We start from the raw sequence: 57,098 nt of genomic DNA on the forward strand, positions 1-57,098 counted from the left end.
GGCGATGGTGATCCAGATGTTACGGATCCAGATGATGATAATGATGGAAATCCAGATGGAACCGATCCAAACTCATTAGTGCCAACAGGAGCAGATGATGTTTTAGTTGTAGGAGAGGGACAAACAGCTTCAGTTAACGTTCTAGCGAATGATGATTTTGAGCCAGGAGCAAATACAAGTATCACTCAAACAGGAGGAACTGCCGCTGGAACCGTAAGTATTGACCCATTAACAGGGGAGTTAAGTTATACTCCAGCTCCGGGAGAGCAAGGAGGTACAGTTACAATTGAGTTACAAGTATGTAATACAGGAGTAACACCTCAGGTTTGTGTTAGTGAAAGAGTTACAGTAACTGTACAAACAGATACAGATGGTGATGGTGATCCGGATGTAACAGATCCAGACGATGATAATGATGGAAATCCAGATGGAACCGATCCAAACTCATTAGTGCCAACAGGAGCAGATGATGTATTAACAGTTGTAGAAGGTCAAAGTGCTATGGTTAATGTTTTAGCTAATGATGACTTTGAACCAGGAGCAAATACAAGTATCACTCAAACAGGAGGAACTGCTGCAGGAACCGTAAGTATTGACCCATTAACAGGAGAAGTTACTTATACACCAGCCGCAGGCGAAGAAGGAGGAATAGTTACTATAGAATTACAAGTATGCAATACAGCAGTAACACCACAAGTTTGTATAACGGAAACTGTTACTGTAACTGTTCAAGTAGATACAGATGGCGATGGTGATCCAGACGTTACAGATCCAGATGATGATGGTGATGGTATTTCTGATGCTACAGAGGGTAATGGTGATAGTGATGGTGATGGTACGCCAGATAGCTTAGATACTGATAGTGATAATGATGGTATTCCTGACGGAACTGAGGGAGCTGGAGATACTGATGGAGATGGTACACCTGATTATTTAGATTTGGATTCAGACGGCGATGGTATTTCAGATAGCACCGAAGGTTTAGGAGATAGTGATGGTGATGGAATATCAGACTATCAAGATCCAGACGATGATGGAGATGGAGTATTAACTGGTGATGAAGACATAAATAATGATGGAGATCCAACAAATGATGATACTGATGGTGATGGTACACCAGATTATTTAGATACAGATGATGACAACGATGGAATATTAACTATCGATGAATTTATGAATGATTGTGATAATGATAAAGTGCCAGATCATATTGATTTAACTGACTGTACAATTATACCAGAAGGTTTTTCACCAAATGGAGATGGAGTAAATGATCTTTTTGTAATTCCATTCTTATCAAACCACAGAAACTTTAGTATGGGAGTTTATAATAGGTATGGTAGAAAAGTTTACAGATATGATAATAATGGAAGTAGTAATCCTCAATGGTGGGATGGTTATTCAAATGTTAGTTTAACATTTGATAATAGTAAACCAGTTCCGGTAGGTACTTACTATTATGTTATTGAGTTGAACGATGGAAGTGGTAAACAATTTACAGGTTGGGTTTATATTAATAGATAATAGAAAAGAAATGAAGAAAGTTATATTAATAATAATAGTAATATTTAGTACCTTTTCTGTTAAAGGTCAACAGGATCCACATTATACACAATATATGTATAATATGAATATTGTAAACCCAGCTTATGCGGGATCTAAAGATGGTTTGGTTTTAAGTGTTTTAGGTAGATCTCAATGGGTAGGTATCAAAGATGCTCCAAGAACATTTACGTTTAATGCACAAGCACCTTTAGGTAAAAATGTAGGAATGGGACTTTCTGTAATTGCAGATAAAATAGGGCCTTTGTCTGAGCAGAATGTATACGCAGATTTTTCTTATACAATAAAAGTAAATGAAGCAGCAAAACTAGCTTTTGGTTTAAAAGCAGGAGTTACGTTTTTATCAGCACCATTATCATTTTTAAATACTGTTAATTCAGGAGATATTGCCTTTCAGAATAATTTAAATGAAACAAATCCTAATTTTGGAGTAGGGCTTTATTATTATACAGATAGATATTATCTAGGATTGTCGGCTCCTAATTTGTTAAAAACAATTCACTTTGAAAGAGGAAACGGTATTGTTTCTAAAGCATTAGAAGAAACTCATTATTTTTTTACGGGAGGATATGTTTTTCAGATGAGTGATGATATAAAGTTTAAACCATCATTTTTAGCAAAAGCTGCAACAGGAGCTCCGATTTCGGTGGAATATTCAGCAAATGTATTATTTTACGATAATATTGAGTTTGGGCTGTCTTATAGGTATGACGATTCGTTTTCAGCTATTTTTAGTTTAAATGTTACTGAGAAATTGAGAATGGGATATGCATACGATCATACTTTTACTAATTTAGGAGATTTTAATTCTGGAAGTCATGAGGTGTTAATGACCTTTAGCTTCGGAAAAGAAAAATCTAAATTTTTAAGATTCTTTTAAAAGTATTTCAGAAAATAGATTGATTTATAAAAGAGCAGGTAATTTTAAATTACTTGCTCTTTTTTGTTGAAAGAAAAACTTGAAGCTATGTATTTATTCTTATGGGAGAAAATAATAGTTAACCTTAATTAACATTAGTTAACTTAATAAGCTTTAAACTAACTATAAACTTGCATCGAAATTATAATATAACATTATGAAAAAAATAATAAAAATTAACCTACTACTTATTGTGGTATTCTTATGTGCATGTAAACCTAGTTCTAAAAAAGAAAAATCAGTAGTGAGTCAGAAGTTTAATTTAGAATCTTATTTGATTAAAGATGAATATGTAAAATTAGAATTAAAAAAAATGTCTTCAGGACATTTACATATTTATGGGAAATTAAATGGAATTAAAGGAAATTTTATTTTAGATACTGGAGCTGGTGCTACAGTAATAGATAAAAAGAATCAAGAGAAATTTCATATGCAGGCAATTGAATCTGATGATGAAGGTACAGGTGCTGGAGGAACTGGACTGCAAATGCTAGCTTCTGAAAAAAATAATTTAAAAATAGGGGAATTGGAGTTGAAAGAACTAGGTTTAACGTTAATGAGTTTAGATCATGTAAATAACGCGTTTGTAAGTATGGGGTTAGAAGAAATTGATGGGGTTATTGGTGCAGATATTTTGACAAATAAAAAGGCAATAATAGATTATTCTAATCTTATTCTGTATTTAAAAAAATAAAAAGAGAGGTTAAAAACCTCTCTTTATAAAATGGTCAACCCATATTTAATATTATTTTTTAATTATTTCCTAAGTTAGCGTATTCTTTTTCAGAGATTTTCCCTGTGTGAATGTCAACTAATTCTTCTATTTTAGTTAACATAAACTTGTGTAACTCTTCATCAATTTTTTCTGGTTTTTTAAGATCACTAGATTTTAATTTACCAGGAATAACATAAGTGTTATAATAGTAAAAAAAGTTATAATCTAGGTTTGCATTAGATAAATTACCATTATTTCCTAATAACCATCCTAATCTTACAGCCGAACGTCTTTGTGAAGCAGAACCATGAGAAGACCCACTAGCTCCAGCAATAGATTGAGAAAAGTTGTATGCAGGAATAACATCAGACCAAGTAGAAGTATAACTTCTTCTTAAGAAATATCCAGCAAAACCATCAGCTTCTAATTCAGTATTAGAAGGTCCAGTTACTGAAGGGTATCCTTGTCTAAATTGTATTTGATGAGCTACTTCATGTGCTGCAATATAAGCTACTGCTGATCTACCGTAGTTTAAAGCTCCTCTTAACATTTCTTCACCCCAAATAATATAATTTGCAGGAGGCCCATAAGATAGAGCATTGAAAGTACCGCTACCAGCTGCAAAATAAAGAGGTACATTAGCTATACCAAAAAGACTTGAAGCGTTGTTGTTTTGTTGTTTTAAAAAATTTGTTTCACTTGTATTGATAAGTGTGTTTGACCAGTAAGAGTTTGGTCCAAATTGAGAAACAGTGGCACAGTTATGTGCTGTATTATGAACATGCAATTCACTTGGTAAAACACCTGTTTCTGGAGAATTAGCACTTAATGCTATGTCTTTAGCTATTTCTTGATTGTCACAACTTTGCAACGAAACTAAAATAGCCAACGTTGTTAATTTAATAAATTTTTTCATTTATTTTGAAGGGTTTGGGGGTTGACCAAGTTGAAAACGAATGTAATTGTGTATTATTGTATGTTTAAAAAAAATATTTAAACAATATGTTTAATTTATTGAATTAGTTAAATATTTGAATTTTATACAATTTAAAACCACTTTGTTGCAGTAAGATGTAAAGCTCAGTATTTGTACATAGTTGAGTGTGGATTATAATATGAAGAGTGCATTTATTTATAAATAATTTGTTGAGTATGGTTTAAAAAAGAATTAAAAAAAATAATAAAAAAAGTGTAATAAAATTTAAGTTAGCTAATCTAAAGAGTAAATTATAAAAATATTTACAATGAAAAAATTAGCAACTCTACTCTTAGTTGTACTTATTCAGAAAAGTGTACTATCACAAACTACTGAAAAGATATACCCTTTTAGTGTAGACATTACAGGAAAAGGAAAACCAATTATTCTTATACCTGGAATTTCTTGTTCAGGTAAAATTTGGAGACAAACAACAGAATTTCTTCAGAAAAAATATGAATGCCACGTTATAACATTGGCGGGTTTTGATAATCAAAAAAGTATAGATTTAAAAAATGGCTTCATACCAGCTGTTAAAAAAGGGGTTATAGCATATATTAATAATGAGCTATCTGAAAAACCAATTATTATTGGGCATAGTTTAGGAGGATTTATAACATTGTCAATAGCTTCTTCACAACCAAAATTACTTTCACAAGTTATAATAGTTGATTCCTATCCTTTTACACCTTCAATATTTAATCCTAGTGTTACAAAAGAAACTATTTTATCGCAAGCAAAACAAATGAAAGAAACGATTCTAAATGTTTCAGATAGTTTGTTTTATCAGCAAGAAGTAATGAAGTTAAAGACAATGATTACTGATGATAAAAATATAAAACGAGTATCAGAATGGATAATGAAATCTGATAGGGAAACTGTTTCGCAATCAATATTTGAATTAATGACAACAGATTTAAGAAATGAACTTGAAAAAATCGAAATACCAATGTTGGTTCTTGGAAGTTGGTATGGGTTAAAAAATTATGGAGTAACAAAAGATTTTGTTAAACAAAGTTTCATAAAACAATATTCTGGAGCAATGAAATGTGAAATTATGCTAGCAAATAAAGCGAAACATTTTATTATGTTAGATGACCCCAAGTGGTTTCATGATAAAATTAAATCTTTCATTTCTTATGAATAAAAAAGATGATGAATTCAAACAGATATATAAAGAATCAAAAGATAAAATTTATCGATTATGTTTAAGTTTTGTTGGAAATAAAGCAGATGCAGATGATTTGTTTCAAGATATTTATATTAAAGTTTGGTATAACTTAAAGAATTTTAGAAAAGAGAGTAATATAAATACTTGGATATATAGAATAGCAATGAACACAGCACTTCTTCAATTGAATAAGAAGAATAAGTCAAATAAAAGATATAGCACTGTAGAATCTGAACATCTAAAGAAAGAGGTAGAGGAAAATGAAACTAACCATTATAGTGAAGAAGAGTTAAATGAATTACATCAAGCAATTTCTTCATTAAAAAAAGTTGATAGAATAATTACTCACCTTTTATTAGAAGACAATAGTTATAATGAGATAGCAGAAATTACAGGTCTAAGTGTTTCTAATGTTGGAGTAAGAATAAATAGAATAAAAACAGCATTAGCTAAAAAAATGAAATAATTATGGAAGAATTAAATAAGTGGAAGGATATGTATCAAAAGTCGGAATCAGATACTTTGAGTATAGATCAGTTAATAGAACGTTTAAATGTTATAGAAAAGGGTGTAAGAAAAAAAAGAATCTTGTTAATAATGTGTTTTTTAGTTTTAATAGTTACTTCACTTTTAAGATTACCAGAATTTGAAAACATTTATTATGTCTTATCTTATGTTCTTATTACAATAGGAATATCAATGAAGTTGTTTGTTCTTTATAGAGGGAAATATAGTTTAATTAGCGATAAAACAAAATTCAATAATCAAAATTTCATCAAAAATCATGTCGGTAAATTAAAAGAAAAGATAAATTTTGAAAAGAGATACCTTATGGTTTTTCTAATTTTAATGATTGGTGGGGTAAATTTTGCATTGATAGGTATGTATGATAAAGGAACTATTTTTAATTTTGAATTTAATCAAAGCAATAGGCTTTTCATTCATTTATCTACAATACTATTATTTTTTGTAGGGTTTTATTTAAATTCAAAGAAAATCAATCGTTATAAAAAGGATGTTTTAGAATTGATAACCGAATTGGAAGATGCTACTAAAAAATAGAGCTTATGTTTATATTGTTCTAATCATAACACATTGAAGTCGGGATGAAAGGATTCGAACCTTCGATCTCACGGCCCCCAGCCGTGCACTTTAACCGGACTAAGCTACATCCCGAGTTGAAAGCAAATATATTATTAAAAATAAAAAGTTCTAGGGCAGACCTAGAACTTTTATCAAGAATAAATATTATAAAGAATAATAGTTGATTAAAAAGTATTATTCTATCTATTTTTATAAACGATGTAAATTGTCGTTTATTGTTTCTATTCAATATTACGCAGTTAAGGGTTTACCTTTTAAACGCTTTTCAATTCGCTGTTTTACAACAGTTAATCTTTTCATTGCGTCCATTAAGGCAGTGTCCTTAGTTTGTTTATATACCTCGTTTATTTCTAATATCAAAGCTTTAGCTTCTCTTGAAGCTAATATTCGATCACTAGTAGTGATAAATTTGAACTTTCTGTTTTCAAATTCATCTGCTTTACTTATTAATTCTGAGTTCATAAAATATCTACTAATTTTAATTAAATTATCTTTTTTTAGAATAAGTCTGGTAATTGATTCCGAATAAAAAAGATTTATTTTCTCTATAAATAAATTGGGCGACAAATATATACTAATCTTTCATTTAACCTATAATAAATTCATCAAATTATTTTATTTTTTTATAAATTTTCTTTATAACGTAATTTAGACCAAAATTTCCTAGTTTTTGTTAATCATAGATGTAATCTATTGAGTTAAATATAATAATTTTTATTTGTTATGTCAAGTCTATTTACAGAAAATTAACATAAATACTGGGCTTTTTTGATGATTATTCATTTGTTTATGGTAGATTATTGAGAATAAAGTATTTTTGAAGTTTTAAGATTTTATGCTAAAAATCTTTAATATTTAAACATAACAGGTTCAATGAAAAAAGTAATATTAATAATTTTAGTGGTTGTATTTCAGTCATGTAGTAGTCAGAAAAAGAGAAAAATTACTGGAAAATCTCCTTTTCAGATAGAAATGAATACTGAATTTAAGGATGCTTCTAAATCACCATTAACTAAAAAAGGATTGAGAAACTTTAAGGGATTGGATTTTTTTCCAATTTCAGAAGCGTATATCGTAAGAGCTAAATTAACTAAGACACCTGATGCTCCAACATTTAATTTTCCTACAACTACTGATAGAGTTGCGGTGTATAAAAAGTATGGTATTGTCTCTTTTAAAATTAATGGAAAAGATTTTAAATTGGCTATATACAGAGATGAACACCCAGAACCAAAATATAAGGATAACTTGTTTTTACCATTTTTAGATAATACCAATGGAAAAACTTCTTACGAAGGTGGGCGTTTTATTGATGTTTTAGTCACGGACGAAAATGAGGATGGTACAATAACTATTGATTTTAATAAGGCATATAATCCTTATTGTGCGTATAGTGATCGATATTCTTGTCCAATTACACCTAGAGATAATTATTTAGATACTGAGATAAAGGCTGGAGTAATGGCCTATAAAAAACCATAAAAAAAAGCCTGCTTAGCAGGCTTTTTTATTTAATAGGAGGATTTAATCCTTCTATACTATCTTGTTCTATTGCTTGTTGTAATGAATTTAAATAGTTTTTTCTAACCTTTAATTTTGTTTCAGCATGTGCTTTTTTGTTTAAGTTGGAAAACATTTCAGCAATCTTTATAGCTGTCGGCATCAAATGATCTTCAGGTACAATTCTATCCAGGAAACCAGCTGTAACAGCATTTGCAGGAGTGTATATTTCAGAATTACTAATACTTCTTTCAAAATAGATAGGAGCTAAGCGCGCTTTGGCTATTTCAATACCTGCATGGTGCATTGTCATTCCAATCATAACTTCGTTTAATCCAATTTTAAAATCACCTTCGGTACCTATTCTATAATCAGCAGAAAGAAGTAAAAAAGCTCCTTTTGCAATTGCGTGTCCACTACAAGCGATGATAACTGGAAAAGGGAAGGATAACATTCTAAGTGATAACTTAGAGCCTTTAGTTACTAATTCTAAAGCAGCTTCTGGAGAAGCTGTCATGCTTTTTAAGTCATATCCAGCAGAAAAAATACCAGGTTGTCCCGTTAAAATAACAACTTTCTTTTCTTGTTCTGCTTGATTGAATGCAATGTTTAAAGCATCTATAACTTCGTGTGAAATAGCATTCGCTTTTCCGTTTGTAATAGTAATAATTACATAAGCATCTTTCGATGTATACTGAACAGGGGTACTCATATGTTTATATAAATTTAATTAAATAGATTCCAGCAAAAACAGCTGAAAAACCAAGGATGAAACTTGCAATTGTATAAAAAGCAAAAGAGGTAAAATCTCCCGATTTTAAGAAAACATGATTTTCATAAGCAAAGGTTGAAAAAGTGGTAAAACCACCACAAAAACCAGTAGCTAATAATAAGGTGTGATTTTGAGTTAAAGTTTCATTTTTTGCAGCCAAACCAAGGATGATACCTATAAATAAGCTTCCTAAAACATTTGCTGCAAATGTGCCATAAGGAATACCTGTTGTGGAATTGTTTAACAGCTTACCAATAAGGTATCTCAAAACACTCCCAGTTCCGCCACCAATAAAAACTAATAATAGTTGTTTCATATATGTGCGAAAATAATAAAACCTCACAAATTTTGTGAGGTTTTATGAAGATATAGTTTTTGTATTATTCAATCGGATAATAAATATCAGTTTGAATTTCTGTAGGTTTTACAGTACTTGGGTCGTTAACGTATAGTTCCCAAATTGGCCATTTTTGAGTAAGGTTATTCTCTTTTAAATAATTGCCTATTTTGGTATGCGCATCATAATCACCTTCTCCATAATTACCAAATTTAGATATTACTAGGCTATTACCTGCAGGTAATTTAACAACTTCCATTCCTGTAGCTGGTGCTAAGTCTTTGTTTAAAAGTAATCCAATATAAAATTCAGTTTCTCCAGATTTTTCATCGTATTTACTAAATACAGCCCCAGGAGTGTAATCACCTAATTTTAATCCGCTTTTAGCGGCATGCATTCCTGCTTTAGGTAAATCTTGCATGAATAAACGAGTCATTTCTTCATGGTTAATTTTAATCTTATGAGGATATCCGATAAAGATTTTTTCAGGCACCACTTTTGTAGAAATTTCACCAATGGTAAACTTAGGAGTTACTGGAATTGTTTCTAAAAGAACCTTTTCTAGATTATCTAATCCTTTTTCTTCCATAGGTCCTAGCATGTTGTCCCAACCTCCTGTTAATGCAGCAAACATTTTGAAAACAAAAGGAGATTTTTCAGCTTTCATACCCCATGTTACTTTTGTGCCCTCTGCTACTTCTTCAAAATTCCAATAAATATCTCCAGGCTCATTATCCATAAAAGATATTTTTTGATCAATAGATTTATTTTCAACTAAAGCAACAGTTTCCATTTTTCCTGGTCCGTCTTTACTTGTCCAACTATCAGAAGCACCAACACCTACTGTTTTATCACCATAAGTTACTACAATAGTACTGTCTTCATCATGCCAAGGTCCCCATTTTTCCCATGTTTTTAAATCGTTTACGGTATTAAATGCATGCGCAATCGGAGCTTTTATTATTTTGCTTCTACTTACGTCATAACTTCCAGAATAAGTGCTAACGTAAATTAAACCAATAGCAATTACTGCCACTATAAGTAGCAGTATGTATTTTAAGATTTTCATAATTATTATAGTTTGATTTATTATAAAGTTACTGATTTTTAAATTGTTATTTTAAAACAATGTCATCAGCATCAGTCCAATTCCACTTTCCTACAATAACTCCATTTTCTACAGTAATAACTCCTGGATTGGCTCTAATTGCAGTTTTTAAAGCAGTTTCATCGCAAAAACCAAAAGTATATGGTAAACCAAATTCTTTTTGTGTAGCTGCTAAGTCTTCAATATAAGAAGCTGTTAAAACATAAATTTCATATCCTTTAGCTTTTGCATCAGCTGCTACTTTTGAAATAGCTGGTAATCCTTCTTTTTCAGTTTTCTCGAAGTTGTAAAGCATAATTAACATTGCCTTATCTTTACCAAGCATTTCTTCTAATTTATCACCTTCATCAGTTTCAATCATAAAATCATGAATAGGAGGAACTTCATCACTTCCATCTTTATATGCCATCCCTTCTGCAATATTAGTTCCTATTGAGTAAGCTCTAAAATCTATAATTGGTAAGTGTTGTAAAACGTGATATACAATTACTAGTGAAAAGAAAACTGAAGCGTATGTAGCTAAAGCACCTACTTTTTTAGAAATTAAAGGTGTAATGTATTTTAATCCTACAATTAAAATCACGATAAAAATCATGAATACGACATTTTTATAAAATGTTTCTTTAGGTGTAAGTTTTAAAGCATCTCCAAAACAACCACAGTCAGTTACTTTGTTATAAGTATATGAATACCAGGTTAAGAATAAGAATACTAAGTTAAGGCTAAACAAACTCCAAACCGTAAATTTAGGTTTAAAACCTACTAAAAGCATTATTCCTAAAACTAATTCAGTTACAATTAAAAGAATTGAAAAAGGTAAAGTATAAGGAATTAAAAATTCCATGTTTAATACTCCTTCACTAAAATATTCTTGAAATTTATATTGAGAACCTATAGGGTCTACTAGTTTTACAAATCCTGAATAAATAAATAAAAGTCCTACAAGTACTCTTGAAATATGTGTTGAAATCTTTAAAATCATTTTTTAAGGGGTTTAGGTTAACTGTCTAATTCTGAATGGTGAATCAAAGCAAAAATAGCATAATTAATCATATCTTGATAATTTGCGTCTATTCCCTCTGAAACTATAGTCTTTCCTTGGTTATCTTCAATTTGTTTTACACGAAGAAGTTTTTGAAGAATTAAATCTGTTAAGGAAGAAATTCTCATATCTCTCCATGCTTCACCATAGTCATGGTTTTTATTTTCCATTAACTCTTTGGTAATTTTTACATGTTTGTCGTACAAATCAGTAGCTTCTTCAGTATTCATATCAGGTTGTTCAACAACTCCTTTTTCTAGCTGAATTAAAGCCATTATTGAATAATTAATGATTCCAATAAATTCTGATTTTTCACCTTCATCTACTTTACGTTCAGTGTTTTCTTGTAGTTGTCGGATACGTTGAGCTTTGATAAAAATTTGATCGGTTAATGATGGCAGTCTTAATATTCTCCATGCACTACCGTAGTCACTCATTTTTTTAATAAACAAACTTCTACATTCTTCAACTACTGAATCGTATTGTTGGGATGTGTTTTGCATCTTTTTTATTTAAAAGTAATCGACCAAAAATAGTAAATATTACAAGCTTTTCGTTTATTTTTACTTGGAAATTTATTATGATGACAATTAATTGTAAAGGAAGTTTAATAGACCTTTCTTCTCCTAAAGTAATGGGGATTTTAAATATTACCCCCGATTCTTTTTTTGATGGTGGTAAATATAAAAATGAGAAAGAGATACTTGTACAGACAGAAAAAATGTTAAATGATGGCGCTACATTTATTGATGTGGGAGCTTATTCGTCAAGGCCAGGAGCTAAACATATTTCTGAAGAAGAAGAGTTACAGAGAATTGTGCCAGTTATTGAACTATTAGTAAAAAAGTTTCCAGAAATTATAATTTCTGTAGATTCATTTAGGAGTAGGGTAGTAGAGGAAACTATTAATACTGGAGCAGCAATTATTAATGATATCTCTGGAGGAGTAATGGATGTTAAAATGTTTGAAATGGTAGCAAAATTGCAAGTCCCTTATATTATGATGCATATGCAAGGAACTCCTAAAAATATGCAGCAAAACCCTACTTATACTGATATAGTTAAAGAAATAACTTCATTTTTTGCAGCTCAAATTTTTAAGCTTCGCGAACTAAAAGTAAATGATGTTATAATTGATGTTGGTTTTGGTTTTGGAAAAACACTAGGACATAACTACGAATTGTTACAAAAATTAAGCTTGTTTAAACATTTGAATGTTCCTGTTCTAACAGGAGTTTCTAGAAAATCGATGTTGTATAAATTATTAGATATAACTCCACAAGAAGCTTTGAATGCGACAACAGTAGCTAATACGATTGCTTTGCTAAATGGCACTAATATTTTAAGGGTTCATGATGTAAAAGAAGCGATAGAAGCTGTTAAAATAGTGGAGCAATTATCATAAAATGATTACATTTACTAAAACTTCTATAAAATAAATGAGTTTAGATTTTATTGATTTTTCGTTTCTGGATGTGCTTGATATTATTTTAGTCGCTATACTTTTATATTATATATACAAGTTATTAAAAGGAACGGTAGCCATTAATATAGTTATTGGAATCGCTTTAATTTTTTTGATTTGGAAAATAACCCAAGCACTTCATATGGAAATGCTTAGTGGAATATTAGGCTATTTACTTTCTGGAGGAGTTATTGCGCTGATTATAGTATTTCAACAAGAAATTAGAAAGTTCTTATTAATGATAGGTACCACTAATTTTTCTACGAAACGTGGGTTTTTAAATCAATTAAAATTTTTACAATCGGAAATCAATTCAGAAATTGATATTGAAACAATTTTAAAAGCGTGTTTTAATTTATCGAAAACTAAAACTGGAGCTTTAATAGTAATTGAAAAAACGAATAATTTAGATTTTCTAATTAATACTGGGGATAAAATGAATGCTCTGGTAAATGAGGCAATACTAGAAAGTATTTTTTATAAAAATAGCCCTTTACATGATGGTGCTACAGTTATTAGAGATAACTACATTATTGCTACTCGTGTTATTTTACCGGTTTCAGATAGCACCAAAATTCCTTCTAGGTTTGGATTAAGGCATAGAGCAGCGATAGGTGTTACTGAAAAAACTGATGCAATTTGTTTATTAGTATCAGAAGAAACAGGTGAAATATCGTATATAAATAATGGAGAGTTTGTATTGTATAAAACTCCAGAAGAATTATTTAAGAAATTACAAAAAGATTTAACTGCATAAAAAAAGCTCGCTTTAGCGAGCTTTTTAGTTTTTATAAAAATCTAAAATTATTTAGCAGGTGCCATTTTAGATTGGATAGCTGTCATTACGCTATTAAATTTCTTAACTGTTTCAGCGTCTAAAGAACTTGCAATTTCTTTTCCTTTAGTTGCTAATTCTACACCTTTTTTAGCTAATTCAGTGTTTTTAAGTACATCACCTTTTGCAGCAATATAATCTTTAGCGTAAGCAGCATAGTCTTTTAAATATGCGTCTACTTTTTCGTTGTCAAAACTAGGGATAGTTACTCCTTCTAAAGCAGACTCAACAGCTTCGGTAGCTTTTTCTACAGCAGCTTCTGCTTCTTCAACAACTTTAGTTGCTGCCTCTGTAGTAGCTTCAGCAGCTTTTTCAGTTGCTTCAACAGCAGCATCTGTAGCAGCTTTAGTTTCTTCTTTTGCGTTTTTACATGAAGTTGCTAATAAAGCTCCAACAACAAATACAGATAAAATTACTTTTTTCATGATTAATTGATTTTTAGTTTAAATTGATTGAGTAACAAATTTATTGTTTTGAGTCTCTTAAACAAATTATTTATGAAATAATTTCTGTGCTAAATTGTTTGTCGTAAAGATTTTTATAGTAACCATTATCTTTTTTTAGCAGTTCTGTATGGCTTCCTTGCTCTACAATTTCACCTTTATCCATTACAATAATTGTATCCGATTTTTTAATCGTTGCAAGTCTGTGAGCAATTACAATAGATGTTCTATTTTTAGTTATTTTATCTGTAGCATATTGAATCATTTGTTCAGAATGAGTATCTACAGAAGAAGTTGCTTCATCTAAAATTAAAATACTAGGTTTACTAACATAAGCACGTAAAAAAGCAATTAATTGTCGCTGACCAGAAGAAAGCATTGCACCTCTTTCTTTAACATTGTATTGATAATTGTTAGGTAAGCTCATGATAAATTCATGAATACCTATTTGTTTGGCTGCTTCTTTAACTTCTTCAAGAGAAATATGTTCATTTTTTAAAGTAATGTTATTGTAGATGGTATCTGAAAACAGAAAAACATCTTGTAAAACCACTGCTACTTTTTTACGTAAAGAATTAATCTCGTAATCTTCAACAGGAATGGTATCAATACAAATAGTACCGCTATCAATTTCGTAAAAACGGTTGATAAGATTTATAATTGTTGATTTTCCTGCTCCGGTAGCTCCAACAATGGCAACAGTATCTCCTTTTTTAACATTAAAGCTAATACCTTTTAATATTTCTTCTCCTTTAATGTAGCTAAAACGAACATCTTTAAAATTAATATTTCCTTCTAAAGATTCTGCTGTAATATTTCCATCTTTATTAATCGAGCTTTCAGTGTCAATTACTTTAAAAACACGTTCACCTGCTACAATTCCCATTTGTAGTTGGTTAAATTTATCGGCGATTTGACGAAGTGGTCTAAATAACATCTGAGCCATTTTGATAAAACCAATAATAGCTCCCACTGATATGGCACTATTGTCTATTACTTGCAACCCTCCATACCATACAATTAATCCAATAGCAATTGACGATAAAATTTCAGCAATAGGGAAGAAGATAGAGTAGTACCAAACTGTTTTTATATGTGCTTTTTTGTGTTTGTTGTTAATCTCTACGAAGTTTTGGTATTCAATTTTCTCACGATTAAAAAGCTGAACAATTTTCATTCCTGTAACTCTTTCCTGTACAAATCCATTTAGGTTTGCTACTTGATTTCTTACATCTTGAAATGTTGATTTTATAGCTATTTGGAAAAGTTTGGTAGCGTAAATTAAAACAGGTAATGTTACCAATGCTATTATAGTTAGTTTCCAGTTGGTAAATGCCATAACGATAATTACCACTATCATTTTAAGAATATCACTAACAATCATAAAAACTCCTTGAGTAAAGAAGTTTGCAATGGTTTCAATATCAGAAACTACTCTTGTAACTAGTTTACCCACAGATGAATTATCAAAATACCCCATTTTAAAATCGAGTATTTTTCTAAATGTTTTTGTTCTAATATCTTTTATAATATGCTGTCCTACCCAATTTGCATAATAAATAAAACTAAATTGAAATAATACTTGAATAAGCAATACTGCAAACATTGCTATTGTGTAATATAGTAGGGTTGTTTGATTTTTGTTTGCAACAAAATCATCAATAGCAGTCATTAATATAACTGGACTTAATACAGCAAAACCAGCAAGTAATATTGTAGAAGTTGCTGCTATAATAAATCGGGTGCGATATTTTTTTGCAAAACTCATTAGTCTTACAAAAATTTTAATGTCAAATGCTTTTCCTGTTGATGTACTCACTATATATAATCGTATGCTACTTTTGTTAAAAATAATCCTTTTGCTGGAACAGATGTTCCTGCATTGCTTCTATTTTTACTTTCTATGATTTTTCTAAAATCGTCAATTGTAATTTTTCCTTGCCCTACATCCATTAAAGTTCCAACAATTGCTCTTACCATATTACGTAAAAACCTGTTAGCACTAATATGAAATGTTAATTCATTTCCATTTAAAACCCATTCAGCATTGGTTACATTGCAATTAAAAGTGTAAACTTCTGTTTTTACTTTTGAAAAACACTCAAAATCTTCATACTCATATAAAATAGCAGCTGCTTGATTCATTAAATCAAGATTCAATTTTTGATTGTATAATTGCCATGAACTATCTAATAAAAAAGGATTTCTACCAAGCCAAATTTTATATTCATAACTTCTACTACTAGCATCAAAACGTGCATGAGCTTCATTGTGAACTAATTTAGTATTAAATATAACAATATCATCTGGTAAAATAGAATTTAACCTAAAGGCAAAATTGTCGTCTAGTTTTTTATCAGTGTCAAAATGTGCATACATTTGAGAAGCATGTACACCAGCATCTGTTCTACCAGCACCAACAATACTTATTTCTTCTCTAAGTACTGTGCTAATAGCTTTGTTTATTTTTTCTTGAACTGTAATTGCGTCTGGTTGTACCTGCCAACCATGATAGCTTTTTCCGTTGTAAGCTAACTCGATAAAATACCTCAAATAAAATGAAATTTTAAAAAGCTAAATTATGAAATTATAAACTTAGTTTTATGGCTTAAAAAAATAAAATGCTCTGATGTTATTTTATATAGTAATCAAGTGTTTTTTTTAAGTTTGTATGTGCTAATATTAGAGATTTGTTAGTTTTGTTGTAATGAAAAAAATCTTATTACTTTCCGATACCCACAGTTTTATTGATGATCAAATTTTAAAGTTTGTAAAACAAGCAGATGAAATTTGGCATGCTGGTGATATTGGTGATTTAAAAGTTACTGATACTCTAAAAAAACACAAACCTTTAAGAGCGGTATATGGTAATATTGATGATAAAGATGCAAGAGCTGAGTTTCCTTTGGATAATAAGTTTGTTATTGAAGGTGTTTCTGTGTGGATTACTCATATTGGTGGATATCCTAATAAGTATAACTTAAGAGTTAGAGAAGAGTTAAAAAGAGAACGCCCAAAGCTTTTTATTTGTGGGCATTCTCATATTTTAAAAGTTCAATTTGATGAAAAACTTAAGTTATTACATTTAAACCCAGGAGCTGCTGGGAATCATGGTTTTCATAAAGTAAGAACTATGTTGCGTTTTGAAATAGATAAAGGAGCTATTACGAATATGGAAGTAATTGAATTAGCTCACAGAGGATAAACTACCATATTCTTTTTGTTGTTGTATTGGAACTAGTATAAAAACTTCTGTTCCTTTATCAGGTTCTGAATCAATGGCAAGTTTACCGTTCATCATTTTAATACGAGCTTCTATTTGATTTAGTCCAATACCATCATTAATAGAAGAAGATGAGGTAGTAAAACCTACCCCATCATCTTTGACAAGAATAGTTAGTTGATTATTCTCTGCTTTTAATATGATTTCTGCGTTATTTGCATTACTATGTTTAATAATGTTATTTATTAATTCTTGAATAACATTAAATATTTTGATTTCAAATTCCTGATTATATCTGCTAATGTTATTTGCTTTAACTTCAAATTTTAATTCACTATTTGAATATTTTTTGACAACATCTTTTAAAGCGTACTCTAAACCAAATTTTAATAGAATGGAAGAGATTAAGTTATGAGATAAATCTCTTACCTTTTGAGAGGCTTCTAAAATAATTTCTCGAGTTTTTTCAATTTCTTGAGGAGCATCTCCATTAAATTGTTTTTTAGTAGCGCTTAAATGCATGTTAGCAGACGATAGTAATGCACTTACGTTATCGTGTAAGGTTTCTGCTATTTGTTTTCGTTCAGTTTCTTTACCATCTATGGTAGCATTTAATATTTTTATTTGTGCGTCTGACTTTAACTTTTCTATACTTTGCTGTTGTAATAGATCTGATTCTGAAAGTTTTAATTGTAAGTTTCTTTGTCTTAGTTTGTAATTGTATACAACAACACCAGAAATTACTATAATGAGTAAACTTAAAGCTCCGAATAACAAAGTAGTTTTGCTGTCTTTTGCTTCAATCAATTTTCTTTGTTCTTCAGCTAAAGCAGTTTTTTCTTTTTCTAAGTCTACTTTTTGATGAGCATAAATTTCTTCAACAACTCGTCTGATTTCTACGTCTCTTAAACTATCTTTTATATCATATGATTTTTCTTGGTAATCATAAGCGGTGTAATCTTTTAGCATATATAAAGCATATGCTAAATTGAAATATAAATCTTCTTTAAATTTATAAGCTTTAGTACTGTTGTTGTTTCTTATTAAATTTAACCCTTTTAAGTATGTTTTTTTGGCTTTGGTATAGTTTTTTTCTAATAAATAAATATTAGCTAAGTTGCCAAGAGCAGCAGATTCAAGAGATTTATTGTTGTTTTTACTATGTATGTCAATTGCTTTTGAAGCAAAATATTTAGCTTTAGAAAGTGAGTCTATCATGTAAATACCAGATAGATTAATATAAGCATTAGCTTTAATTGACTGGGATTTTTTATTTAGACTAGGCAGATTAACTATTTTGTTGTAATATATTTTAGCACTATCTAATTTTTCTTGTTTTTGAAAGCTTCCACCAATTTTTAATAAATTTTTTAAGTATGAATAATGATTATTATAAAACTCATTTTTAATTTGATTACCATTTTCAAGAGACTTAACTTCATGTAGACTTAATGATTTTTTGTAGTAAAACAAAGATTTTGAATGATTATTTGCTTTTTCGAAAATCTCACCTATAAGATAGCTATATAATATATTTAGTTCTGAGTCATTTATTTCTGAACTAATTCTGAGAGAATTTAGAGCAGAGTCTAAATGTTTATAGTAATCTTTTGAAGTAGTTTTCTTCTTAAGACTAATATATTTTTGTTTCAAACTATCTTTCTGTTGAGTCTTGTTTTTAATGATTTGACTCGATGAAATAGAGTTAGAAAAAGATTTATTTACTAAGGTAAGTAAAGTAAATACAAATACTAATATTATTTTTCTACTAATCAATTTATGTTACGATTATTGCTCTTGGTTTTTTTTCTACTACTTCTAAGCTGTAAGATTTTCCTTGAAACTTATGATTAACAAAATTTATTTTAATAATTCCTGAATATGGTACAGTTAATTCTCTAGTGAACTCTTTTTGTTTTGACTCACCATTAGCTAAGTGAACCTCATAAGCTTCTAGTTCCTCATTATAAACAAAATCAGTTGAAACATTGTCGTTTATTACAAAATCTAATTGAAATGTACCGTCCTCATTTTTAGTAATGCTATATGAATTAAGGAATTCAGTTACACCTTTCTTAGCAAAGGTAATGTTTTCATCTTCAATATATATTTTTGTTCTTTTTCCTTTGTTTGATTCTAAAAAGCCAATTTTTAATTGATTATTTTCAATGGCAAAATCATTACTGTGCTTGTTAATTGTGCTATGATTAGCTTCTGATAATATAATTTCATTAGATGAGTCTACATTCTTAACTGTAGTTACATCTGTATTATTAGTAGTATTAAAATCAATAGAGTAGTCACCACTGGAATCTTTTTTTAAGGTATATGATTTTAATAAGTTTTCTTGAGCGTTGTTGATAAGACCTTCATTTTCATTAGAAGAACAAGATCCAAGAATGATACTTAATGCTAGGATAAATGGAGTGAATTTGTTCATGATGTAATGTTTTAAATTGTTATGTTATTTAAGGGGGTGAAAAGAAAAAGCGGTGTACTAAATATAGATAGTGTCGGGGGACGCTCTATTTTAGGGGGTATAAAGAAAACAAAATGAAGGGTTTTTCTAATTTGTGCTATTTCAAACACGTACACCGCTATATTTTAATATTTTATATAAAGTAGATAGTTATTAGCGACGCACACCATAAAGTGTATTGTATAGATTGCGGGGGACATTTTCTTTTATTTGGGGGATTAAAGAAAAATAATTGAAGGGTTTCTATACCTATACTATGTTGTTTTTTACAGCGTACATCGCCAAACCTACTACATTTTTAACTTTTAATTTTTTGTACAGATTTCTACGATACGTTTCTACCGTTTTAATACTTACTTTTAAATGTTCAGCTATTTCACTTGAACTTTTTTCTAAAGCTATTTGCTTTAATACCTCAACCTCCCTTTCCGTCAAATCATTATGAGGTGCTTCTTGCTCTTCAGCTTTAGATTCAGACATATATAATTCTAGTAATTTACTTTTAATATCATCACTAAAATATTGAACACCATTATAAACAGTCTTAATTGCATCTATAATATGATCGCTAGCACAGCTTTTGTCTACAAATCCGTTAGCGCCTAGTAGTACCATTTCCTGTACTAGTTTCGGATCGCTTAGACTTGAAAGTATTATTGTTTTAATTTTTGTATTACGTTGTTTAAACGTTTTTAAAACTTCAATACCATCCATTTCTGGCATATTAATATCTAAAACCAAAACATCTGCATGGTTGTTAGCCGACCAATTGACTACTTGTCTTCCCGTCAAGGAATAGCCTTCAATTTCAATATTGTCTTCGGTATTTAATAAAGCGATAACTCCATCTATTAAGATTTTGTGGTCATCAGCTATGTGAACTTTTATCTTGTAATCCATCGTTGTTACATTTACAAATCTATAGTATATAAGCGGTGCGTACAATACTCAATACCCCTAAACGTATCTCAGGGTTTTCCCTATCTGATTAGGGTTAACCCTATTTTCTTTAACATTTCTTTAACGTTTAAGTTTCTAAGGCTCAATGATTGAGTATATAACAAAAATAAAAAACCGAGATTAAGAATCTCGGTTTTTTCGCACTAAATATACTAAGATGTTAGGTTTATCGTAATCTATCTACAGATTTTACGAGATCTTCATCCTTCTTAATGGCTTTATTTGCTAAAACTAACAGCAAAATAACAATGACAGGAAAGAACATCCCAATACCTTTCTCAGAAACTAAAGCTTCTCCAGATAATGTTTGTGATAGATATATCAATATCCCTAATAAAAAAAGGTTTATCAATATGTTTAAGCGCCCTAATACAAATTGTAACTGACGGTTCTTAAATAAGAACAAAGTTACAATAGCTAATATGGCTGAAGTAAAAAATAATACAGGAGTCACATTTTCTATTATAGAAGCTCCAGAAAATAAATCCATTATATATATAGGAGTATTATTCTTTGCATTAGTCCATAAACTAAAAACAGAAGTTAAACCGCCAGAAATAATTGCGGCTACTAATAAATATATAGATTGTATTCTTTGTATCATGTTTTTTATTGGGGTAGCAAATGTAATATTTCTTTTTTTAAAAAGAAATATTACAAGTTAAAATATTTGTATATATTTGTCGTATAAGTAACCGCGCATTAAACTATTATATAGCCCCTATATAATATAGCAATCATTAAAAAACTTAATAAAATTCAATTCTTTTCTATAAATAAAAGAATTATATAACTTAATTATTTTTACGAATGTTCGAAATTTCGGAATTAAAAACTAAAAAATTAACAGACTTACAAGCCATAGCTAAAACTATTGGTTTAACTAAAGTAAGTCAGTTAAAAAAATTAGATTTAGTTTATAGGATTTTAGACGCACAAGCCGAGGCCGGTGCTAATGAAGCAAAGCCAAAAGCTGAAAAGACTAAGAGAAAAAGAATAGCTAAGACTGAAACTGAAACTGCTGATAAAAAGCAGGTTGAGAAGAAAGTTGTAGAAAAAACAGAAGCTAAAACTAAAAAAGAAAAAGTAGAGGTTCCTGCAAAAGCTGTTGAAAAGAAAACTGAAACTAAAAAAGAAAATGTTGCAAAAAAGAGACCTGTTGAAGCTAAAAAACCAGTAGCAGCACAAAAAAAGCAATCTTCTGAAGCTAAACAGCAACCTGTTGAAGACAAAAAACAGCACCAGCATTCAAATGCTAACAGGCAGCAACAAAGAAATAATAGAGGGAATAAGCATAAGAACCAGAACTCTAATAAACCACATCATAAGAGTGGGAATAAATATAGAGACCCTGATTTTGAGTTTGATGGAATTATTGAAAGTGAAGGTGTATTAGAAATGATGCCTGATGGATATGGTTTCTTACGTTCTTCAGATTATAATTACTTATCGTCTCCTGATGATATTTATGTATCTCAATCTCAAATAAAATTATTTGGATTAAAAACAGGAGATACAGTTCTTGGAAATGTACGTCCACCAAAAGAAGGAGAGAAGTATTTTCCTTTAATTAGAGTATCAAAAATAAACGGATTAAGTCCAAATATAGTTAGAGATCGTGTTTCGTTTGAACACTTAACACCTTTATTCTCTGAAGATAAATTTAATTTAGCAGAAAAAGGTAGTTCTTTATCTACAAGAATAATCGATTTATTTTCTCCTATAGGAAAAGGGCAACGTGGTATGATTGTAGCACAGCCTAAAACTGGTAAAACAATGTTATTAAAGGATGTTGCTAATGCCATTGCGGCAAATCATCCAGAAGTATATCAAATTGTTTTATTAATTGATGAAAGGCCAGAGGAGGTTACTGACATGAAGCGTAATGTTCGTGGAGAGGTAGTGGCTTCTACATTTGATGAGCCTGCAGATAAACATGTACGTGTAGCAAATATAGTTTTAGAAAAGGCGAAGCGTTTAGTGGAATGTGGTCATGATGTTGTTATCTTATTAGACTCGATAACTCGTTTAGCAAGAGCATATAATACTGTTGCTCCTGCATCTGGAAAGATATTATCGGGAGGTATTGATGCTAATGCATTACATAAGCCAAAACGTTTCTTTGGAGCGGCTCGTAATATTGAAAACGGAGGATCATTAACTATTATTGCTACAGCACTTACTGAAACTGGTTCTAAAATGGATGAGGTAATCTTTGAAGAATTCAAAGGTACAGGTAATATGGAGTTACAGTTAGATCGTAATATTTCTAACCGTAGAATTTACCCAGCTATTGACTTAATTAAGTCTAGTACACGTCGTGATGATTTATTATTAGATGATAAAACTGTACAGCGTATGTGGGTATTACGTAAATATTTAGCAGATATGAACCCAGTAGAAGCGATGTCGTTTATTAACGAAAGAATTAAATTCTCTAAAAATAACGAAGAGTTCTTAATTTCTATGAACGGATAATTTTTAGATGAAATAGATATTAAAAAAACCTGCTTTTATAGCAGGTTTTTTTATTTTGGATATATGATTTTATTTAATGGAAAGTCGAATTTATTAAGATCTTCAATTTTATCAATTGGTTTGAAAAAGTTAAGCCCAATAGTAAAAATATCTTTTTTACAATCTGATAAAAAGCGATCATAAAACCCTTTACCATAACCAACTCTGAAATTTTGCTTGTCAGAAATTAATAACGGAACAAATACGAGGTCTATTTTTTTAACATCAAATTCAATAGCGTTGATAGGCTCTGGAATTCCATATTTATTAATTTCTAATGTGGTTGAGTTGTTAAAAATATAATGTTGTAAAGTGTTGGTTTTAAAATCACTTTTACTAATAATAATTGTTTTTTTTTGTTTTCTTAAAAATTCAACAATAGGGTAGGTGTTAATTTCTTTTTGTTTTTCTATAGGAAGAAAAATATGGATGTTTTTATAGGTAGAAAAGTCAATTTCGAAAAGTTGAGTGTAAATGTTTTGTTCAAAATTTTCTATTTCTGTTTTAGATAAACTTTTTCTTTTTTGTTTGTAAATCTCTCGAAGTTCTTTCTTTTTCATCTCATTATGAATTATGAAGTTCTTCGCGTAATTTTTTTGTCAAACTTTTTACAACTAAGTCATAAGAATGATCTATAAGTTCAAAAGCAAGTTGATCTGAAACATCGTTGTTTAAATGAACTGTATTCCAATGTTTTTTGTTCATATGCCAACCAGGATTTACACTATCGTATTCTCCTCTAAGTTCTAATGACCATTCTGGGTCGCATTTTAAATTCATTTTAGTGTCTCCTTTTTCCCAACTATCTAAGCCTACTAAAGCAAACATTTTATTCATTACTTTAAATACTAAAGTAACCTCATCAAAAGGAAAATGTTCTGTAACACCTTTTTTATTAATGCAATAATCTCTTAGTTGTTCTATATCCATAATTTATTTCAAAATACGTTCGAGTACTGTTTCAGGTTGTTTCAATTCGGTAAAACCATATTGTGTATATAAACCATGAGCATCTTTAGTTTTTAACATCCAAGTACCACACGATTCTAGCTCTTTTGCTTGCGTTATAGTAGCAATTAATTTTTTTGAATATCCATTACCTCGATGTTCTGGTAAAATGAAAACATCCATCAGATAGGCAAAAACAGTATAATCCGTAGCCACTCTTGCAAAACCAATTTGTTCTCCATTTTTATACACTCCAAAGCAGAGACAGTTTTCAATTGTTTTTTCTACTTGAGCCAAAGTTCTTCCTTTTCCCCAATACGAATTGGTTAAAAAAGAATGAATTACATCAATTTGAAGTAGGTTTTTATCTGTAGAAATAGTTATCATTTTTTGTCCCTTTTATATTAGCAATACTATTTAAGTATACCCCTTTTTAGAAGTAAAGATTTTGTAAGGTATGAAGATAATTGAAACTAATCCAAATAATAGAGAAAAGTACTTAATAATATTTATAAAAATAAAAAACAGTAAGCCATCACTAACGTCACTATTATCCATCATAATTTGATATTCTTTTATAAAACTAGCATTATTAATAAAATAGTAAACCCAAAGAGAAAGGGAAGATAGTATTATGAGTTTAAAATATTTATATAGTTTGTTTAGTGTCAATGTGATACTTATTCTATAAGCTTTTGATTATCTGAAGGTAATTCTAAAGCACTGTAATCTAACTTCCATCCAATAGTTTCAACTAGATTTTCCATAAGAGTAATTGCATCTAAAGCCTCTTTGTTAGCAGTTTGCATTAAGTTACTTTCTGGAATTTTTTGAAGTATATGTTCTTTAGCTTCCTTATTAACTTCTGTTAAATCTTCTGAGCTAAACTTATTTAATAATCCATTTTGAATATCATAAAAACGAAGATTGGGCTCTATAGAAAAAACTTCAGGTTTAGGAAATTCCGATAAAATTAATGTCTTTTTTTTAGTATCTGTTTGTACAACAATTTTTCTAAAGTCAAAACCGATATGAACTTTAGCATTAATTAATATAATTGCTTTTTTCTTACTAGTAAATAAACCAAGGAATTTTTCTTTGGTGTTTTCATGATGATAAATTTCAGCAAATTCTCCTTCAACTGTAATTAGTTTTGATACCTTCTTAATTTTATCTAATAGCACAACAGATTGTTTTTCTGTTAGGTTTCTTTTACTAACCGAAGAAAATTTTTGAAAAATAAAGTATGAGGCTACAGCACCGCCTATCAAGCCTAAAAAAAGTAATTCCATAGCCACGAATTTACAGAAAATCTCTTAATATTCTGTTTTGCTAAAACAAACATTGCTAAGAGGCTTTCTAGGAAAATATAGTTGTTTAATTTTAACTAAACATTTTTTTTATTACCCAAGCTGGACCAATTAATAAAAACTGTAAATCTTTAATAAATGAAGGTTTAGCTCCTTCAACTTTATGTCCGTAAAACTGACCAATCCAAGCTATTACGAATATAGCTATTGAGGTATATAGTAACGGAACGTATTTTCCTAAGTAGAAATTTCCTACAATACATAGAATAGAAAAAACTAACATTTTTAGAAACATTGAAAAAGATAATCTCAAGTAAAAAATTAATACGAATATCAAAGCTACAGTAGCCCAGTTTTCAACAAGTGGATTGTTTAATTGGAATAAATTACTTAAAAATTGAGAAGGAATACTCATGAATATTCCTACAATGCTAAAAAATATTGCAGGAACACAAATAAAATGTATCGTAATGTTTGTTTCGTTTTGATGGCTAACTGCGTAATCATCAAACCATTGTTGAAGTGTTTTCATATTATCTACGTTTAGTTGAAACAATTAGGGAGTCTCATAACTACGAATTTACACAAAAAAATATATTTTCAGTAAAAGCAAAAAACTCATGCGTATTGTTAAATACGACATGAGCTTTAGAACAACTATTACCCTATCATCTAACTAATTATAGTTGTTTACAAACTAAAAATGAGTTTTTCTAATATTTTAATAATGAAATAACCTTAATATAAAGATTACCATTTTTTATGATTGTTTGTATATCTAACTAATCTTCCTTCTTTTAGCTCTTGTAAAAAATCACAGCTTGTAAGTCTCAACATTAGAGTGTTGTCTTCTAGAGTATAAGTATCATGAATATCTCCTGGTAGATATACATTACATTCTCCGGCGTTTAAAATGTAGTCGTCTTTTTGGACAATATCCATGGTGCCATCGGGATGAAAAACACGATTAAAAAGTCCCATTTTGGATTGACCAATTACCGTTGAGTAAATTACCCAACCACTTCCATGATCATGTGGAGGGCTAAACTCTCCTTTTTTTTCTACATGTCCCATTAATATAAATCCGTGTTCTTCACTTCTATATATTTCTTTAAAAGGAAGTTGTTCTTTTAGTAGTTGATCTACCCAACTTTCTCCAATACAATTTTGAGTTAGTTCTTCTACTAGTTCTTTACTTTTTTTAGTTAAGTCTGAAGTTAGAGGTCCCCATACTTTTGATAATTCTTTTATAAAATGATTTAAAGATTCTTGCTTCATAATTTGATGTTATTTTTCTTGTTAAGTTTTATTGTTGATGTTGTTTTTAAATCAAAAACTTAGCGAATAAACCGTAGTTTTCTTTTTTGATTTTGAATGGTCCAAAGGCATCTAGGTTTGAACCTATTCCTATAGAAATATTATTAAAACTTAGCCCAAGTCTTAAGTTAAGATAGCTTCTGTTATGAGTATCTTGTCTTATGTTATGATTATATAAGAATTGAATTCTGGTATATAAGCTGGTTTTTTTAGATAAACGAGGTTTGTATTCATATAAAAAAAGTGCCTCAAGACTTTTGTCGTCTATTAAATCAATAGATGGAGCTAGGATTAGTAACATTTCTTTACTTACATAAGCATAATTTATACCTAAAATTGGATGAATTCCATCAATAGAATTTGTAGCTATTCCTCCTGAAATACTAAGGTTCTTAGCCACTTCATAGTTTAGTGTGGTAGAACCAACAAACACAACATTTTTATCTTCATAAAACTGTGAATATGTAAGCATATTAAAAACGCTAAACTTTTCCATTTTTTTTAATGGTCTCATAAAGACATTTTGAATACTTAAAATTTCTTTAGAAGCAAATACTTCAAAATCTATTGGAGGATTTATAGCTTCTTTTGGACTAAATTTATCTTGTGCCTTTATTTTGACAGAAAATAAAATAAAAGCTATTAGTGTTGTTATTATCTTATAAACCTTCATATTTGCTTGCTTCTAATTGTTGGTACAAAATTAGAGAGCGTGGAGAGGTTAATTAGTTCACAAAAGTTGGTTCTTTATGTACTTTTTTACAAATGAAGCTTGTTGAAGTTTTGTTAATGAAAAAAGCTCATGGGTAAAGTTAAATACCACATGAACTTTCAAAAAGGGGCTATCAATAATTAAACCTATTTTTTTCTACCTACAAATCTTAATATTGAGGCTTTTAGTTCACTTTTATTGCCTTCTAATAAAATATCTGTTTCAACTTTTAATTCTATGATTTCATAATTTGGAAAATCTCTTAAAATACTTTCTTTATCATACAGATAAGGAATCTCTTGTGGTCCTTCTTTGCTAATTTTTGGATGATTTGTGCTAAAAGTTTCAATAATTAAAAGGCCTCCTTTTTTAAGATGCTTATCCATTTTTTTATTTATGTCAATGCGCTCTTGCCCAGCAAAATGAATAAATAAGAAAGCTATAGCATCAAAAGATTCTTTAGGATATGAAGCATTTACAATATCTTGTACAGTATATTTAATATTTACATCATTTGCCTTTGCTAATTTTAATGCTTTTTTCTTAGCTTCAGTACTATAATCGTAAGCCGTAACATCCCATCCTAGTTTGGCAGCAAAAACTGCATTTCTACCTTCTCCTTCACCTGGAAATAATATTTTACCAGGTTTATGTTGAGGTAATATTTTTGCTAAATATTTGTCAGGTTTTTTACCATATAAGTATTCATCTTTGGCGTATTCTTTATTAAAATATGCTTTTAAAAATTCAGCTTCAGATACCTTTTTTTGTGGAATTAAAAATGCCTCTATTATGTATTGTTTAGAAAGTAAATTACTGTTGATTTTAAAATCGACAAAACCAGCTTTTTTTAATTCTTGAATAACATCAGATTCCTTAATTCTCATCTCATATGATGGACCATCGGTAATTGATTTATCTTTTTTATAATCAACTATAACTAGTTTGCCATTTGATTGCATTCCAAACTTCACCTTTTTAAAATAATTAACCCTATTTTCTATATGATGATAAGTGTCTACAATTAATACGATGTCTACTTCTTCCTTTTTTAAATCAGGTGTGTTAAAAGGAATTTTTCTAATTTGCATTGCTTTAGAAGAAACCTTTTTCTCTTTCCTTTTATGGTTTAATATTTCTATAAAATCATTATCAACATCTGCAGCAATTACATTAGCCTCAGCATCTACCATTTTAAAAGAAAAATAGCCAGTACCAGCACCAATATCTAATACTTTTTTATTTTTTAAGTCACCTATTAGCGCTAGAACGTCTTTAGGCTTTTGCCAACTATCTCTATCTTTTGCATCTAGATGTTTAGCAAGTTCTTTAGCTGGTAAATGTTTGTGTTGTCCATGTTTACCATGTTTTTGAGCATTACAGTTTGCACCAGTAAATGTTATTAATACAAGACAAAGAAGATTGGGGATTGTTAATTTACTCTTTGTTTTTTTCATGTTATATTGTTCTTATGTTTTGAGGATACAAAGGTTTATTTTTTGTAAAGTTCTCTTTGTTTCAAAAAGTAAGTTTATTATGTACTTTTTTTACAATTTTAACCTATAGTAAATTCCCGAATTTAATACCTAGGTATATAGTTCTAGGAGCTGAAGGTCCATAGATATATTTTGGCCAACGATTAAGCCCCTCATCAAAGTCATTTTGATAACTATTAAATATGTTTTTTACACCAGTGTATATTTGTAAAGTTGTTTGTTTTAAAGTAATATTTCGACGTAATTTTATACCCAAATCCAAAAATTGTTTAGAGGTTCTAAGCTCTTGTTTTGGAAAGTGGGGAACTAACATTTTTCCTGTATAGTTACCATTAGTTGAAACGGTCCATTTTTGAGACAAGTTCCAATCAAGCATAAAATATCCATAGTGATTTGGTGTTCTGAAAAAACGTTTTTCATTGAATGCTTGAGGTTGTTCGTATTTGCTATTCTGAATTGTAAAACCAGCTTGAAAACTAATAGCTTCAGAAGGTACTATTTGCATTTCAATATTTATTCCTTTTACTTTTGCTTCTTGATTTGAGTTAAATCTAGTTGCGGTAATAACACCATTGTTGTCAGGAGTAGAGTAACTAGTAGCAAAAGAATTGTTTATTTGGGTATAAAAACCTTCTAAAAGAAAACTAAGGTAGGTGTTGTTTATCTTTTTATTAAAATCTAAAGAAGCTGTATAACTATTACTCGTTTCTTTGTCTAAGTCTGCTCTTACCTTATTTATAATACTGTTAGATCCTGATATTTCTATGTGTAAATCTTCATCACGTAATTCAGGGGAGCGATAGCCTTTTGAGTAGCTTAACCTAGCTTGCAAATATTTTTTTAAATCATATTTTAATGTAAATCTAGGACTAAATACACTTCCTGATTTATTAAAACTATTATGTTCTCTATCTTTTACTTTATAAGAGTCAAAACGAGCGCCAAATGATGCCTTAAACTTGTTCCAGTTGAAGTCGTATTGAGAAAATATAGATATTGTATTAGTTCCTTGGTTTGCTACTACTATATTTGTGTTATTTCCTATTAAGTTAGGGGTTGTTTCTGAATGTAATATTTGATTATCTGTAAGTATAGCTCCATTGTTTTCTAGTCCAAATAAGACGCTGTTTTTTTTGAAATTTAATTTATATTGTGTGCCAAATACATAAGATCGTTCTCTTGTATTTTGAAAAACTCCATAAGCAGTTCTTAAACCTCTAAAAGCATCAGCTTTTAAAGATTGTCCTAAAAGATAAACTGATAATAAGTTTTTCTCTTTGACATATTGTTCATAATTTATTGAAGCAGTAGAAATATTATGGGTTACAGCCGCAGCCATATTAGCTTTATTTACAGGGGTGTTAAAATCTCCACCTCCTCGACGGTCTTCTTTTAGGTTAAAAAAATCAATAGTTAATTTTCCTTGTTCGTTTAATTTATGAAATAGACGAGCTCCTAGAGTAGTACTATTTAGCATAGGGATTTCTGAAAAGTCATCATTGTTAGCATCAAAAGCTTTTCGGTCTCTATGAAACCCAAATAAAGTAATTCCGGTTTTGTAATCATCGGTAACTAAAGAACCGTTAAAATTGGTAGAATATTCTTCTGAAACTCCTCCAGTATTTTTTACACCTGCTCCTATAAAAGAAGTATTTACACCAATTTCAAAAGAATTAAAATGAGGGTCTTTTAGCATAAGGTTAACGGTTCCTGCTACAGCACCAGTTCCATATATTGTAGAGCCTCCACGTCTTATATCTACTCGGTCTAAAATACTAGTAGGAATCATTTCTAAGCCAAAAACACTAGCAAAACCTTTAAAAATAGGGCGGTTGTTTACTAATATTTGAGAATATTCACCACCTAAGCCATTCATTCTTAATTGAGGCCAACCACTGTTAGCGCAATTAGTTTCCATTCTAAGTCCTGGCGAACAGTTTAAGCTTTCACTTATAGTAACCGATTGGGTGGCAGTGAAAAGCTTTGAATCTAAGGTATTCACAATAGTTGAAGTTTTTATCCTTTTAGAAACTTTATTGTTTCCTTCAATGATTACTTCGTCTAATTCTTGTTTGCTTTCCTCAAATTCAAAGTTTAAAATATAGGTTTCTCCTGATTTTATTTCTATTGTTTTTTTTTGGGTTTTATAACCCATAGATTGAGCGACTATAGTTTGTTTTCCACTTGGAACATTTATAAGTTGATAATGTCCTGAATTATTTGTGATATCTCCTATAGTGGTGTTTTTTATGCTTACTGTTACATACGGTAAGTGTTTTCCTTTGTTAATTATATGTCCAGAAATTATTGTTTCTGATTGATTAATTTGACCATAGTTTATCTGATAAAATGTGAGTAAAATAAATAAAAAGATTAATGAAAGTTTATTCATTTGTTCTAGAATTAAAAATTGTTTGTTGAATGATGAGAAAGAGAAAGTATCACTATTTGTAAGTTTTTGATTCTCTTATTAAGCTAATGGTATATAATATGATAGCTGTTAAAATAATTACTCCACCAATCATACTTTCTTTATTTGGAATTTCGCTAAAGAAAAAGAATGCTAAGATTGGAGCTAAAACATTTTGTAGCATTAGTGTTAAGGACACTTCAGAAGCTTTTATAAATCGAGTAGCCATCATACCAGAAACTCTACCTAAAGGAGCTGTAATTAATCCCATTGCTCCCATAATTAGCCATGTGTTTAATGAAAATGTAGAAGGTTCTGCAAAGAAAAACATTACAAAAGCTAAGAAGAAACCTCCTAAACCAACAAGGGCTAGTCTATTAACGTTAGGATATTTACGAAGTAGTGTGAAAATTAAGGCTACACAGAATACAGATATTAAAGCTAGTAAATCTCCTTTCCAATTTCCTGTACCAAAAGAACTATTGACAACAATGACAACTCCTAAAACAACAAAAAATATTGCTAACCATGTTTTACGGTTGGTTTTTTCTTTCAATAAAATCCAGCTTAACAATGCAGCAACAGCTGGAGTAGCACTTTGTATAATAAAAGTATTAGCAATGGAAGTGTTTTTTATACTTAAAACAAATGAAGAGGCACTTCCTAACATTAATAAACTTGAAATTATAAGTGGCCAACCATCAGATTTGATAACTTGAATAATACTACGTTTTTCTGAAGTTTGGACAACAATAGACATTGAAATAGCTGTAAATAACCCAAATAAGAATATGGTGTTAAAACCACTCACGCCAGAAAATCGAATATAAATAGGGTCGAAGCTCATTAAAATAGCTCCTAAAATAGCAAGTGTAACCCCTTTTGTTTTTGAATTTAATTTTTGAATGTTTGTAGTAGGTATATTTTTCATTTTATTTTTAAGTTTTTATTTTTTAGATTCTATTGCTTTATTGAAAAGAAAGCTCAATGCTCCTAGAAGTAAAATTCCAATACCTATAAGTGATTCTACAGGTTGTTCTACTAGTAGGTAGATTAAAATCCATAAGCTGATTAGTAGGAATATAATTTGAGGTAAAGGGAATAAAGGACTTTTATAGCCTGATAAGTCATTATTTTTTCTAATAAAGAAGAGACTTAGAACTGTTAATGAAACGAATAATTGCAAAATGAAAGCACTGTAGGTTAGAACTTGATCAAAAGATCCTGTAAAAACCATTGTAAGAGAAATAATAGCTTGAAGTATTATTGCTTTATTTGGAATTCCATTTTTATTTGTCTTACTTAAAAATTTCCATAATTGATAATCTTCAGCCATTGCTTTGGTTACTCTAGGCCCAACCCATACCATAGCGCTAATACTAGATATAAGCATAAAAGCAATGAGACCACTTATAACTTTTCCTCCAATACTACCAAAAATATTATCCGCAACAATTTGCCCAATCTCTACCTGTCCAACAAGTAGAGACAAAGGAGCTTGTTTTAGAAAAACAATTTGAAGAAGTATATAAAAAACACTTACCAAAAGTGTTCCTCCAATAAGTGCTATGGGGAGATTACGGTTTACATTTTTTATTTCATCTACAATGTAAGCAGCAGCGTTCCATCCAGAAAACGAATAGGAAACGTATACTAAAGAAACAGCAAAAGAAGGAAGTAGGATTTCGTTTTGCCATTGATTACTCCAGTCAAATGAAGTAGCCTCTGAGGGAGTGAAAAGCCCAATAGCAATAAATATAAAAATTACTAGAATTTTTATAAAGGTAGTAGTGTTTTGAAATTGACTACTTCTTTTTAAATTGAACATATGAAATAAAGAGACAACTACTATTAGAATAGAAGCAATTAACTTGTCGTTTATACCAAAGTATTTCTCTGTATATGCACCAGCTGCCATAGCAGCGAGTGCAATAGGGGCAGCAAAACCAACAGTTAATGAAGCCCATCCAGAGAGGTAGCCAGCAAACTTATTATATACAACTGATAAAAAATGGTATTCACCGCCTGAGCGAGTTAATTTTGTACCTAATTCAGCATAAGAGAGCGCTCCACTTATAGCCATAATTGCTCCCAATGACCAAAGAAGTATAATACTCCATGTATTTTTTGTTGAAACTAATTGAAATCCTAAGCTTGTAAAAACACCTGTTCCAATCATATTAGCTATCACAACTGCCATAGCAGCTCTACTTGATATTTTACTTTTCACAAATTTTGTTTTTAGTGATAAGCAAAATTATTACTAGCTATAATTACACAGGATGGACTTTTAGGAGGTAATTAAGTACAAAAGGGTTAAAAAACTATACTATGTTGTTTTGGTTGCGATAAGTATCGGCAGTTAAAGATGTATGTTTTTTAAAAAACCGCATAAAGTAAGAAGTGTCAGTAAATCCAAGTTCATATGCAATTTCCGAAATAGAATTGTTTGTGAATAATAAGAGTCTTTTAGCTTCTGTTAAAGTACGCTCATGTATAAGGTTCATTACTGTTTTATTTAACCCTTTTTTACATAAATTATTAAGATGTCTTGGAGAAATATGCATTAAATCGGCATAATCATTTAATAATCGAAGTTCTTTAAAATGCCTGTCTATTAATGTTTCTAACTTTCTTAATTGATAGGTTAAATAAGCTGGTTTTTCAGACTCTGTAGGAGAATCGTATATTCTAGAAGATCTAATGAGCAATATTTCAAAAAGAGCTCTTAAAATATTGTTTTTATCGTTTGTACTGGCATTGTATTCTTCATATAGTTCGTCCCAAGCTGCTTGAATTTTAGTGTTTTCTTTATCTATATTTATAATAGGAGAGTTACTTATAGAATGAAAGAAAGGAAAGTCTAAAAGTTTTTGAAAGCTATCTCCTAAATGATAAAAACCAGAATCAAATGAAATTACATAACCTTCGGTGTCTATACTTGTTTCTATAGAATGTACTTGACCAGGAGAAACAAAAAACATCATATTGGGTTTTATATCATAAGTTTTAAAATCGATAGAATGTTTGCCTATCCCTTTTTTTATAAACATGATATGATAATAATCGTGCCGATGAGGTTCAACAATGATTTGGTTACCATTATTCTCTCCAGTCATTCTATCAATTTCAAATTTAGAAACCTGCTTCGGTGTAAAAGCATTGTCTTCAAAACTTCTAATAGGTAAATCTGTAAATTCCTTTTTTCTCACGGTTAGAATGTTTAAACTTCTATAAAATACAATTATTTAATTGAACACTTACTTCTTTTTCCCAATAAATCGAATAACAGCACTATTTCCTATATGATACAGTCCTTCTTGAAGATAGGTGTTTTTGTTTTTTAATTCAATGATTTCATAATTGGAAAAATCACGTTTAATTTCTTCAAGAGAATACATTTCCTCTTCACTTGATGGTCCTCCAACTTTTGGGTTCTTTTTATTAATTTCTCGATGCTCTTTACTAAATGCTTCTAGTATAATATAGCCTCCTTTTTTCAAATAATTATCGAGTCTTTTATGCATTTCAGCTTTAATTTTAGGTTCAAAATGAACAGAAGTGAGGCAAATCATATCAAATTCATCTTGCTTGTATTTTTCATCAAGAAATGCTTGAACTTTATAGTCGATGGTAACATTATTAAGTTGTGCCAGCTTGTCCGCTTTCTCTTTGCCTTTTAAACTATAGTCAAAAGCAGAAACGTTCCATCCTAGTGTAGCTGCATAGACTGCATTTCTACCTTCTCCTTCTGCAGGAAATAACACTTTTCCTGCATTAAATAATGGTAGTTTTTCTTTGATGTAGGCATTAGGTTCTTTACCATATGCCCATTCATTATCATTATATCTTTCGTTCCAAAAATCTTTCATACTATATTATAATGGATGATTATTTGTTATTCCAATTTTCTTGTGAAATTTGAACTGTTATTGAAGCTCCTAGTTCGTAACCTTCAGCAACAGAAGGTGCTATTCCGCTCCAGCCAGTTCTTGCATCTCCAATAATGTAAAGTCCTTTTACGTTAGATTCTCTATTTTCATCAACAATATAATTTGTTAATCCAAAATGTCCAGATTCACTAGGAATATTAAATTGTTGAGCGAAATTGGTGTTTTCTACAACTTTCATATCTCTATAAAAGCCGCCTTCTCTTTCTATAAGTTTTCCATTTTCTAGTTCAACTTTTTGAAGTTTACCTTCGGTTGAATGCAATGTTTTTATTTTGTCTTGAAACACTTGTATTCCTTTTCGTTCTAATTCAGAAACAAATTCTTTATCAGGAATCATATCTCCATTAGTAAAAAGTATTACATCATTAGACCAATGTGTAACTACTGTTGAAAAGAAAGGAGCAATTTCAGCACCTCCAAATACTGCTAATTTCTTATCTGCTAATTCATATCCGTCGCAGAAAGGGCAGGGGTATACCGATTTTCCATAAACATCAGAAAGTCCTTTTATTCCAGAGCCTTCTACATCATCTCTGTAACCTGAAGCAATAACTACTCTTTTGGAATTATAAGTGCCATTTTCTGTTTCTACAATAAAACCATTTGATGAGTTTTTAACATCAATAGCCTTTTCTTTTTTGTATGTTAAAGAAGGGTATTTATCTATGTCTTTTTTGGCAGCTTTAAAAATTTCTGTTGGATGTTTGCCATCTTGTGTTAAAAAAGTATGAGAAAGCGTAGTTGAAAAGTTTCTAGCTTTTTCGGTATTTAAAATAATTGTATTTACTCTACTTCTTCCTAGTACTAATGCTGCACTTAGTCCAGCAGGACCACCTCTAATTATGATAACTTCAAATTTAATATTTTCCATAAGTCTTGTATTTATATTGCAAAACTACAAGCGCTGGATATTTTTATAGGTGTACAAAAAGAGGGTATTTATGGACATTTTACCATTTAGTGTAAAAAATGAGTTTCATAATAAGTTTGAGCTTATGTTGCTTCTTGAATTTCTTTTACAGTTTGCCTGGCGGTTTTTCCTACTCCATAAATAGTAGCAGAAGCAAATCCTGTCCAGTTACCATAACCTATTAACCAGAGGTTGGGTTCTTTTATAGACCTAGTATGTGTGGTTTTAATACGATTGTTTTCAATAATATTAAGAGAGGTTAAATGATTTAGGTTAGCTTTAAATCCAGTACACCATATAATGATATCAAATTTTTCTTTGCTTCCATCTTTCCAAATGACTCCTTCCTCATAAAAAGATTCAAATGGAGTTACAGCATTTAACACGTTTCTAGTTCTGGCTTCTTTTACACTTTGAACCATTACAATACTAGACAGTGATGCCTTTTTCTTTTTAGTACTGTCTGATTTATTCAAAAAGGTTTGGGTTGCTTCATTAAACAAATAACGTCCATCTATATCGTCTGGTAAAAAATGTGGCGGGTGTAAAGTAACCCATTTTGTGTTTGCTACTTTTGAAACCTCGGCTAAAATTTGAGCGCCCGAATTACCACCACCAACAATTAAAGCATTTTTATTATTGAAGTTTGAAGTGTTTCTATATTCCAAAGAATGAAGTTGAATTCCTGTATACTTTTCTTGATTTGGATAAGAAGGTGTGAAAGGAAATTGAGCAGTACCAGTAGCACTAACTAATTTTTTTGAATAGAAGATTCCTTGGTTCGTTTCTATTTGAAATAGATTATTTTCTTTTGTAACGTTATGAACTATTGTGTTTCTTTCAATAGGGAAATTATAACGTAACTCGTATTTCTCTAAATAGCTTATGAATTCTTTTTTAGTAGGATATTCATTTTCGCTTTTTGGCATTGCCCAACCAGAAAGTGAACTGTATTCTGTAGGGGAGAATAACTTTAAATTATCCCATGTTTGGAGCCATGAGCCACCTGATTTATCATTCTTATCCAGAATTAGATATTCTAAATTGGTGCGTCTTAAAAAATATGCAACAGACAATCCAGCTTGTCCACCGCCAATTATTATTACATCATATATTTTCATGTCTATTGCATATTTTAAATGTTCATTACTCTATAGTGAGTTTACTATTTTGTATGGGGTTTTATTAATTGCTTTTTTGATAGCTTGTTCATCACATTTTTTGTTATCAAACCAAACAGTTAACTGTTGATTTTTAACATTGGCTTCCGATTTTATATATCCGTTCACTTCTTTTAAAGAATAGTTTACAATACCTGTACAACATGATTGTTTAAAACCTTCTAAAGTATAGGTTTTAGTAATAATTCCAGACTTTGCAATTTCTTCAACTTTAGCATCTTTATTTGTTTTATTCTGTGATTGGCAAGAAGCTAAAAATATTAAAGATACTGCGATTATTAATAATAGGTTTTGAATTTTCATAATAGTTTATTTAGTTAATTAGATAAATAAGGGAGAATTAGAATAATAATTGTGATGATGGCTACAGCCCATAAAAACTTTTTAGATTGAAAGAAAGACACTGCTTTTTTCTCGTTTTCGTTTAATTTAGATAAGGCTTCGTATTGATTCATATCACAACACTCTTGCTGTGCTTTTGGGTAATAGGCTCTGTAAAGATTATAGCTAATAGCTATTAAGCTAAAAGTAATTAGATAGTTTTTTACACTAGATAGCCAAATTAATTGCGATGCGCTCACACCCAATACTCCAGCTAAAGCCATTAAAGGTCCAACACAGCATGTACAAGCAGCTATGGCAACAAAAATTGCGCTTATTGATGATACAATTGATTTCATAAATTGATTTTAAAAAATGAGGTTAAAGAAAAAACCAGAGATAATCATTCCAATTCCAATGGTAGAAAAAAACGCAATGATTAGTTTTTTTTGCATTACTTTCTTTAGTAGTAAAGCTTCTGGAAATGAAAGTCCTATAGATGCCATCATAAAAGCTATGGCTGTACCTAATGGTACCCCTTTTTCTATTAACGATTCTATGATAGGCAAAACACCAACAGCATCTATATATAGAGGAATTGCTAATAAAACTGCTATAGGAACTGCAAATGGATTTGTTTTTGAAATATAAGTTTCAAAAAAGGATTGAGGAACATATCCATGAATAAAAGAACCAATGGCTAAACCTAGAAAAATATAAGGGACTAACTTTTTTAATGTAGTCAATGCTTCATTATTAATTTCAGGTAATCGTTGCATAAAAGTTCTAGTATCTTTTGTAGCTTCAGCCTTACTTTCACCTAATTCTTTCACCCAATTGGCTACATATTTTGCCATTCCGATTTTTTCTAATAAAATTCCTCCAACTACACCTAATACAATACCTGTAAGTACATATATAACGGTAACTTTCCATCCATAAGTAACCCAAAATATTGCAATCGCAATTTCATTTACCAATGGAGAAGTTATTAAAAAAGACAGTGCAATGCCTAAAGGAATTCTTGCTTGCATCATTCCCACAAATAGTGGAATAGATGAACAAGAACAAAATGGAGTAATAGCACCAAGTAATGAAGCCATTATGTTTCCTAAGCCAGATTTCTTATTCTTTTCTAGGTATACACGAATTTTGTCCATTGGTAAATAGCTCGTTATAATTCCCATTAAATAGGTAACAAGAATTACAAGAATTACTATTTCTGTAAAACCAATTAAAAAATAGTGAAGAGCATTACCAAATACACTATTTTGAGTTATACCAAACAAATCGTAAACAAGATAATCAGCAATTGTAGAAAGAAACTGTGTTAGTTTTTCCATGCTCAAATTAATTTAATAGAGATAATAGTTTATCGTTAGTATTGTATTTTTTGTAATCGTATACTTTTCCGTTGATTACTAATGAAGGAAAAATCATTGTACCATAAACCATTGTGTCTTCTAATTTTGAAAGTTCTTCAATAGAAATGTTTAGGTTGTTTTCTTTAGCGATTCCTTCAAGTTGCTCTTTTATAGGAGATCCCTTAGCGCAACACGACGAGTGTAAAATTTTGATTTCAGTATTCATAAATTATTGTTTTAAATATTAAACTTTATTATGAAGTCTGAAGTAGCATGTGAAAAGACACAAGTTTTTGAAAAATATTTCAATTAAAAATTAAAAAAGCCTTGTAATCATTGGGTTACAAGGCTTTTTTATATGGTGTAAATTTATGCTTTATGAAGAAGATTTACTCTCTAAATTCTTTGTTACTTGATGTAAAGGTTCGCAATGTTTTTTAATAACACAACCTGCAAAAGCTCCATTTTTATCATATTCAATATCGCAACATTCTATAAAAAGTTCCTTCAATTTAATTCGTGCTCTTTGAATACGCATTTTAGTAGCAGAAAGTCCTAAACCTAACTTAGTAGCGATATCTTTTTGAGGAATGTTGTCAATATCGCTCATTTTCAAAGCGATTGCATATGTTGATGGTAACATCTCAATCATAGGAATAATATAATCAGCAACAATAACTTTTGAGTTTTCATTTGAGTCGTTGCTCTCTATTTTCCAATCATTATCAAAATTAGCTTCTATGTTGTGTTTTTTGAAATAATCAAATATTGTATTTCTACTAACTTGAAATAGCCAAGCTTTAATATTGTCTACTTGTGGCGATTTTTGATGTGCTTCAACTAATTTAATCATTACCTCCTGTACAATGTCTTCTGCAACTTGCTTATTTTTAACTTTACCTAAAACATAAGCTTTCAGAAAATTGTAAAATTCCTGAATAACCTCATTTAAATTGCAGCATTCTTTTTTCATTGATAAAGTATAATGATTGAATGCAAATTTACTTAAATTAAAGCATTTTGATAAATGTTACTTTATATACTAATCTTATAATTTATATAGACTTCTGTGAAATTTTCAGAAAAAGAAATTAATCTTAATAACTCATTTTTAGATTTTATTTTTTTAGGAATCTTATTATAACCTTCCCCGTTTTTATAAAATAATTCATTAGAATTTGAATTAATTATAGCTGCAATTTTTTTAGCAGCTTCTTTAGGTTCAATCATTCCAAAGTATTTTGATAAGAGTTGAATTAAATTGGATTGAGATTTTACTGTTTGCGTATTTACAATGCCAGGATTCCAATGCAAATGTGTTACACTTGTATTTAAGAGTTTTTTCCAATGATAAACTAAAATAGCACTACCAATGGAATTTTGCCAAACACTTTTTAGTTTGCTATACGTTGGATTTTCTAATTTATCATAACTTATTTTTCCTACTATAGAACCACAAATATGAATTACTTTTTTAATATCTGACTTTTCTAATAATGGATTTAATTTAGCAGAAAATAAATATCTCGATATATATCCAACAGAAAAAGTTGTATCAATTCCATCTTCAGAAATAGTTAGTTTTTTGGGGTGAATTCCAGCGTTTAAAATTAAAACATCTAGTTTGTTGTTTTGTTTAAGATATGAATTCAAAAAACGTTTTACTTCATTGATTTTAGATAAATCGCATATAAAAAGGCAATGGTTTCCTAGAGGATTTAATTTGTTTAATGTTTCTAAAACCTTAGATCCTTTGGCTTTATCTCTTCCCAAGATATGAACAGAATATCCATCTTGTGCTAATTGCAGTGCTGTAAATTTTCCAATCCCATCTGTAGCTCCTGTAATTAAGGTTAGTTTATTCATTACTAATTGATTTTTGGACTCTCTTTTTATCCAATATATAAGAGAAGATTAAAAAAATTAATACGAGAGCTGGTCCAAAAGCTTCTCCGTCTTTAGTGGCATAATGAGCACTAAAAGCAAATAGAAGATTAAAGGTAAATCCAGCATATGCCCATTCTTTAATTGTTTGTTGTTTGTTTTGAAGAATAGCTATTACTCCTACTATTTTAGCTATAGCTAATGGATATATGATGTATGTTGGAAAGCCTAATCTAGAAAACTCTGAATAAGCATGCTGATAGTTAAAAAAATATAAAGCAGCTCCACTCAACATACTTAGTCCAAAAAATGAGATAGATATCCAATATAAAATTTTTATTGTTTTCATCCTTATTGTAGTTTACAGTTAATAGATATTTCAATTTCTTTTCCAACCATAAAACCTCCTTTTCCACCAATTTTATAGTCTGTCCTATTTACTTTAAAAGAACCAATAAATTGATTGTTCTTAAATTGTAACGGAATTGTTATATTCTTAGTAATGCCGTGCATTGTTAAATTTCCGTTTACTAAATAAGTAGTCTTCTTTTTTTGAATGGATTTAGAAATGAAACATATTTTAGGAAATTTCTCTACATCAAAAAAATCTTCATTTTTTAAATGCTTGTCTCTTTTGATATTATTGGTATTTATAGTATTGGCATCAATACAAATATTAAATTTAGACTTAGATAAGTCTTTTTGATTAAATATAACTTCTCCTTTCATTCCAGTAAAAGTTCCTTTTACCGTCCTTATTTTCATATTTCTGACAGAGAAGGATACGTTAGAGTTTTTGGTATCTATTGTTTGAGAGTTAATAGGTATTGATACTATTAGTAATAAAGCTATTGTAGTTAAGAACTTCATGTTAAATTGTTTAAGCTGTTTAAGTATTATTTAATACATTGCAAATGTAAACAGTGGACTATGGTCTATAGTCAAATAAATCATGCCTTTTTAACATATTTTAACATTTATGAGAATTGGAGAAGTAGCAAAAATTACAGGAGTAACTAAGGATACTATAAGGTTGTATGAAAAAATGGGATTAATTAAAGAAGCATCAAGACCTTTTGAATATAACAACTATAAAGATTATAATACCGATCATGTAGAAACTATAAAAATGATTATAGTAATGAAAGAGCTCGGTTTAACATTAAAAGAATGTAAGGAAGTAATAGACTCTATAGAGTCTAATAAGTTTGATAAAGAATATCAAAAAGATTTTATCAAAAAGAAAATGAAAGAAATAGATGATAAAATATACCATCTATCTCAACTAAAGGAAACTTTAAAAGATTATTTGGATTACACCTGTTCTCATCATAAGGTAGTATAGGTTTTATTGATGATAAACATAGTAAAAGATTTTAAACTAAATCTTTACAGTAAAAACTGTTTGAATTCAAAAGTGTTTCTATTTCTGAAATCAAATTTTTATCAGCTTCAATCCTCAATATATTATCACAGTCTTCAAAATCAAAATCAATTTTTGTTATTTCTGTAAAATCAAATAAAATTTTTCTGATTTCATTTTCGTGCTTTTGTTTAATATCTGTTTTAAAAACTAAAACCATATTTAAATTTTTCTCATTAAGGAATTAAACCTAATGTATTGTCAATAATCTTGTGCCATTCACTTTGTGTAACTTCCATTGCTTTATTTCCAAATAACCCAACACCTACACTAGGCATAACAACATCTACCTTTAACTTTTTTAGCTCTAAAAGACTTTCTTTTAATTTAATGTAACTACCTCCATCATGTGGCATTACTAAAATATTCCAATGTCCGTTATCTAAATAAATTGTATCGCCAGTAAATAAATAGTTTTTGCCAAAAGGTGATTTATAGTACAAACAAATGTTATTGTTTGTATGACCAGGAGTGTAAATTATTTTAAGGCTTGAAGAAAGTTCACTCGTTTCTTTAAAGGCTACCATATTTTGAATTGTATATTTTAAATATGGAATAGCTTTTTTATGAGTGTATAATGTAGTTTCAAAATCGTTGAGGTTTTTAAACATAGCAGGCGTGAACTCATGATGATGGCTTATAAATTGATAATCCATTTCCCCAAGTTTTTTTATTTGTGAAACTTCATTTTCATTATCTGAATAATAAATAACAATGTTCGCTTCTGGAGTTTTGAGTACATAAGTTTTCATGCTCATTCCAAAATGACTGCCTTTTTCTGTTTGCCATAAGTCTTTGTATAACTGTTTCATGATGATTCGTTATAGTTTGTATTGTCTTTACTGAGAAAACCTTAATAGAAATTTTAGCTTTATTGTATACTTTACTTGGTTTTATAAGCTATTGCATCAACTTCAATAAGCATCCCGTCTAATGCTAATCTAGGAACAGGAATCAATGTACTTGTAGGATATTTATTTCCCCATACTTTTAACATCTCTTCTGTCCATATTTTTAAACGTTTGTTAGAGTGATCCTTAATTAGTACCGTTATTTTTACAACATCTTTAGTATTGACTTTATTAGCTTTTAAGCCATGGATTACATTTTGAAGTGTAAGTTTAACTTGAGTTCTAAAGTCTTTTGAAAACTCATGTAGTTCTTCATTTGTTCCTAATTGACCAGAAACAAATATATATTCACCATTTGCAGGAGCATTGATAGTTTGAGTGAAACCATATTGAGTGGGGTTATATAAAGATTTTGGATTTTTTCTCTTTAAGTTAGTTGTGTTTTGTTGAGCTACACATGAGGTAAAAATAAAGGTAGCTATTAGTAATGTTAGATGTTTCATTTTAATTATAGGTTGTTTTTTAGGTAATTGATATTTTAATTTTTCTTGTCTTCGACATAGCGTTCAATGTCAATAGGCAAAAAGCCTTCAGTAGCAAAAGTGAAATTAGGAGGGATAACATCTGTCCTTAAATGTTTAATTTTTTGATATTCTTCAGATTTCCAAAAGCCTAGTAAAGCTTCCATAGAAGGAAACTTAAAAACAGTAAAAGCTGCACCTTCATTCCATTTTCCCTCAAAAAGATGTTTTACTTGTTTTGAATGACCAGCAATTATCGTTTCTCCTCCTGCAGCTTCTAGTAAAGGGTGGGCAGCATGATAATAAGCGTCTAATGATTCATGCCCTTCTGGCATAAAAGAACTAGCTATAAGATATGCAGGTCGGTTGTTATTTGATGTAGTGTTTTTTTCTTGGTTACAAGAGAATAAAACCAAAGTTGTAATGATAGTTATAATTTTTCTCACCTTATTAATTTTAATTATTAGGCAAAATTATTACATCAAAAACCTGTATGGAGAGGCTTAAAAATGGTTTTTATGGTAAAAAATATGGTCTTATGGATTTCTGTACATTTTTGGAGTAAACCCAGTTTTATTTTTGAAGTACTTTACAAAATTCGAATTATCATCGAAACCCAAAGAGAAAGCTATCTCAGAAATTGATTTTGTAGATTGTTTTAATAGCGATTTAGCCTCCAGAATTAAATACTCGTCAATAATCTGTTTCGCAGTCTTATTAGTTGTCTTTTTTATACATTCTGACAAATATATAGGGCTTAAATTGAGCTGTTTAGCATAATATTTTATTGGTTGATGTTTGTACTTAGTTTGTTTGATTAAGTTTTCAAAATTGTATGTTATTTCTTGAGCTCTAGTTTTTAAATAACTTACTTTCTGACTAAATTGTAATTCTCTTTTTATTTTAAGTAAAAAGATGTTTAAATATGATTTTATAATCTCTAAACTATCTTCAGAGTCTGTTTTATACTCTTGGTCAAGGCTTTCTAAATAATTAAGAAATAGTGTTATTTGAGAATTACTGAGTTTATAACTCGATAAAGTGTAGTTGTTAAAGAAAGAAAAGTTTTCGTAAATATCAAATATGCTATATGCTAATGGTAAAAACTCAGGTTTAAAAAGTAGAATGTAGCTTGTAGATTCTTGTTGAATGTTTTTTAAATCCCAAGTAACTATTTGACCAGGGGATACAAACGAAATATTAAAATCTAAAGCGTTAGAAGTTTTATCGTTTATTGAAACTTGAGCGTCGTAACCAATAGAAAAAGAAATCTCAAAATATTCGTGTTTATAACTGAATGGTTCTGAGGAAATGTTAAAATCATAATCTTCAAATTTAGCAATATAAAACTCCTTGTTTTTTAATAATGGTATTTCTAATTCACTTAAGAAATCATTGATATTATTAAAATTTTTAATGCTCATTACTAAATTATTGTTGAGTACTATTAAAGCAAAGTTATAATTAAAAACCTTTAAATAATAAGTTTTTTACTTGTTTTATGGTTAAAAATAATGCTTAAATGAACTTTTAGGACAAAAAGAATAAATAATTATAAAGAAGAAATTTATATATTGTACCGGAAAGTAATAGATAAAAACTTCCCTTAAACTATTACTAAATTTATTAATCTTAGCAAGTATTCTAGCTAAATCTCCACTCAAAAAAATATTTGTTTAATACAAATTATAAAAACAGTTAAAGTTTTAATTATGAGAAGAGATGTTTTGTTACTAGTATTTTTTCTATTTCATTCAATAGTTAATGCGAATAGAATATATAAAGACTCTATTGTTAAAAAAGTGGTATTTGTTATTGTTGATGGAATTTCAACAGATCAACTTAAATCGTCAAAAACCCCATATTTAGATAGTATTAGTTTACAAGGGAGTTATACCGATGCTTATGTTGGAGGAGCTAAAGGGACTTATTCAGAAACACCTACTATTTCAGCTGTTGGTTATAATAGTCTTCTTACAGGAACTTGGGCTAATAAACATAATGTATGGGGAAACAGCATTAAATTACCTAATTATAATTACCCAACTATTTTTAAACTTTTTAAAGACAAAAGACCAAAAGGAACAATAGGAGTGTTTTCTTCTTGGTTGGATAATAGAACTAAGTTAGTTGGGGATGGTTTAAAAGCTACAAATTTTATAAAAGTAGATTATGCTTTTGACGGTTTAGAAAATGACACTATAAATTTTCCACATGATAAGAGAAGGAACTTTATGAAACTCATAGACTATACTGTGGCTGATTATGCTGCAAAGACAATTGTAGAAAAAGGACCAGATATTTCATGGGTGTATCTTGAGTTTTCTGATGATATAGGACATCGTTATGGTGATAGTAAACGATTTGAAGCTGCTGTGAGTTTTGAAGATAAGTTAGTAGGAAAGATATGGAATGCTATAAAAAAACGAGAGCAATTGAATAATGAAGAGTGGTTATTAATTGTAACAACCGATCATGGGAGAAATAAAAAAGAAGGCAAATCTCATGGATGGCAAAGTGATAGGGAAAGAAGTACATGGATTGTAATGAATACTAAAAAGACAAACTTTTATTTTAAGAATTATACACCAGCTATAGTAGATATTTTTCCTACGATAGCAGATTTTTTGAACTTAGAAATTCCCATTAATACTAGAAGAGAGCTTGATGGAGTATCGTTGATAAACCCAGTAGATGTAATTAATTTAAAAGCTAAAAAAGAAAAAGATAGTTTTCTTATAACATGGAAAAGTCTAGTTAAGAAAGGAGAGGCTAAATTATATTTTAGTACATATAACAAAGCAAAATATGGAGAGATAGATAAATATGAATATATAACATCAGTTTCATTGGAAGAAGAACAGGTTAGGATTCCTATAAAAAGAATTCCAAATGGTTTTGGTAAAATCGTTTTAGAAACCTCTAATACGATTTTAAATACTTGGTTAGTAAAACTAAAAAAACCTTGAAAATCATAAAATTAACAAGGTTTTTGATAAAGGAGGTAGGATTACTATCTGTATGTTTACAATGTTTAAAATCAGTTATTTATAACTTCTTAGTTTTTCAAGGTAACCGAATAGGTAACTATTCTTTTGCTCATTACGGAAAACTGAATGGTGATTTAATGGCTGACCCCGAAATGTGTTTTTTACTTATTCAAAATAAATCGGATAATGTAATTTTCCCTTATAGTTATAAAAATGATTATATGGGGTTTAATACAGTCATATATCGTTTGCTAACATGTGGCTTAGAAATATAAAAGAAGCAAAAAAGAATTCCTTTCGTACGCTAAAATTCTTTAAATAACTATATTATTAATTAAGAGTAATTAGGCAAAATGATTTACTCATATCTTAAAATTGATGAGTTAAAATAAGTATAAAAATTAAGCTCTATATTAATCTAAAAAGTTAATATCTCTTTATAAATTATGTTTCCGTAAAACCGCAAGAAACGGGTTTTTCAATGATTAAAGATTTCAGAGTTTTGTTAAAATAATAAACGATACAGAAAATGAATTTTGATTTTGACTATAAAGAGCGAAAAGAAATATTAAATACTGTTTTAGATAAAGTAGAGCATTTTTACGCTAACACCAAAGATTACAATACTACGCCTGAATTAAATGTACAAGAAATACGGAATTTAGTAGAAACTCCAAATTTAGTTTCAGGAAATAATCCAAAAAATGCTATAGAACATATCATTAATGGTCTTGAAAATTATTCGGTTCATACACCACATCCAAACTATTTTGGTTTATTCAATCCCCGTGCGAATTTTGCTGGAATTATCGCAGACTTTATAACTGCTTCATATAATCCTCAATTAGCAGCTTGGAGTCATGCTCCTTTTGCTGTTGAAGTAGAAGCACACGTAATAAGAGAATTTATTGAAAAATTCGGGTTCGATAAAAATAATGCTGATGGTGTTTTTACTACAGGTGGAGCCGAAGCAAATTTAACTGCTGTTTTATGTGCGTTAAACAATAAGTATCCAGATTTTGCTAAAAATGGTGTGTTTGGTTTAGATAAAAAACCAATTATTTTTTGTTCTCAAGAAGCACATCATTCTGTACAAAAGGCAGCAAAAATTGTAGGATTAGGATATGATTTTGTGAAAACTATTCCTACTAATAAAGATTTAAAAATCGACACTCAATTATTAGAGAATGAAATCATAAATCTTAATACGTCAACACATAGTCCATTAATGGTTATTGGTACAGCAGGAACAACTGGGACGGGAACAATTGATGATTTAGAAAGTATATCTAAAATTTGCAAAACACATAACATATGGTTTCACGTTGATGCAGCCTATGGTGGAGCTGCGGTTTTAAGTTCAAAACTAAAACACAACTTAAATGGTATTTCTGTTTCAGATTCTATAACTTTTGATGCACATAAATGGATGTCTGTACCTATGGGGACAAGTATATTTTTGACTTCTACCTCAGAAATCCTCAATAAAACATTTAGAATAACAACAGAATATATGCCTAAAGAAGCTAGTGAATTGGAAATTATTGAACCTTTCTCACATTCTATTCAATGGTCAAGACGGTTTATTGGGTTAAAAGTGTATTTATCTTTATTATTTTATGGTTGGAATGGTTATGAAAAAACAATCAATCATCAAGCTAATATAGGCGAGTATCTAAGGAGAAAACTGATAGAAAACAACTGGATTATTAAGAATAATACCGAATTACCAGTAATATGTTTTACAGATGAACAATTGGAATCGGATTTGAATTTCACCAAAACCATTTTAGATAATATCTTAGCTAGAGGAAAATCTTGGTTATCGGTTTATCCCATAAAAAACATTCCAACATTTAGAGCTTGTATTACGAATTACAATACAACTAAAACTGAAATTGATGAGTTAATTGAAGAATTAAATAAAGAACGAGAAGCATATCAACAGTAACCATGTCAGATAATAAAAACACATATCATTATAATAAAATAGCAGAAGCTATTGAATATTTAGATGAGCATTTTAAAAAACAACCTTCTTTAGATGATATTGCCGAACATATACATTTAAGTCCTCATCATTTTCAACGGTTATTTAAAGATTGGGTAGGTGTTTCACCCAAAAAGTATATTCAATATTTAAGTTTAAATTATGCCAAAAAGAAGCTTAAAAAAGATGGAAATACATTGTTTGATACTGCATTAGAAACAGGGCTTTCAGGTACCAGTCGTTTACACGATTTATTTATAAACATAGAAGGAATGACACCAGGAGAATATAAAAACGGAGGGAAAACTTTAAATATAAACTATAGTTATGCAGAAACTCAGTTTGGTGATATTTTGGTTGCCACTACTAAAAAAGGCATATGTCATATTGCTTTTGTGGATAATAAAGAAGAAGCTCTACAAATTTTAATAAACAACTTTCCAAATGCAAATTACGAACAAAAGGTAGACAAAATTCAACAGGAGATATTGAAGGTTTTCTTAAATAATTGGGATGAACTTAGTGAAATAAAATTACATCTAAAAGGTACAGATTTTCAATTAAAAGTTTGGGAAGCTCTATTAACTATTCCGAAAGGGAAATTAGCAACCTATGGAGAAATTGCAAAAAAAATTGCCAAACCAAATGCACAACGAGCGGTAGGCACAGCAATTGGAAGTAATCCTATTGCTTATTTAATTCCTTGTCATAGAGTCATTCAATCTTCTGGTAAAACAGGCGGTTATCGTTGGAATCCAATCAGAAAGAAAGCTATTTTAGGTTGGGAAGCTGCAAAAACATCTGTATGATTAAACACTCAGACATCAATAAAAAAGAGCTGTTTCTCAAAATTAAAAATGAAGAAATTACTCTTGGAGGAAATAGACGATTGAAAATATACGGTACACTTCAATGTAAATCAGGCAAACGTATGAAAATTCAAAACCGAATGTTTTTTAAAACCGAAAAAGAAGCTAAAGAAAATGATTTTAGACCCTGTGGTCATTGTATGACTGATAAATATAAATTATGGAAAGCACAACAGAATTAAAAAGGTGCAAATGGTGTAGTAACGATCTTGTTTATCAAGATTATCACGATAACGAATGGGGAGTTCCAAAATATGATGATAGAACCTTATTCGAAATGTTAATTTTGGAAGGTGCTCAAGCAGGTTTATCGTGGATTACTATTTTAAAAAGAAGAGAAAATTACAGGAAAGCATTCGATAATTTTGATGTTCAAAAAGTAGCCAAATATTCTGAAAAAGATATTGACAGACTAGTAAATGATAAAGGAATTATACGCAATAAATTAAAAATAAACTCTGCTATTAAAAATGCAAAAGTGTTTATTGAAATTCAAAAAGAATTTGGTTCTTTTAGTAAATATATTTGGAGTAAAATAAATGATACTCCCATAATTAATCATTACAAAGATGCAACAGTATTACCGGTTACGTCTTCTTTAGCAGAACAGATTTCTAAAGAATTAAAAAAGAAAGGAATGAGTTTCGTTGGACCAATAATTGTATACTCCTATATGCAATCTATTGGAATGATTAACGACCACACTTTAGATTGTTTTTTAAGAAAATAAAAGATGGAATTATTTCAAAAACAAATAGATTCAACAAAAAACTGGTTACCTTATGATGGCACTGTACATTACTGGGGTAAAATATTTAATCAAAATAGAATACCAAAAGAGTTTAAGATTATCATAACTTTCCCATTATTAGTTAATACTTGTATAGATTAAATCGAAAAGGTAACCGAATAGGTCACTTTTGTTATGATATTATATAGTTTCATTTAAAAATAAAAAATACTTAATCGTTATAGAAACCTCTAATACTATTTTAAATACTTGGTTAGTAAAACTAAAAAAACCTTGAAAATCATAAGATTAACAAGGTTTTTGGTCGGGGCGGCAGGATTCGAACCTGCGACCTCCGCGTCCCAAACGCGGCGCGATAACCGGGCTACGCTACGCCCCGAATGATTATCGGGTTGCAAATGTATAAAAAATTCTTTGTTTACAAACAAAAAAAGTAAAAAAAAATAAATCTTTGTAAGATAGGCGTAATCTATCGTCTAATAGCGAAAATATATTTTAAAAAAACTTGATATATTTTAAAAAAAATTACTTTTGTAATCATAAAATTTTTTAGAAGATGGCAGAAAAAATAAAATGTTTAATCATTGGGTCTGGGCCAGCAGGATATACTGCAGCAATATATGCAGCAAGAGCTGATATGAAACCAGTTATGTACACAGGAATGCAAATGGGAGGACAGTTAACTACAACTACTGAAGTTGATAACTTTCCTGGATATCCAAATGGAACTGATGGTACTGCAATGATGAATGATTTAAAAAATCAAGCAGAGCGTTTTGGAACTGACGTACGTTTTGGATTAGCTACTAAAGTGGAGTTTTCTAAAGAAGAAGGAGGAATTCATAAAGTAACTGTAGATGATTCAACAGATTTAGAAGCAGAAACAGTTATTATCTCTACTGGAGCTACTGCAAAATATTTGGGACTAGAAAGCGAGCAACGTTTAATTGGTGGTGGAGTTTCTGCTTGCGCTACTTGTGATGGTTTCTTTTATAAAGGACAAGATGTTGTAGTTGTTGGAGCTGGAGATACAGCTGCAGAAGAGGCTACATACTTAGCTAACATATGTAATAAAGTTACAATGTTAGTACGTAAAGATTATATGCGTGCTTCTAAAGCAATGCAACACCGTGTAAATAAAACAGAAAACATTACTGTAATGTATAATACTGAAATTGATGAGGTATTAGGAGATAATGTTGTTGAAGGTGTACGTGCAGTAAACAACCAAACTGGTGATAAAGTTGATATTCCAGTAACTGGAGTATTCATTGCAATTGGACATAAACCTAATACAGAATTATTTAAAGATGTATTAGATATGGACGAAACAGGATATTTAATAACGAAAGGTAAATCGACTAAAACAAATTTACCAGGAGTATTTGCAGCAGGAGATGTACAAGATAAAGAATATCGTCAAGCGGTAACAGCAGCAGGTACAGGATGTATGGCGGCTTTAGATGCTGAGCGTTATTTAGGAGCTTTAGAATAAAGTTCGGTTTTATATAAAATAAAAAGCTTCCCAATTTGGGAAGCTTTTTTTATGGTTTTAATTGTTCAATCATTTTTTTGGCTTCAGGATTATCTGAATTTAATTTCAATGATTCTTCAAAAGCTTTCAGAGCTTCTTCATTCTTATTTAACTTTACCAAACTATTACCATAGTAATTATAAATTCGATGCGTATAATATCCATGGTTTGGATATAATTTTAAATTGAGTTCAAAAAACTTTATAGCATCAGAATAGTTTCCTTTGTCAGCTAATGATTGTCCATATTCATTAATCAAACGTTCAGAAATTGCATATTTTGAGTCTGTATTATATACGCTTTTTATAAATTCGATAATTTCATCAGCAGATTTTTCTGGAGAGAGTTCAGCAATCATTTTTCTATTCAACATAAGTTTTCTTATAATCCACCAATAACGCCAAGAAGGGGTTTTAGTTCTCTCAGAAAGTTTAGTGTGTGTTAGGTAATCTAGTTTCGTTTTATGAGCTATTACCACATTCTTCTTAGGTATAACTGTAATAAATTGCCCTGATTCATCCCATGAAGTATAAGCATTTTCAAAATCTGGATTATCATAAAAACGCTCAAAAAGCCACCAAGAATATCCATAAGATTGTTGCATTGGACTTGAAATATCTCTCCGAACTCTACTCGTTACTGAATCTCTTGAAATAAATGTTGATGTAATTTTAGTAACCCATTTTTTAGAAAAAATTTGTTTTTCATTCCATTTCCCTTTTTGAAGTAAAAGTTGTCCTATTTTGGCCATATCACGCGTAGAAATATGAACTTGATAAGATGTAAACATCGATTTTTTTAAGTCTCTAGTTTGATTTTGGTTTTTGATATGCCAATCTTCAAAACCTAGAGGAATTGCTAATTGGTTTTCAACTTCTCTGTGAAAGTGGTTTTTAGATTTATTTTCAAGAATATAGCTAGCAACATTGTAATCCCAATTATTTACCATAAAATAATCACCAGGTTTTACCATACCTCTTTTTCTAACTCTGGGAAAAGTATAAAAGTATCGTTGATTTTTAGGATATATAACTCCCGATGAAGAGGTAAGTAAGTTTTCAATACTTGCTTGCTTTTCAATAGGTAATAATCCGTTATATTCAGTAACATTATTAGTTCCAATGGTTTCGTGTAAATTGATTGTGTTATTCTCTACATATTTTCCAAAAAGTAAGCTTACAATACCGTTTCTAGAATCTTTAATATCACTAATTTCAGAAACATCTCCGTATTCATATACTATCTTACCGTTTTCGAGCACCATCATACTCGTTGTTTCAGATTCGTTTTTTAAATAGTTATCTATTTCATTAAATTTTTCTGTAGTAAAATACGAGTCTTGATCAATAGTTTTCTTTTCTAAAGCAATTCCTTTAAAAGAAGGTTTGTTATAAAACCAAGTTTGGATACTAGTGTATGATAATATTACCATAACAACAGCAATTGCAGCGCTTCCTTTTAAAATGGTTTCAATTTTATATTTTTTGTAGTAATAAAGCACAGTATCTTTTTTATGGACAATCAAATAAGCAACAAAAATATTAGGTATCCAACTTAACCATACGGAAATTCCATAAGCAAGGTCAAAGTTTCTAGTTGTTGAAATTAACAATGGTAACCAGAATCGTAAAGTAACAGCAGCAAATGTTCCTGCATAGCTATAGGTCATATATTCTTTATGTGCTTCAATATTTCCTTTTCTTATAGTTTTATACCCCATGTAGGTTGCAACTATCCATATAAGAGCACCAAATGTGAATCCTATTTCTGTAGGTAATCCACCTCTGGCAAAAAAGCCAATATAAAATCCAACAGGTCCAGCAATGAAAATCGAGCCTACATAAATTTTACCAATTATTCTATGAAGCTTTATATATTTTTTTCTAATCTTTTCAGAAAATTGTATCCATCCAATCAGTAAAGCAATTCCTCCAAAAGTGATATGAACAAAAAATGAAATTTTATAAATTATACTGTTTAGTACTTCCTGAGGTTTCATTGCTAGTAAGTCTATAGGACCATCAGCTAAAAAATATTTTAAGGGTCTTGTAATACCAATAAATAAACAAAGGCATATAAAAATAAGCCACAATAATCTCTTCATTTTGATTGAATTTTAAGTTTTGATATTCCCAAAATAGAATCAAAAAATGTGTATTTAGTTATAAAAATTAGATAAGGTATAAAACCTGTTTTTTTTGGTTAAAATAAAGGCATGTGGTACGAAAATGTACTTTTTAGGTACGAATTTTATAGACTCAAAAGATTGTTTTTATAGCTTTTTGAAACAGGTAGTTCTATTTGTGTTACAAAAATAGCATTGGCGTCTTTCCAAGATTTAAAGTGTGTTGGATTGATTAAATGAGAACGATGAATTTGAATTAAGAAGTCAAAATCTGTTTGAATTTTTTTCAATGTACTTCTAATTAATTTCGTTTTTAATTCTTCATTTTCTAGATAAAAAATTTCTACATAATTCTGAGAGTTTGAAACACAAACTAATTCTGATTCTTTAATTTTTAGAAAATCTAATTTATTAGTTCCTTTAATAACGATTTCCTTTGTTCCCTCTTTAGGAATTAGCTTTAATACATACTTTCTTGCGATAATAATAATCGGCGTAATAATTAGAATAATATTGATGCTTATTTTTAAAAAAAAGTCGGGAAAGTAGTAAATCCCTTTAATTATGGGGCTTCTATAAAATGTGTATGTAATTATAGTATACAAAGTATACATGATAAGGTACATGTAAACTTCATAAGATAACGACCATTTTTGTTCTTTACTAAATAGTTTTTTTTGAAGAATGCTTATTATAAAATAACTTATAAATAGGGCTAGACTAAATCCTGTACTTACTTTTAGCCATATTTTTAAATCCATATAACCATGCTCAAAGGGTCTAGCAAAAATGCTAAACAGAAAGCCCCAAATAGTTAAAACTATGGCTATAATAGTATGATGTTCTACAGATGGATTTAATTTCATCAGATTGTTTTGGTAAAATTCAAAAATACATTTTCTCAGGAATTTAAAAACTGTAATGAGCTATTTTGTTGTAACGTTTTTATGAAAGGAAAGTATATCTGTTTAATCAATTAAAAATCTTACTATGATTAAATTACGATTTCAAAGAATAAAACAAGCATTGATATTTAGCTTTTGCTTATTGGCAATATTCACAGTTTATAGTCAAAGCAATCATTTAGCTCAAAAAAGAGAAATAGCCATAGATAATTATATAAATGAGGTAACTAAAAAGTATGGAATTACAGGAACAGCAGTTGCAATACTTAAAGATGGGAAAGTTATTTATAAAAAGTACCAAGGAAAGTCTAATTTAGAATATAATATTCCTATTTCTGAACAGTCGTTGTTTAGAATGCATTCACTCTCTAAAATTTTTGTTTCAGTAGGTATATTTCAATTAATAGAGAAGAATAAAATCTCCTTAGAAGATAAGATTTCAAAATATTTAGAAGACTTACCACAAAGTTGGAAGCATATAAAAATTAAACATCTTTTATCGCATTCATCAGGTTTGCCAGATGTAATTGAATTAGAAAGTAATAGCGATGAAAAAGCTATTGCAGAAATTATTTATAAAAAAGAAAAAAGATTCAAACCTGGAGATAAAGCGGATTATAACCAAACAAACTTTTGGTTGTTAAATAGAATCATAAGAAAGATTTCTAAAAGAGATTTCAAGGAATTTATTTTAAAAGACCAATTTGATAGCAATGATAAAGAAGCTAGATTTTCAAATATTCAAGAAATTATTCCACATCGAATATCAGAATATAAGCCTAATAAGAAAGGACAACTTAAAAATTTTTATTTCAAAGTTCCCGAGTATTTGTATGGAGCAGCTGGATTACACATAACATTAAATAAGTTTATTGAATGGGATAAAAAGTTGAATGATGAAAGTTTATTAAAGATTAGTAGTAAGAAGAAAATGTTAGCACCCTTTATATATAAAAAAGGCAAAGGTTTTACAGAAGGAGGTTGGGATTTACAAAGCTTGAATGGTTTTTCAACTTACGGATTCAATGGAGGCGGCTTGGTAAATTATAGAAGAATTCCAAGCAAAAACTTGTCCATAATTTGGTTAACTAACGGTTATAGTATTCCTTATCCAATAGAACGAGTGACTAATGCTATTGCTGGATTGATAGATGAAAATTTAAAAGATGTAACTCCATTAGTTTTTAAATCGCTTAAAAAGAGTTTTTTATTAAAAAAAGAACAGTTAGCCTTAAGTGATTTTAGCAAAGTTAAAAAGCAGTATCCTTTTATTAATTATGAAAGTGTATTAAATAGTTTAGGATATCAATTCATGAAGGAAAAGAAAATAAATAAAGCGATTTATGTTTTCAAGTTAAATACGAAAGAATATTCTAATTCAGCTAATACATTTGATAGTCTAGCGGAGGCTTATTTCATAAATAAAGAAAATAACAAGGCAAAAAAGAATTATGAAAAAGCTATTGCTTTGGGGGGAACAAGAGGAAATGCTAAAAAGATGTTGCAAAAAATTAATGAAATAAAAAGAAGTAATTTGTAACGTTTTTAAAAAACAACAGTATATCTGTTTATAAAAATCAACTAATACACAAAAACTTGAATACACTATCAGATAATGCATTAATGCTGAAAGTAAAAAACGGAGAGCACCATAAGCTAGGGTTATTGTACGAGCGGTATAAGAAACGATTGTTTGGTTACTTCTATCATATGAATAAAGATGCCGGATTAAGTGAAGATTTAGTACAAAATGTGTTTGTAAGAGTTTTAAAATACAAGCATACGTACACAGAAGAAAGCAAATTTATCACTTGGATTTTTCAAATAGCTCGAAATGAAGGTTATGATTATTACAGAAAGCAAAAAAAGCACCAACATCAAGATATTGATGAAGTAGGATATAACTTAAATCATTCGGATGATTTTCAGCAAAAAATGGAAGTTTTAGAAAAGAAAACAATTCTTAAAAGAGCTATGGAACAATTATCATCAGAGAAAAGAGAAGTTTTAACACTAAGTAAGTTTAAAGAATTAAAATATAAGGAGGTAGGAGAAATTATTGGATGTACAGAAGGAGCAGCAAGAACCAAAGTTCATAGAGCATTGTTTGAATTAAAAGAAATATACCTAACCTTAGAAAAAAGATAATATGATGAATTATAAAGAGTTTCAAGAAATGATGATGGATTATATTTCAGATAATT

67 protein-coding genes and 2 tRNA genes (1 of these 69 running past the window's edge) are annotated in these 57,098 nt (G+C 29.6%); 23 read left to right on the forward strand and 46 right to left on the reverse strand.

Features of this window, described 5'->3' with window-relative positions:
• The 3 genes from F7018_RS14340 to F7018_RS14350 form a co-directional block, all read left to right on the forward strand.
• A partial coding sequence (locus tag F7018_RS14340) for a T9SS type B sorting domain-containing protein (RefSeq protein ID WP_150900789.1) occupies positions 1–1,524 on the forward strand: 1,524 nt, incomplete at its 5' end.
• A gap of 10 nt (positions 1,525–1,534) precedes the next feature.
• On the forward strand, positions 1,535–2,443 hold the full coding sequence (locus F7018_RS14345) for a PorP/SprF family type IX secretion system membrane protein (RefSeq protein ID WP_150900790.1): 909 nt from the start codon (positions 1,535–1,537) through the stop codon (positions 2,441–2,443).
• A 196-nt stretch (positions 2,444–2,639) separates the two neighbouring features.
• Positions 2,640–3,176, forward strand: a complete 537-nt coding sequence (locus F7018_RS14350) for a retropepsin-like aspartic protease (protein ID WP_150900791.1) — start codon at positions 2,640–2,642, stop codon at positions 3,174–3,176.
• Positions 3,177–3,234: 58 nt separating this feature from the next.
• Here F7018_RS14350 and F7018_RS14355 read toward each other — a convergent pair whose 3' ends face one another.
• Positions 3,235–4,113 (reverse strand): hypothetical protein, encoded by an 879-nt coding sequence (locus F7018_RS14355; protein WP_150900792.1) that lies wholly within the window; start codon positions 4,111–4,113, stop codon positions 3,235–3,237.
• 328 nt (positions 4,114–4,441) lie between these two features.
• Here F7018_RS14355 and F7018_RS14360 point away from each other — a divergent pair, with 328 nt between their 5' ends.
• The 3 genes from F7018_RS14360 to F7018_RS14370 are packed head-to-tail and all read left to right on the forward strand — an operon-like array spanning position 4,442 to position 6,406.
• Positions 4,442–5,320 carry an alpha/beta fold hydrolase gene (locus F7018_RS14360; protein ID WP_150900793.1) on the forward strand — a complete coding sequence of 293 codons (879 nt, stop codon included), beginning with the start codon at positions 4,442–4,444 and terminating at the stop codon, positions 5,318–5,320.
• Positions 5,313–5,810 carry an RNA polymerase sigma factor gene (locus F7018_RS14365; RefSeq protein WP_175578745.1) on the forward strand — a complete coding sequence of 166 codons (498 nt, stop codon included), beginning with the start codon at positions 5,313–5,315 and terminating at the stop codon, positions 5,808–5,810. The genes F7018_RS14360 and F7018_RS14365 overlap by 8 nt, the downstream gene beginning before the upstream one ends.
• Positions 5,811–5,812: 2 nt before the next feature.
• Positions 5,813–6,406, forward strand: a complete 594-nt coding sequence (locus F7018_RS14370; RefSeq protein ID WP_150900795.1) for a hypothetical protein — start codon at positions 5,813–5,815, stop codon at positions 6,404–6,406.
• Positions 6,407–6,445: 39 nt separating this feature from the next.
• Here the strand turns inward: F7018_RS14370 and F7018_RS14375 are convergent.
• Positions 6,446–6,520 (reverse strand) — tRNA-Pro (locus tag F7018_RS14375).
• 159 nt (positions 6,521–6,679) lie between these two features.
• Positions 6,680–6,910: a hypothetical protein gene (locus F7018_RS14380; protein ID WP_150900796.1), complete on the reverse strand. Its 231-nt coding sequence runs from the start codon at positions 6,908–6,910 to the stop codon at positions 6,680–6,682.
• Between the two features lie 411 nt (positions 6,911–7,321).
• Between F7018_RS14380 and F7018_RS14385 the strand changes: the two genes are divergently transcribed.
• On the forward strand, positions 7,322–7,930 hold the full coding sequence (locus F7018_RS14385; RefSeq protein WP_150900797.1) for a DUF1684 domain-containing protein: 609 nt from the start codon (positions 7,322–7,324) through the stop codon (positions 7,928–7,930).
• A gap of 25 nt (positions 7,931–7,955) precedes the next feature.
• On the opposite strand, the gene F7018_RS14390 is transcribed toward F7018_RS14385, so the two are convergent.
• From F7018_RS14390 to F7018_RS14410, 5 genes are all read right to left on the reverse strand, one after another.
• Positions 7,956–8,660 (reverse strand): crotonase/enoyl-CoA hydratase family protein, encoded by a 705-nt coding sequence (locus F7018_RS14390; RefSeq protein WP_150900798.1) that lies wholly within the window; start codon positions 8,658–8,660, stop codon positions 7,956–7,958.
• 4 nt (positions 8,661–8,664) lie between these two features.
• Positions 8,665–9,036 (reverse strand): fluoride efflux transporter CrcB, encoded by a 372-nt coding sequence (gene crcB, locus F7018_RS14395; protein WP_150900799.1) that lies wholly within the window; start codon positions 9,034–9,036, stop codon positions 8,665–8,667.
• 64 nt (positions 9,037–9,100) lie between these two features.
• Positions 9,101–10,126 (reverse strand): SRPBCC family protein, encoded by a 1,026-nt coding sequence (locus F7018_RS14400; RefSeq protein ID WP_150900800.1) that lies wholly within the window; start codon positions 10,124–10,126, stop codon positions 9,101–9,103.
• 46 nt (positions 10,127–10,172) lie between these two features.
• Complete coding sequence (locus F7018_RS14405) at positions 10,173–11,147, reverse strand: DoxX family protein (RefSeq protein ID WP_150900801.1); 975 nt, start codon at positions 11,145–11,147, stop codon at positions 10,173–10,175.
• Between the two features lie 17 nt (positions 11,148–11,164).
• A complete protein-coding gene (locus F7018_RS14410) occupies positions 11,165–11,710 on the reverse strand; it encodes a DUF1599 domain-containing protein (RefSeq protein WP_150900802.1) in 546 nt (181 codons plus the stop codon).
• Positions 11,711–11,790: 80 nt separating this feature from the next.
• Here F7018_RS14410 and folP point away from each other — a divergent pair, with 80 nt between their 5' ends.
• Positions 11,791–12,612 (forward strand): dihydropteroate synthase, encoded by an 822-nt coding sequence (gene folP, locus F7018_RS14415; RefSeq protein ID WP_150900920.1) that lies wholly within the window; start codon positions 11,791–11,793, stop codon positions 12,610–12,612.
• 34 nt (positions 12,613–12,646) lie between these two features.
• Entirely contained in the window at positions 12,647–13,429 is a 783-nt protein-coding gene (gene cdaA, locus F7018_RS14420) for a diadenylate cyclase CdaA (RefSeq protein WP_150900803.1), read from the forward strand.
• A gap of 47 nt (positions 13,430–13,476) precedes the next feature.
• Here cdaA and F7018_RS14425 read toward each other — a convergent pair whose 3' ends face one another.
• From F7018_RS14425 to truA, 3 genes are all read right to left on the reverse strand, one after another.
• Complete coding sequence (locus F7018_RS14425) at positions 13,477–13,932, reverse strand: hypothetical protein (protein WP_150900804.1); 456 nt, start codon at positions 13,930–13,932, stop codon at positions 13,477–13,479.
• Between the two features lie 70 nt (positions 13,933–14,002).
• Entirely contained in the window at positions 14,003–15,718 is a 1,716-nt protein-coding gene (locus F7018_RS14430; protein ID WP_246175201.1) for an ABC transporter ATP-binding protein, read from the reverse strand.
• 50 nt (positions 15,719–15,768) lie between these two features.
• The gene (gene truA / locus F7018_RS14435) at positions 15,769–16,503 is read right to left on the reverse strand and encodes a tRNA pseudouridine(38-40) synthase TruA (RefSeq protein WP_150900806.1); all 735 of its coding nucleotides are present in this window, start codon (positions 16,501–16,503) and stop codon (positions 15,769–15,771) included.
• A gap of 154 nt (positions 16,504–16,657) precedes the next feature.
• On the opposite strand from truA, the gene F7018_RS14440 reads away from it, so the two are divergent.
• Positions 16,658–17,155 carry a metallophosphoesterase family protein gene (locus F7018_RS14440; protein WP_150900807.1) on the forward strand — a complete coding sequence of 166 codons (498 nt, stop codon included), beginning with the start codon at positions 16,658–16,660 and terminating at the stop codon, positions 17,153–17,155.
• On the opposite strand, the gene F7018_RS14445 is transcribed toward F7018_RS14440, so the two are convergent.
• From F7018_RS14445 to F7018_RS14460, 4 genes are all read right to left on the reverse strand, one after another.
• Positions 17,138–18,826, reverse strand: coding sequence for a tetratricopeptide repeat-containing sensor histidine kinase (locus tag F7018_RS14445; RefSeq protein WP_150900808.1), 1,689 nt, complete (start codon positions 18,824–18,826; stop codon positions 17,138–17,140). The genes F7018_RS14440 and F7018_RS14445 overlap by 18 nt on opposite strands.
• A gap of 124 nt (positions 18,827–18,950) precedes the next feature.
• Positions 18,951–19,613, reverse strand: a complete 663-nt coding sequence (locus tag F7018_RS14450) for a hypothetical protein (protein ID WP_150900809.1) — start codon at positions 19,611–19,613, stop codon at positions 18,951–18,953.
• 288 nt (positions 19,614–19,901) lie between these two features.
• Positions 19,902–20,552, reverse strand: a complete 651-nt coding sequence (locus F7018_RS14455) for a response regulator (protein ID WP_150900810.1) — start codon at positions 20,550–20,552, stop codon at positions 19,902–19,904.
• Between the two features lie 226 nt (positions 20,553–20,778).
• A complete protein-coding gene (locus F7018_RS14460) occupies positions 20,779–21,216 on the reverse strand; it encodes a DUF4293 domain-containing protein (protein WP_150900811.1) in 438 nt (145 codons plus the stop codon).
• Between the two features lie 206 nt (positions 21,217–21,422).
• Here F7018_RS14460 and rho point away from each other — a divergent pair, with 206 nt between their 5' ends.
• The gene (rho, locus tag F7018_RS14465; protein WP_150900812.1) at positions 21,423–23,090 is read left to right on the forward strand and encodes a transcription termination factor Rho; all 1,668 of its coding nucleotides are present in this window, start codon (positions 21,423–21,425) and stop codon (positions 23,088–23,090) included.
• A 50-nt stretch (positions 23,091–23,140) separates the two neighbouring features.
• Here the strand turns inward: rho and F7018_RS14470 are convergent, their stop codons facing one another.
• The 23 genes from F7018_RS14470 to F7018_RS14580 all read right to left on the reverse strand — a co-directional run bounded on the left by F7018_RS14470 (position 23,141) and on the right by F7018_RS14580 (position 41,805).
• Positions 23,141–23,689, reverse strand: a complete 549-nt coding sequence (locus tag F7018_RS14470; RefSeq protein ID WP_150900813.1) for a 5-formyltetrahydrofolate cyclo-ligase — start codon at positions 23,687–23,689, stop codon at positions 23,141–23,143.
• 4 nt (positions 23,690–23,693) lie between these two features.
• On the reverse strand, positions 23,694–24,059 hold the full coding sequence (locus F7018_RS14475; RefSeq protein WP_150900814.1) for an MmcQ/YjbR family DNA-binding protein: 366 nt from the start codon (positions 24,057–24,059) through the stop codon (positions 23,694–23,696).
• A 3-nt stretch (positions 24,060–24,062) separates the two neighbouring features.
• Entirely contained in the window at positions 24,063–24,464 is a 402-nt protein-coding gene (locus F7018_RS14480; RefSeq protein WP_150900815.1) for a GNAT family N-acetyltransferase, read from the reverse strand.
• A gap of 293 nt (positions 24,465–24,757) precedes the next feature.
• Complete coding sequence (locus tag F7018_RS14485) at positions 24,758–25,369, reverse strand: DUF4230 domain-containing protein (protein ID WP_150900816.1); 612 nt, start codon at positions 25,367–25,369, stop codon at positions 24,758–24,760.
• A 91-nt stretch (positions 25,370–25,460) separates the two neighbouring features.
• Complete coding sequence (locus F7018_RS14490) at positions 25,461–25,919, reverse strand: Mpo1 family 2-hydroxy fatty acid dioxygenase (protein ID WP_150900817.1); 459 nt, start codon at positions 25,917–25,919, stop codon at positions 25,461–25,463.
• Positions 25,920–26,137: 218 nt separating this feature from the next.
• Complete coding sequence (locus F7018_RS14495) at positions 26,138–26,665, reverse strand: cupin domain-containing protein (RefSeq protein WP_150900818.1); 528 nt, start codon at positions 26,663–26,665, stop codon at positions 26,138–26,140.
• 46 nt (positions 26,666–26,711) lie between these two features.
• Positions 26,712–27,377: a hypothetical protein gene (locus tag F7018_RS14500; protein ID WP_150900819.1), complete on the reverse strand. Its 666-nt coding sequence runs from the start codon at positions 27,375–27,377 to the stop codon at positions 26,712–26,714.
• 185 nt (positions 27,378–27,562) lie between these two features.
• The gene (locus tag F7018_RS14505) at positions 27,563–28,873 is read right to left on the reverse strand and encodes a methyltransferase domain-containing protein (RefSeq protein ID WP_150900820.1); all 1,311 of its coding nucleotides are present in this window, start codon (positions 28,871–28,873) and stop codon (positions 27,563–27,565) included.
• 103 nt (positions 28,874–28,976) lie between these two features.
• The gene (locus F7018_RS14510) at positions 28,977–31,304 is read right to left on the reverse strand and encodes a TonB-dependent receptor (protein WP_150900821.1); all 2,328 of its coding nucleotides are present in this window, start codon (positions 31,302–31,304) and stop codon (positions 28,977–28,979) included.
• A 52-nt stretch (positions 31,305–31,356) separates the two neighbouring features.
• Positions 31,357–32,253, reverse strand: coding sequence for a DMT family transporter (locus F7018_RS14515; RefSeq protein ID WP_150900822.1), 897 nt, complete (start codon positions 32,251–32,253; stop codon positions 31,357–31,359).
• Between the two features lie 15 nt (positions 32,254–32,268).
• Positions 32,269–33,552, reverse strand: a complete 1,284-nt coding sequence (locus F7018_RS14520; RefSeq protein WP_246175204.1) for an APC family permease — start codon at positions 33,550–33,552, stop codon at positions 32,269–32,271.
• 94 nt (positions 33,553–33,646) lie between these two features.
• Positions 33,647–34,534 (reverse strand): helix-turn-helix domain-containing protein, encoded by an 888-nt coding sequence (locus tag F7018_RS14525; protein WP_150900823.1) that lies wholly within the window; start codon positions 34,532–34,534, stop codon positions 33,647–33,649.
• A gap of 48 nt (positions 34,535–34,582) precedes the next feature.
• Positions 34,583–35,194, reverse strand: coding sequence for a class I SAM-dependent methyltransferase (locus tag F7018_RS14530; protein WP_150900824.1), 612 nt, complete (start codon positions 35,192–35,194; stop codon positions 34,583–34,585).
• Between the two features lie 19 nt (positions 35,195–35,213).
• Positions 35,214–36,146: an NAD(P)/FAD-dependent oxidoreductase gene (locus tag F7018_RS14535; RefSeq protein ID WP_150900825.1), complete on the reverse strand. Its 933-nt coding sequence runs from the start codon at positions 36,144–36,146 to the stop codon at positions 35,214–35,216.
• A gap of 122 nt (positions 36,147–36,268) precedes the next feature.
• Positions 36,269–37,306 (reverse strand): ArsO family NAD(P)H-dependent flavin-containing monooxygenase, encoded by a 1,038-nt coding sequence (locus F7018_RS14540; RefSeq protein ID WP_150900826.1) that lies wholly within the window; start codon positions 37,304–37,306, stop codon positions 36,269–36,271.
• A 30-nt stretch (positions 37,307–37,336) separates the two neighbouring features.
• The gene (locus tag F7018_RS14545; protein ID WP_150900827.1) at positions 37,337–37,669 is read right to left on the reverse strand and encodes a heavy-metal-associated domain-containing protein; all 333 of its coding nucleotides are present in this window, start codon (positions 37,667–37,669) and stop codon (positions 37,337–37,339) included.
• Positions 37,670–37,683: 14 nt separating this feature from the next.
• Positions 37,684–38,046 (reverse strand): hypothetical protein, encoded by a 363-nt coding sequence (locus F7018_RS14550; protein WP_150900828.1) that lies wholly within the window; start codon positions 38,044–38,046, stop codon positions 37,684–37,686.
• 9 nt (positions 38,047–38,055) lie between these two features.
• A complete protein-coding gene (locus F7018_RS14555; protein ID WP_150900829.1) occupies positions 38,056–39,030 on the reverse strand; it encodes a permease in 975 nt (324 codons plus the stop codon).
• Positions 39,031–39,037: 7 nt separating this feature from the next.
• The gene (locus tag F7018_RS14560; RefSeq protein ID WP_150900830.1) at positions 39,038–39,277 is read right to left on the reverse strand and encodes a thioredoxin family protein; all 240 of its coding nucleotides are present in this window, start codon (positions 39,275–39,277) and stop codon (positions 39,038–39,040) included.
• Between the two features lie 150 nt (positions 39,278–39,427).
• Entirely contained in the window at positions 39,428–40,024 is a 597-nt protein-coding gene (locus F7018_RS14565; protein ID WP_150900831.1) for a sigma-70 family RNA polymerase sigma factor, read from the reverse strand.
• 62 nt (positions 40,025–40,086) lie between these two features.
• Complete coding sequence (locus tag F7018_RS14570) at positions 40,087–40,917, reverse strand: SDR family NAD(P)-dependent oxidoreductase (RefSeq protein ID WP_150900832.1); 831 nt, start codon at positions 40,915–40,917, stop codon at positions 40,087–40,089.
• Entirely contained in the window at positions 40,910–41,284 is a 375-nt protein-coding gene (locus F7018_RS14575; protein ID WP_150900833.1) for a DoxX family protein, read from the reverse strand. Before F7018_RS14575 ends, F7018_RS14570 begins: the two co-directional genes overlap by 8 nt.
• A gap of 2 nt (positions 41,285–41,286) precedes the next feature.
• Positions 41,287–41,805 (reverse strand): YceI family protein, encoded by a 519-nt coding sequence (locus F7018_RS14580; RefSeq protein WP_150900834.1) that lies wholly within the window; start codon positions 41,803–41,805, stop codon positions 41,287–41,289.
• A 109-nt stretch (positions 41,806–41,914) separates the two neighbouring features.
• On the opposite strand from F7018_RS14580, the gene F7018_RS14585 reads away from it, so the two are divergent.
• Complete coding sequence (locus F7018_RS14585; RefSeq protein WP_150900835.1) at positions 41,915–42,280, forward strand: MerR family transcriptional regulator; 366 nt, start codon at positions 41,915–41,917, stop codon at positions 42,278–42,280.
• A gap of 31 nt (positions 42,281–42,311) precedes the next feature.
• Here the strand turns inward: F7018_RS14585 and F7018_RS14590 are convergent, their stop codons facing one another.
• From F7018_RS14590 to F7018_RS14610, 5 genes are all read right to left on the reverse strand, one after another.
• Positions 42,312–42,518, reverse strand: a complete 207-nt coding sequence (locus F7018_RS14590) for a hypothetical protein (protein WP_150900836.1) — start codon at positions 42,516–42,518, stop codon at positions 42,312–42,314.
• Between the two features lie 16 nt (positions 42,519–42,534).
• Positions 42,535–43,170, reverse strand: a complete 636-nt coding sequence (locus F7018_RS14595; RefSeq protein WP_150900837.1) for an MBL fold metallo-hydrolase — start codon at positions 43,168–43,170, stop codon at positions 42,535–42,537.
• 71 nt (positions 43,171–43,241) lie between these two features.
• Positions 43,242–43,712, reverse strand: coding sequence for a RidA family protein (locus tag F7018_RS14600; protein ID WP_150900838.1), 471 nt, complete (start codon positions 43,710–43,712; stop codon positions 43,242–43,244).
• A 35-nt stretch (positions 43,713–43,747) separates the two neighbouring features.
• Positions 43,748–44,176, reverse strand: a complete 429-nt coding sequence (locus F7018_RS14605; protein WP_217701386.1) for a DUF1330 domain-containing protein — start codon at positions 44,174–44,176, stop codon at positions 43,748–43,750.
• A 90-nt stretch (positions 44,177–44,266) separates the two neighbouring features.
• Positions 44,267–45,154, reverse strand: coding sequence for a helix-turn-helix domain-containing protein (locus F7018_RS14610; RefSeq protein ID WP_150900839.1), 888 nt, complete (start codon positions 45,152–45,154; stop codon positions 44,267–44,269).
• 288 nt (positions 45,155–45,442) lie between these two features.
• Here F7018_RS14610 and F7018_RS14615 point away from each other — a divergent pair, with 288 nt between their 5' ends.
• The 7 genes from F7018_RS14615 to F7018_RS18550 all read left to right on the forward strand — a co-directional run bounded on the left by F7018_RS14615 (position 45,443) and on the right by F7018_RS18550 (position 50,471).
• Positions 45,443–46,699, forward strand: a complete 1,257-nt coding sequence (locus tag F7018_RS14615) for an alkaline phosphatase family protein (protein ID WP_150900840.1) — start codon at positions 45,443–45,445, stop codon at positions 46,697–46,699.
• The gene (locus tag F7018_RS14620) at positions 46,696–46,995 is read left to right on the forward strand and encodes a DUF6908 domain-containing protein (RefSeq protein ID WP_150900841.1); all 300 of its coding nucleotides are present in this window, start codon (positions 46,696–46,698) and stop codon (positions 46,993–46,995) included. Before F7018_RS14615 ends, F7018_RS14620 begins: the two co-directional genes overlap by 4 nt.
• 254 nt (positions 46,996–47,249) lie before the next feature.
• Complete coding sequence (locus tag F7018_RS14625; RefSeq protein ID WP_150900842.1) at positions 47,250–48,671, forward strand: pyridoxal phosphate-dependent decarboxylase family protein; 1,422 nt, start codon at positions 47,250–47,252, stop codon at positions 48,669–48,671.
• Positions 48,672–48,673: 2 nt separating this feature from the next.
• Positions 48,674–49,519: a methylated-DNA--[protein]-cysteine S-methyltransferase gene (locus F7018_RS14630; RefSeq protein WP_150900843.1), complete on the forward strand. Its 846-nt coding sequence runs from the start codon at positions 48,674–48,676 to the stop codon at positions 49,517–49,519.
• The gene (locus F7018_RS14635) at positions 49,516–49,761 is read left to right on the forward strand and encodes an Ada metal-binding domain-containing protein (RefSeq protein ID WP_150900844.1); all 246 of its coding nucleotides are present in this window, start codon (positions 49,516–49,518) and stop codon (positions 49,759–49,761) included. The genes F7018_RS14630 and F7018_RS14635 overlap by 4 nt, the downstream gene beginning before the upstream one ends.
• A complete protein-coding gene (locus tag F7018_RS14640; RefSeq protein ID WP_150900845.1) occupies positions 49,740–50,309 on the forward strand; it encodes a DNA-3-methyladenine glycosylase I in 570 nt (189 codons plus the stop codon). The genes F7018_RS14635 and F7018_RS14640 overlap by 22 nt, the downstream gene beginning before the upstream one ends.
• 3 nt (positions 50,310–50,312) lie before the next feature.
• On the forward strand, positions 50,313–50,471 hold the full coding sequence (locus tag F7018_RS18550) for a hypothetical protein (protein WP_175578747.1): 159 nt from the start codon (positions 50,313–50,315) through the stop codon (positions 50,469–50,471).
• Positions 50,472–50,631: 160 nt separating this feature from the next.
• On the opposite strand, the gene F7018_RS14650 is transcribed toward F7018_RS18550, so the two are convergent.
• Positions 50,632–50,709, reverse strand: a tRNA-Pro gene (locus tag F7018_RS14650).
• Positions 50,710–50,886: 177 nt separating this feature from the next.
• On the opposite strand from F7018_RS14650, the gene trxB reads away from it, so the two are divergent.
• Entirely contained in the window at positions 50,887–51,825 is a 939-nt protein-coding gene (gene trxB, locus F7018_RS14655; protein WP_150900846.1) for a thioredoxin-disulfide reductase, read from the forward strand.
• Positions 51,826–51,874: 49 nt separating this feature from the next.
• Here trxB and F7018_RS14660 read toward each other — a convergent pair whose 3' ends face one another.
• Both F7018_RS14660 and F7018_RS14665 read right to left on the reverse strand, forming a co-directional pair.
• On the reverse strand, positions 51,875–53,968 hold the full coding sequence (locus tag F7018_RS14660; RefSeq protein WP_150900847.1) for a DUF2306 domain-containing protein: 2,094 nt from the start codon (positions 53,966–53,968) through the stop codon (positions 51,875–51,877).
• A gap of 146 nt (positions 53,969–54,114) precedes the next feature.
• On the reverse strand, positions 54,115–54,855 hold the full coding sequence (locus tag F7018_RS14665) for a LytTR family DNA-binding domain-containing protein (protein WP_246175205.1): 741 nt from the start codon (positions 54,853–54,855) through the stop codon (positions 54,115–54,117).
• A 124-nt stretch (positions 54,856–54,979) separates the two neighbouring features.
• Between F7018_RS14665 and F7018_RS14670 the strand changes: the two genes are divergently transcribed.
• The 3 genes in view from F7018_RS14670 to F7018_RS14680 are tightly spaced (at most 56 nt apart) and all read left to right on the forward strand, a layout consistent with a single transcriptional unit that may run on beyond the window.
• On the forward strand, positions 54,980–56,434 hold the full coding sequence (locus F7018_RS14670) for a serine hydrolase domain-containing protein (protein ID WP_150900849.1): 1,455 nt from the start codon (positions 54,980–54,982) through the stop codon (positions 56,432–56,434).
• 56 nt (positions 56,435–56,490) lie between these two features.
• Positions 56,491–57,042: an RNA polymerase sigma factor gene (locus F7018_RS14675; RefSeq protein WP_217701387.1), complete on the forward strand. Its 552-nt coding sequence runs from the start codon at positions 56,491–56,493 to the stop codon at positions 57,040–57,042.
• Position 57,043: 1 nt separating this feature from the next.
• On the forward strand, positions 57,044–57,098 hold the 5' portion of the coding sequence (locus F7018_RS14680) for a HEAT repeat domain-containing protein (RefSeq protein ID WP_150900850.1). 740 nt of this gene lie beyond the right edge of the window; 55 of the gene's 795 nt are visible here — the first part of the coding sequence; the start codon lies at positions 57,044–57,046; the stop codon falls past the right edge of the window.

The sequence above is a fragment of the Tenacibaculum aiptasiae genome, from assembly GCF_008806755.1.
Classification (GTDB): Bacteria; Bacteroidota; Bacteroidia; order Flavobacteriales; family Flavobacteriaceae; genus Polaribacter; species Polaribacter aiptasiae.

Coding starts and splice junctions, on each gene's coding strand:
- F7018_RS14345 (WP_150900790.1), top strand. CDS start 1,535: ATGAAGAAAGTTATATTAATAATAATAGTAATATTTAGTACCTTTTCT.
- F7018_RS14350 (WP_150900791.1), top strand. CDS start 2,640: ATGAAAAAAATAATAAAAATTAACCTACTACTTATTGTGGTATTCTTA.
- F7018_RS14355 (WP_150900792.1), bottom strand. CDS start 4,113: ATGAAAAAATTTATTAAATTAACAACGTTGGCTATTTTAGTTTCGTTG.
- F7018_RS14360 (WP_150900793.1), top strand. CDS start 4,442: ATGAAAAAATTAGCAACTCTACTCTTAGTTGTACTTATTCAGAAAAGT.
- F7018_RS14365 (WP_175578745.1), top strand. CDS start 5,313: ATGAATAAAAAAGATGATGAATTCAAACAGATATATAAAGAATCAAAA.
- F7018_RS14370 (WP_150900795.1), top strand. CDS start 5,813: ATGGAAGAATTAAATAAGTGGAAGGATATGTATCAAAAGTCGGAATCA.
- F7018_RS14380 (WP_150900796.1), bottom strand. CDS start 6,910: ATGAACTCAGAATTAATAAGTAAAGCAGATGAATTTGAAAACAGAAAG.
- F7018_RS14385 (WP_150900797.1), top strand. CDS start 7,322: ATGAAAAAAGTAATATTAATAATTTTAGTGGTTGTATTTCAGTCATGT.
- F7018_RS14390 (WP_150900798.1), bottom strand. CDS start 8,660: ATGAGTACCCCTGTTCAGTATACATCGAAAGATGCTTATGTAATTATT.
- crcB (WP_150900799.1), bottom strand. CDS start 9,036: ATGAAACAACTATTATTAGTTTTTATTGGTGGCGGAACTGGGAGTGTT.
- F7018_RS14400 (WP_150900800.1), bottom strand. CDS start 10,126: ATGAAAATCTTAAAATACATACTGCTACTTATAGTGGCAGTAATTGCT.
- F7018_RS14405 (WP_150900801.1), bottom strand. CDS start 11,147: ATGATTTTAAAGATTTCAACACATATTTCAAGAGTACTTGTAGGACTT.
- F7018_RS14410 (WP_150900802.1), bottom strand. CDS start 11,710: ATGCAAAACACATCCCAACAATACGATTCAGTAGTTGAAGAATGTAGA.
- folP (WP_150900920.1), top strand. CDS start 11,791: ATGACAATTAATTGTAAAGGAAGTTTAATAGACCTTTCTTCTCCTAAA.
- cdaA (WP_150900803.1), top strand. CDS start 12,647: ATGAGTTTAGATTTTATTGATTTTTCGTTTCTGGATGTGCTTGATATT.
- F7018_RS14425 (WP_150900804.1), bottom strand. CDS start 13,932: ATGAAAAAAGTAATTTTATCTGTATTTGTTGTTGGAGCTTTATTAGCA.
- F7018_RS14430 (WP_246175201.1), bottom strand. CDS start 15,718: ATGAGTTTTGCAAAAAAATATCGCACCCGATTTATTATAGCAGCAACT.
- F7018_RS14440 (WP_150900807.1), top strand. CDS start 16,658: ATGAAAAAAATCTTATTACTTTCCGATACCCACAGTTTTATTGATGAT.
- F7018_RS14450 (WP_150900809.1), bottom strand. CDS start 19,613: ATGAACAAATTCACTCCATTTATCCTAGCATTAAGTATCATTCTTGGA.
- F7018_RS14455 (WP_150900810.1), bottom strand. CDS start 20,552: ATGGATTACAAGATAAAAGTTCACATAGCTGATGACCACAAAATCTTA.
- F7018_RS14460 (WP_150900811.1), bottom strand. CDS start 21,216: ATGATACAAAGAATACAATCTATATATTTATTAGTAGCCGCAATTATT.
- rho (WP_150900812.1), top strand. CDS start 21,423: ATGTTCGAAATTTCGGAATTAAAAACTAAAAAATTAACAGACTTACAA.
- F7018_RS14470 (WP_150900813.1), bottom strand. CDS start 23,689: ATGAAAAAGAAAGAACTTCGAGAGATTTACAAACAAAAAAGAAAAAGT.
- F7018_RS14475 (WP_150900814.1), bottom strand. CDS start 24,059: ATGGATATAGAACAACTAAGAGATTATTGCATTAATAAAAAAGGTGTT.
- F7018_RS14480 (WP_150900815.1), bottom strand. CDS start 24,464: ATGATAACTATTTCTACAGATAAAAACCTACTTCAAATTGATGTAATT.
- F7018_RS14485 (WP_150900816.1), bottom strand. CDS start 25,369: ATGGAATTACTTTTTTTAGGCTTGATAGGCGGTGCTGTAGCCTCATAC.
- F7018_RS14490 (WP_150900817.1), bottom strand. CDS start 25,919: ATGAAAACACTTCAACAATGGTTTGATGATTACGCAGTTAGCCATCAA.
- F7018_RS14495 (WP_150900818.1), bottom strand. CDS start 26,665: ATGAAGCAAGAATCTTTAAATCATTTTATAAAAGAATTATCAAAAGTA.
- F7018_RS14500 (WP_150900819.1), bottom strand. CDS start 27,377: ATGAAGGTTTATAAGATAATAACAACACTAATAGCTTTTATTTTATTT.
- F7018_RS14505 (WP_150900820.1), bottom strand. CDS start 28,873: ATGAAAAAAACAAAGAGTAAATTAACAATCCCCAATCTTCTTTGTCTT.
- F7018_RS14510 (WP_150900821.1), bottom strand. CDS start 31,304: ATGAATAAACTTTCATTAATCTTTTTATTTATTTTACTCACATTTTAT.
- F7018_RS14515 (WP_150900822.1), bottom strand. CDS start 32,253: ATGAAAAATATACCTACTACAAACATTCAAAAATTAAATTCAAAAACA.
- F7018_RS14530 (WP_150900824.1), bottom strand. CDS start 35,194: ATGAAAGATTTTTGGAACGAAAGATATAATGATAATGAATGGGCATAT.
- F7018_RS14535 (WP_150900825.1), bottom strand. CDS start 36,146: ATGGAAAATATTAAATTTGAAGTTATCATAATTAGAGGTGGTCCTGCT.
- F7018_RS14540 (WP_150900826.1), bottom strand. CDS start 37,306: ATGAAAATATATGATGTAATAATAATTGGCGGTGGACAAGCTGGATTG.
- F7018_RS14545 (WP_150900827.1), bottom strand. CDS start 37,669: ATGAAAATTCAAAACCTATTATTAATAATCGCAGTATCTTTAATATTT.
- F7018_RS14550 (WP_150900828.1), bottom strand. CDS start 38,046: ATGAAATCAATTGTATCATCAATAAGCGCAATTTTTGTTGCCATAGCT.
- F7018_RS14555 (WP_150900829.1), bottom strand. CDS start 39,030: ATGGAAAAACTAACACAGTTTCTTTCTACAATTGCTGATTATCTTGTT.
- F7018_RS14560 (WP_150900830.1), bottom strand. CDS start 39,277: ATGAATACTGAAATCAAAATTTTACACTCGTCGTGTTGCGCTAAGGGA.
- F7018_RS14565 (WP_150900831.1), bottom strand. CDS start 40,024: ATGAAAAAAGAATGCTGCAATTTAAATGAGGTTATTCAGGAATTTTAC.
- F7018_RS14570 (WP_150900832.1), bottom strand. CDS start 40,917: ATGAATAAACTAACCTTAATTACAGGAGCTACAGATGGGATTGGAAAA.
- F7018_RS14575 (WP_150900833.1), bottom strand. CDS start 41,284: ATGAAAACAATAAAAATTTTATATTGGATATCTATCTCATTTTTTGGA.
- F7018_RS14580 (WP_150900834.1), bottom strand. CDS start 41,805: ATGAAGTTCTTAACTACAATAGCTTTATTACTAATAGTATCAATACCT.
- F7018_RS14585 (WP_150900835.1), top strand. CDS start 41,915: ATGAGAATTGGAGAAGTAGCAAAAATTACAGGAGTAACTAAGGATACT.
- F7018_RS14590 (WP_150900836.1), bottom strand. CDS start 42,518: ATGGTTTTAGTTTTTAAAACAGATATTAAACAAAAGCACGAAAATGAA.
- F7018_RS14595 (WP_150900837.1), bottom strand. CDS start 43,170: ATGAAACAGTTATACAAAGACTTATGGCAAACAGAAAAAGGCAGTCAT.
- F7018_RS14600 (WP_150900838.1), bottom strand. CDS start 43,712: ATGAAACATCTAACATTACTAATAGCTACCTTTATTTTTACCTCATGT.
- F7018_RS14610 (WP_150900839.1), bottom strand. CDS start 45,154: ATGAGCATTAAAAATTTTAATAATATCAATGATTTCTTAAGTGAATTA.
- F7018_RS14615 (WP_150900840.1), top strand. CDS start 45,443: ATGAGAAGAGATGTTTTGTTACTAGTATTTTTTCTATTTCATTCAATA.
- F7018_RS14625 (WP_150900842.1), top strand. CDS start 47,250: ATGAATTTTGATTTTGACTATAAAGAGCGAAAAGAAATATTAAATACT.
- F7018_RS14630 (WP_150900843.1), top strand. CDS start 48,674: ATGTCAGATAATAAAAACACATATCATTATAATAAAATAGCAGAAGCT.
- F7018_RS14635 (WP_150900844.1), top strand. CDS start 49,516: ATGATTAAACACTCAGACATCAATAAAAAAGAGCTGTTTCTCAAAATT.
- F7018_RS14640 (WP_150900845.1), top strand. CDS start 49,740: ATGGAAAGCACAACAGAATTAAAAAGGTGCAAATGGTGTAGTAACGAT.
- F7018_RS18550 (WP_175578747.1), top strand. CDS start 50,313: ATGGAATTATTTCAAAAACAAATAGATTCAACAAAAAACTGGTTACCT.
- trxB (WP_150900846.1), top strand. CDS start 50,887: ATGGCAGAAAAAATAAAATGTTTAATCATTGGGTCTGGGCCAGCAGGA.
- F7018_RS14660 (WP_150900847.1), bottom strand. CDS start 53,968: ATGAAGAGATTATTGTGGCTTATTTTTATATGCCTTTGTTTATTTATT.
- F7018_RS14665 (WP_246175205.1), bottom strand. CDS start 54,855: ATGAAATTAAATCCATCTGTAGAACATCATACTATTATAGCCATAGTT.
- F7018_RS14670 (WP_150900849.1), top strand. CDS start 54,980: ATGATTAAATTACGATTTCAAAGAATAAAACAAGCATTGATATTTAGC.